At 47.0% G+C, this 56,676-nt stretch carries 53 protein-coding genes (1 of these 53 only partly in view); 26 read left to right on the forward strand and 27 right to left on the reverse strand.

From position 1 onward, the window contains the following. Window positions 1-67 precede the first annotated feature (67 nt). A complete protein-coding gene (typA, locus tag CWI78_RS10590; protein WP_126782778.1) occupies window positions 68-1,909 on the reverse strand; it encodes a translational GTPase TypA in 1,842 nt (613 codons plus the stop codon). Window positions 1,910-2,213: 304 nt separating this feature from the next. On the opposite strand from typA, the gene glnA reads away from it, so the two are divergent. The 6 genes from glnA to CWI78_RS10620 all read left to right on the forward strand — a co-directional run bounded on the left by glnA (window position 2,214) and on the right by CWI78_RS10620 (window position 9,280). After that, a complete protein-coding gene (gene glnA, locus CWI78_RS10595; RefSeq protein WP_126782779.1) occupies window positions 2,214-3,623 on the forward strand; it encodes a glutamate--ammonia ligase in 1,410 nt (469 codons plus the stop codon). A gap of 72 nt (window positions 3,624-3,695) precedes the next feature. After that, window positions 3,696-4,766, forward strand: coding sequence for a nitrogen regulation protein NR(II) (glnL, locus tag CWI78_RS10600; protein WP_208642049.1), 1,071 nt, complete (start codon window positions 3,696-3,698; stop codon window positions 4,764-4,766). Next, complete coding sequence (gene ntrC / locus CWI78_RS10605) at window positions 4,756-6,162, forward strand: nitrogen regulation protein NR(I) (RefSeq protein ID WP_126782781.1); 1,407 nt, start codon at window positions 4,756-4,758, stop codon at window positions 6,160-6,162. The genes glnL and ntrC overlap by 11 nt, the downstream gene beginning before the upstream one ends. Before the next feature lie 75 nt (window positions 6,163-6,237). Next, entirely contained in the window at window positions 6,238-6,918 is a 681-nt protein-coding gene (locus CWI78_RS10610) for a response regulator transcription factor (protein WP_126782782.1), read from the forward strand. A gap of 65 nt (window positions 6,919-6,983) precedes the next feature. After that, the gene (locus CWI78_RS10615; protein WP_244213120.1) at window positions 6,984-8,276 is read left to right on the forward strand and encodes a sensor histidine kinase; all 1,293 of its coding nucleotides are present in this window, start codon (window positions 6,984-6,986) and stop codon (window positions 8,274-8,276) included. After that, a complete protein-coding gene (locus CWI78_RS10620) occupies window positions 8,273-9,280 on the forward strand; it encodes an alpha/beta fold hydrolase (protein ID WP_126782784.1) in 1,008 nt (335 codons plus the stop codon). The genes CWI78_RS10615 and CWI78_RS10620 overlap by 4 nt, the downstream gene beginning before the upstream one ends. Here the strand turns inward: CWI78_RS10620 and fieF are convergent. Continuing rightward, complete coding sequence (fieF, locus tag CWI78_RS10625; protein WP_126782785.1) at window positions 9,270-10,199, reverse strand: cation efflux pump FieF; 930 nt, start codon at window positions 10,197-10,199, stop codon at window positions 9,270-9,272. The two genes, CWI78_RS10620 and fieF, sit on opposite strands and share 11 nt — an antisense overlap. Before the next feature lie 54 nt (window positions 10,200-10,253). On the opposite strand from fieF, the gene trmL reads away from it, so the two are divergent. Next, window positions 10,254-10,718: a tRNA (uridine(34)/cytosine(34)/5-carboxymethylaminomethyluridine(34)-2'-O)-methyltransferase TrmL gene (gene trmL, locus CWI78_RS10630; protein ID WP_126782786.1), complete on the forward strand. Its 465-nt coding sequence runs from the start codon at window positions 10,254-10,256 to the stop codon at window positions 10,716-10,718. Here trmL and CWI78_RS10635 read toward each other — a convergent pair. Further along, entirely contained in the window at window positions 10,702-12,006 is a 1,305-nt protein-coding gene (locus CWI78_RS10635) for an ABC transporter substrate-binding protein (RefSeq protein WP_126782787.1), read from the reverse strand. The genes trmL and CWI78_RS10635 overlap by 17 nt on opposite strands. Window positions 12,007-12,304: 298 nt before the next feature. Here CWI78_RS10635 and CWI78_RS10640 point away from each other — a divergent pair, with 298 nt between their 5' ends. Further along, the gene (locus tag CWI78_RS10640) at window positions 12,305-13,981 is read left to right on the forward strand and encodes a cyanophycinase (RefSeq protein ID WP_126782788.1); all 1,677 of its coding nucleotides are present in this window, start codon (window positions 12,305-12,307) and stop codon (window positions 13,979-13,981) included. A gap of 195 nt (window positions 13,982-14,176) precedes the next feature. Here the strand turns inward: CWI78_RS10640 and pyrE are convergent, their stop codons facing one another. Next, a complete protein-coding gene (pyrE, locus tag CWI78_RS10645) occupies window positions 14,177-14,821 on the reverse strand; it encodes an orotate phosphoribosyltransferase (RefSeq protein WP_126782789.1) in 645 nt (214 codons plus the stop codon). Window positions 14,822-14,857: 36 nt separating this feature from the next. After that, window positions 14,858-15,571 (reverse strand): ribonuclease PH, encoded by a 714-nt coding sequence (gene rph, locus CWI78_RS10650; protein ID WP_126782790.1) that lies wholly within the window; start codon window positions 15,569-15,571, stop codon window positions 14,858-14,860. Between the two features lie 137 nt (window positions 15,572-15,708). Here rph and smrA point away from each other — a divergent pair, with 137 nt between their 5' ends. Next, complete coding sequence (gene smrA / locus CWI78_RS10655) at window positions 15,709-16,296, forward strand: DNA endonuclease SmrA (RefSeq protein ID WP_126782791.1); 588 nt, start codon at window positions 15,709-15,711, stop codon at window positions 16,294-16,296. A 22-nt stretch (window positions 16,297-16,318) separates the two neighbouring features. Here smrA and CWI78_RS10660 read toward each other — a convergent pair whose 3' ends face one another. Both CWI78_RS10660 and CWI78_RS10665 read right to left on the reverse strand, forming a co-directional pair. Next, window positions 16,319-17,392 carry an RNA polymerase sigma factor gene (locus CWI78_RS10660; protein ID WP_126782792.1) on the reverse strand — a complete coding sequence of 358 codons (1,074 nt, stop codon included), beginning with the start codon at window positions 17,390-17,392 and terminating at the stop codon, window positions 16,319-16,321. Then, on the reverse strand, window positions 17,382-18,278 hold the full coding sequence (locus CWI78_RS10665; RefSeq protein ID WP_126782793.1) for an alpha/beta fold hydrolase: 897 nt from the start codon (window positions 18,276-18,278) through the stop codon (window positions 17,382-17,384). Before CWI78_RS10665 ends, CWI78_RS10660 begins: the two co-directional genes overlap by 11 nt. A gap of 201 nt (window positions 18,279-18,479) precedes the next feature. Here CWI78_RS10665 and CWI78_RS10670 point away from each other — a divergent pair, with 201 nt between their 5' ends. Further along, on the forward strand, window positions 18,480-19,343 hold the full coding sequence (locus CWI78_RS10670; RefSeq protein ID WP_126782794.1) for a YicC/YloC family endoribonuclease: 864 nt from the start codon (window positions 18,480-18,482) through the stop codon (window positions 19,341-19,343). Window positions 19,344-19,503: 160 nt separating this feature from the next. On the opposite strand, the gene CWI78_RS10675 is transcribed toward CWI78_RS10670, so the two are convergent. Further along, entirely contained in the window at window positions 19,504-20,394 is an 891-nt protein-coding gene (locus CWI78_RS10675; protein WP_126782795.1) for a DUF3800 domain-containing protein, read from the reverse strand. 381 nt (window positions 20,395-20,775) lie between these two features. Between CWI78_RS10675 and drt2 the strand changes: the two genes are divergently transcribed. Beyond that, a complete protein-coding gene (drt2, locus tag CWI78_RS10680) occupies window positions 20,776-22,041 on the forward strand; it encodes an antiviral reverse transcriptase Drt2 (RefSeq protein WP_126782796.1) in 1,266 nt (421 codons plus the stop codon). A gap of 64 nt (window positions 22,042-22,105) precedes the next feature. Here the strand turns inward: drt2 and CWI78_RS10685 are convergent, their stop codons facing one another. Next, a complete protein-coding gene (locus CWI78_RS10685) occupies window positions 22,106-22,780 on the reverse strand; it encodes a DNA-methyltransferase (RefSeq protein ID WP_126782797.1) in 675 nt (224 codons plus the stop codon). Between the two features lie 357 nt (window positions 22,781-23,137). Continuing rightward, window positions 23,138-23,806 carry a hypothetical protein gene (locus CWI78_RS10690; RefSeq protein WP_126782798.1) on the reverse strand — a complete coding sequence of 223 codons (669 nt, stop codon included), beginning with the start codon at window positions 23,804-23,806 and terminating at the stop codon, window positions 23,138-23,140. Window positions 23,807-24,250: 444 nt separating this feature from the next. Between CWI78_RS10690 and CWI78_RS10695 the strand changes: the two genes are divergently transcribed. Further along, the gene (locus CWI78_RS10695; protein ID WP_126782799.1) at window positions 24,251-25,390 is read left to right on the forward strand and encodes an SIR2 family protein; all 1,140 of its coding nucleotides are present in this window, start codon (window positions 24,251-24,253) and stop codon (window positions 25,388-25,390) included. 1 nt (window position 25,391) lies between these two features. Then, a complete protein-coding gene (locus CWI78_RS10700) occupies window positions 25,392-27,134 on the forward strand; it encodes an ATP-binding protein (RefSeq protein WP_126782800.1) in 1,743 nt (580 codons plus the stop codon). Window positions 27,135-27,473: 339 nt separating this feature from the next. Here the strand turns inward: CWI78_RS10700 and CWI78_RS10705 are convergent, their stop codons facing one another. Then, window positions 27,474-28,502 (reverse strand): sodium:calcium antiporter, encoded by a 1,029-nt coding sequence (locus CWI78_RS10705; protein ID WP_126782801.1) that lies wholly within the window; start codon window positions 28,500-28,502, stop codon window positions 27,474-27,476. A gap of 129 nt (window positions 28,503-28,631) precedes the next feature. Between CWI78_RS10705 and CWI78_RS10710 the strand changes: the two genes are divergently transcribed. From CWI78_RS10710 to CWI78_RS10720, 3 genes are all read left to right on the forward strand, one after another. Continuing rightward, the gene (locus CWI78_RS10710) at window positions 28,632-28,928 is read left to right on the forward strand and encodes a hypothetical protein (protein ID WP_126782802.1); all 297 of its coding nucleotides are present in this window, start codon (window positions 28,632-28,634) and stop codon (window positions 28,926-28,928) included. Between the two features lie 16 nt (window positions 28,929-28,944). After that, window positions 28,945-29,364, forward strand: coding sequence for a nuclear transport factor 2 family protein (locus tag CWI78_RS10715; protein ID WP_126782803.1), 420 nt, complete (start codon window positions 28,945-28,947; stop codon window positions 29,362-29,364). Between the two features lie 141 nt (window positions 29,365-29,505). After that, window positions 29,506-31,374: a DUF885 domain-containing protein gene (locus tag CWI78_RS10720; protein WP_126782804.1), complete on the forward strand. Its 1,869-nt coding sequence runs from the start codon at window positions 29,506-29,508 to the stop codon at window positions 31,372-31,374. 77 nt (window positions 31,375-31,451) lie between these two features. On the opposite strand, the gene CWI78_RS10725 is transcribed toward CWI78_RS10720, so the two are convergent. After that, entirely contained in the window at window positions 31,452-32,351 is a 900-nt protein-coding gene (locus CWI78_RS10725) for a diguanylate cyclase domain-containing protein (RefSeq protein WP_126782805.1), read from the reverse strand. 166 nt (window positions 32,352-32,517) lie between these two features. On the opposite strand from CWI78_RS10725, the gene CWI78_RS10730 reads away from it, so the two are divergent. Then, window positions 32,518-32,988: a hypothetical protein gene (locus CWI78_RS10730; protein WP_126782806.1), complete on the forward strand. Its 471-nt coding sequence runs from the start codon at window positions 32,518-32,520 to the stop codon at window positions 32,986-32,988. An 81-nt stretch (window positions 32,989-33,069) separates the two neighbouring features. Here CWI78_RS10730 and CWI78_RS10735 read toward each other — a convergent pair whose 3' ends face one another. The 4 genes from CWI78_RS10735 to CWI78_RS10750 form a co-directional block, all read right to left on the reverse strand. Further along, window positions 33,070-34,299 (reverse strand): TonB family protein, encoded by a 1,230-nt coding sequence (locus CWI78_RS10735; RefSeq protein WP_126782807.1) that lies wholly within the window; start codon window positions 34,297-34,299, stop codon window positions 33,070-33,072. Next, window positions 34,292-34,687, reverse strand: coding sequence for a BlaI/MecI/CopY family transcriptional regulator (locus CWI78_RS10740; RefSeq protein WP_126782808.1), 396 nt, complete (start codon window positions 34,685-34,687; stop codon window positions 34,292-34,294). The genes CWI78_RS10735 and CWI78_RS10740 overlap by 8 nt, the downstream gene beginning before the upstream one ends. Window positions 34,688-34,800: 113 nt before the next feature. Continuing rightward, window positions 34,801-35,079 carry a peptidylprolyl isomerase gene (locus tag CWI78_RS10745; RefSeq protein WP_126782809.1) on the reverse strand — a complete coding sequence of 93 codons (279 nt, stop codon included), beginning with the start codon at window positions 35,077-35,079 and terminating at the stop codon, window positions 34,801-34,803. A 25-nt stretch (window positions 35,080-35,104) separates the two neighbouring features. Next, window positions 35,105-35,539: a nuclear transport factor 2 family protein gene (locus CWI78_RS10750; RefSeq protein ID WP_126782810.1), complete on the reverse strand. Its 435-nt coding sequence runs from the start codon at window positions 35,537-35,539 to the stop codon at window positions 35,105-35,107. Between the two features lie 86 nt (window positions 35,540-35,625). Here CWI78_RS10750 and CWI78_RS10755 point away from each other — a divergent pair, with 86 nt between their 5' ends. Beyond that, the gene (locus CWI78_RS10755) at window positions 35,626-36,048 is read left to right on the forward strand and encodes a secondary thiamine-phosphate synthase enzyme YjbQ (protein WP_126782936.1); all 423 of its coding nucleotides are present in this window, start codon (window positions 35,626-35,628) and stop codon (window positions 36,046-36,048) included. A gap of 135 nt (window positions 36,049-36,183) precedes the next feature. Here CWI78_RS10755 and CWI78_RS10760 read toward each other — a convergent pair whose 3' ends face one another. Next, on the reverse strand, window positions 36,184-37,362 hold the full coding sequence (locus CWI78_RS10760) for an MFS transporter (RefSeq protein ID WP_126782811.1): 1,179 nt from the start codon (window positions 37,360-37,362) through the stop codon (window positions 36,184-36,186). 134 nt (window positions 37,363-37,496) lie between these two features. Between CWI78_RS10760 and CWI78_RS10765 the strand changes: the two genes are divergently transcribed. After that, window positions 37,497-37,946: a GNAT family N-acetyltransferase gene (locus CWI78_RS10765; RefSeq protein ID WP_126782812.1), complete on the forward strand. Its 450-nt coding sequence runs from the start codon at window positions 37,497-37,499 to the stop codon at window positions 37,944-37,946. 40 nt (window positions 37,947-37,986) lie between these two features. Here the strand turns inward: CWI78_RS10765 and pgsW are convergent, their stop codons facing one another. The 3 genes from pgsW to pgsB are packed head-to-tail and all read right to left on the reverse strand — an operon-like array spanning window position 37,987 to window position 40,930. Continuing rightward, window positions 37,987-39,138, reverse strand: coding sequence for a poly-gamma-glutamate system protein (gene pgsW / locus CWI78_RS10770; RefSeq protein WP_126782813.1), 1,152 nt, complete (start codon window positions 39,136-39,138; stop codon window positions 37,987-37,989). Window positions 39,139-39,152: 14 nt separating this feature from the next. Continuing rightward, entirely contained in the window at window positions 39,153-39,728 is a 576-nt protein-coding gene (pgsC, locus tag CWI78_RS10775) for a poly-gamma-glutamate biosynthesis protein PgsC (RefSeq protein WP_126782814.1), read from the reverse strand. Further along, window positions 39,725-40,930, reverse strand: coding sequence for a poly-gamma-glutamate synthase PgsB (gene pgsB / locus CWI78_RS10780; RefSeq protein WP_126782815.1), 1,206 nt, complete (start codon window positions 40,928-40,930; stop codon window positions 39,725-39,727). Before pgsB ends, pgsC begins: the two co-directional genes overlap by 4 nt. Window positions 40,931-41,033: 103 nt before the next feature. Here pgsB and CWI78_RS10785 point away from each other — a divergent pair, with 103 nt between their 5' ends. After that, entirely contained in the window at window positions 41,034-41,528 is a 495-nt protein-coding gene (locus tag CWI78_RS10785; protein WP_126782816.1) for a DUF4199 domain-containing protein, read from the forward strand. Here CWI78_RS10785 and CWI78_RS10790 read toward each other — a convergent pair. Together CWI78_RS10790 and CWI78_RS10795 are read right to left on the reverse strand one after the other, a co-directional pair. After that, window positions 41,525-42,733 (reverse strand): alkaline phosphatase family protein, encoded by a 1,209-nt coding sequence (locus tag CWI78_RS10790; protein ID WP_126782817.1) that lies wholly within the window; start codon window positions 42,731-42,733, stop codon window positions 41,525-41,527. The two genes, CWI78_RS10785 and CWI78_RS10790, sit on opposite strands and share 4 nt — an antisense overlap. 21 nt (window positions 42,734-42,754) lie before the next feature. Then, window positions 42,755-43,093, reverse strand: a complete 339-nt coding sequence (locus tag CWI78_RS10795; protein WP_126782818.1) for a zinc ribbon domain-containing protein YjdM — start codon at window positions 43,091-43,093, stop codon at window positions 42,755-42,757. A gap of 133 nt (window positions 43,094-43,226) precedes the next feature. On the opposite strand from CWI78_RS10795, the gene CWI78_RS10800 reads away from it, so the two are divergent. Continuing rightward, window positions 43,227-44,450 carry an APC family permease gene (locus CWI78_RS10800; protein ID WP_126782819.1) on the forward strand — a complete coding sequence of 408 codons (1,224 nt, stop codon included), beginning with the start codon at window positions 43,227-43,229 and terminating at the stop codon, window positions 44,448-44,450. Window positions 44,451-44,459: 9 nt separating this feature from the next. Further along, a complete protein-coding gene (locus CWI78_RS10805) occupies window positions 44,460-45,407 on the forward strand; it encodes an ATP-grasp domain-containing protein (RefSeq protein ID WP_126782820.1) in 948 nt (315 codons plus the stop codon). Between the two features lie 63 nt (window positions 45,408-45,470). On the opposite strand, the gene CWI78_RS10810 is transcribed toward CWI78_RS10805, so the two are convergent. Beyond that, window positions 45,471-47,603 carry a TonB-dependent receptor family protein gene (locus CWI78_RS10810; protein ID WP_126782821.1) on the reverse strand — a complete coding sequence of 711 codons (2,133 nt, stop codon included), beginning with the start codon at window positions 47,601-47,603 and terminating at the stop codon, window positions 45,471-45,473. A 233-nt stretch (window positions 47,604-47,836) separates the two neighbouring features. Between CWI78_RS10810 and CWI78_RS10815 the strand changes: the two genes are divergently transcribed. After that, the gene (locus tag CWI78_RS10815; protein ID WP_126782822.1) at window positions 47,837-48,778 is read left to right on the forward strand and encodes an META domain-containing protein; all 942 of its coding nucleotides are present in this window, start codon (window positions 47,837-47,839) and stop codon (window positions 48,776-48,778) included. A 132-nt stretch (window positions 48,779-48,910) separates the two neighbouring features. Continuing rightward, window positions 48,911-50,185 carry a metal-dependent hydrolase family protein gene (locus CWI78_RS10820; RefSeq protein WP_126782823.1) on the forward strand — a complete coding sequence of 425 codons (1,275 nt, stop codon included), beginning with the start codon at window positions 48,911-48,913 and terminating at the stop codon, window positions 50,183-50,185. A gap of 13 nt (window positions 50,186-50,198) precedes the next feature. Here CWI78_RS10820 and CWI78_RS10825 read toward each other — a convergent pair whose 3' ends face one another. Together CWI78_RS10825 and CWI78_RS10830 are read right to left on the reverse strand one after the other, a co-directional pair. Then, entirely contained in the window at window positions 50,199-51,089 is an 891-nt protein-coding gene (locus CWI78_RS10825) for a MaoC family dehydratase (RefSeq protein WP_126782824.1), read from the reverse strand. Between the two features lie 111 nt (window positions 51,090-51,200). Then, entirely contained in the window at window positions 51,201-53,243 is a 2,043-nt protein-coding gene (locus tag CWI78_RS10830) for a BCCT family transporter (RefSeq protein WP_126782825.1), read from the reverse strand. Window positions 53,244-53,395: 152 nt separating this feature from the next. On the opposite strand from CWI78_RS10830, the gene CWI78_RS10835 reads away from it, so the two are divergent. Beyond that, window positions 53,396-54,562 carry a PAS domain-containing protein gene (locus CWI78_RS10835; protein ID WP_126782826.1) on the forward strand — a complete coding sequence of 389 codons (1,167 nt, stop codon included), beginning with the start codon at window positions 53,396-53,398 and terminating at the stop codon, window positions 54,560-54,562. A 1-nt stretch (window position 54,563) separates the two neighbouring features. On the opposite strand, the gene CWI78_RS10840 is transcribed toward CWI78_RS10835, so the two are convergent. Further along, on the reverse strand, window positions 54,564-55,820 hold the full coding sequence (locus CWI78_RS10840) for an AMP-binding protein (protein ID WP_126782827.1): 1,257 nt from the start codon (window positions 55,818-55,820) through the stop codon (window positions 54,564-54,566). 1 nt (window position 55,821) lies between these two features. Continuing rightward, window positions 55,822-56,199, reverse strand: a complete 378-nt coding sequence (gene pyp / locus CWI78_RS10845; RefSeq protein WP_126782828.1) for a photoactive yellow protein — start codon at window positions 56,197-56,199, stop codon at window positions 55,822-55,824. 140 nt (window positions 56,200-56,339) lie between these two features. Here pyp and CWI78_RS10850 point away from each other — a divergent pair, with 140 nt between their 5' ends. Next, window positions 56,340-56,676 carry the 5' portion of a TetR/AcrR family transcriptional regulator gene (locus CWI78_RS10850; RefSeq protein ID WP_126782829.1) on the forward strand. The gene runs 254 nt beyond the window's last position, so only the first 337 of its 591 coding nucleotides appear in the window; its start codon is at window positions 56,340-56,342; its stop codon lies off the right edge, out of view.

A 56,676-nucleotide genomic window follows, 5' to 3' on the forward strand; every position in this document is an offset into this window, starting at 1 on the left:
GAATGTCCAACTATTGGGGGTCACTTCATTTTAGCGGGCTTTTTGTTTTGATAAGAGTTAAAAACTCTTATCCGTTCTTCGGTGGACGACCTAAACGCTTACGGTCGTTTTCTGTCAGAGCACGTTTACGGATACGAATCGATTCTGGCGTGACTTCTACCAGCTCGTCATCGTTGATGAATTCCAGTGCCTGTTCCAGTGTTAAACGAATTGGCGTACTCAGCGTTTGTGCTTCATCAGTACCTGATGCACGAACGTTGGTCAGTTGCTTACCTTTCAGGCAGTTTACTGTCAGGTCGTTTGAACGGTTATGAATACCAATGATCTGGCCTTCATACACTTCATCGCCGTGCGCTGCAAATAACTTACCGCGCTCCTGCAGGTTAAATAGCGAATAGGTCAGCGTTTTACCCTGGGCGTTAGAAATCAGTACGCCGTTAACGCGCTGACCAATAGTACCGCCTTTGTGTGGGCCATAGTGATCAAAGGTGTGGTACATAAGGCCTGTACCTGAAGTCAGTGTCATAAACTCTGTCTGGAAGCCAATTAAACCACGGCTTGGTACTTCAAAGTCAACGCGAACGCGACCTTTACCGTCTGGTGACATGTTGGTCATTTCGGCTTTACGCATACCTAACTTTTCCATGACCGGCCCCTGATGTTGCTCTTCGATATCAACTGTCAGAGTTTCATAAGGTTCCATTTTCTTACCGTCTTCTTCTTTCAAAATAACTTCCGGACGGGAAACCGCTAATTCGAAACCTTCGCGGCGCATGTTTTCGATAAGAACACCTAAGTGTAGCTCACCGCGGCCTGATACGCGGAAACGATCCGGGTTGTCAGTTTCTTCAACGCGTAATGCGACGTTGTGAACCAATTCTTGCTGTAAACGCTCAAGAATTTGACGAGAGGTTACGAACTTACCTTCTTTACCTGCGAAAGGTGAGGTGTTGACCTGGAAAGTCATAGTGACCGTTGGTTCGTCAACTGTCAGTGGTTTCATGGCTTCAGCTTTACCTACCGCGCACACGGTGTCGGAGATTTTTAGCTCGCCCAGACCGGTAATAGCGCAGATATCGCCTGCCGCCGCTTTGTCTGCTTCAATGCGGTCAAGGCCTAAGTAGCTAAAGACTTTACCAATTTTGCCGCTACGTTCTTTGCCGTCCGCGCCAACAATAGTCACTTGCTGGTTAACTTTAACGCTGCCGCGGGTAACACGGCCAATACCAATAACGCCCAAGTAGCTTGAGTAATCAAGCTGTGACACCTGCATTTGCAGGTCGCTTTCAGGGTCTGCGTCGGGGTGGCTTACCTGGTTAACAATCGTTTCGAACAGTGGCGTCATGTCGCCATCCTGCACGTCTATGTCCAGTGACGCCCAACCGTTAAGTGCCGATGCATAAACCACTGGGAAGTCCAGCTGTTCATCAGTTGCGCCGAGGTTATCAAATAAGTCGAATACCTGATCCATAACCCAGTCAGGACGCGCACCCGGACGGTCAATTTTGTTGATAACAACAATAGGGTTCAGGCCGTGAGAGAAGGCCTTTTGAGTGACAAATCGAGTTTGAGGCATAGGGCCGTCAACGGCGTCGACCACTAACAATACAGAGTCTGCCATAGACAGTACGCGCTCAACTTCACCACCGAAATCGGCGTGTCCCGGAGTATCCAGAATGTTAATGCGGTAATCTTGCCAGTTAACCGCTGTGTTTTTGGCAAGAATGGTAATACCACGTTCTTTTTCAAGATCGTTGGAATCCATAATACGCTCTTCGAGCTCGCCGCGGCTTTCTAAAGTGCCGGATTGTTGCAACAGCTTGTCGACGAGTGTGGTTTTACCATGGTCAACGTGCGCGATGATTGCGATGTTGCGTAGTTTTTCTATATCAAATACCTGAATTGTCATTAAGAACTGCCTGTAGTTGTCCGGGAATGTAACCCCGGGCAAGGGGTTTTATGAAAAATAGCGGCGTATTCTACCTTTTTGAGTTGGATTAAGAAAGACCTGATTGTTTTTTGTTCGCTATATTCTTCACTTTCCTTTTCTTATAACGCACCAATTTCGTGCGTTATGCGCTATACTGGTGCATATGAACTTTTTAAATACACAGTTAAAACCTCTAACTTTTTGAAATTTAAAACAAAAGTTAGTTGGCACAGGCTTTGCTATACTTAGGCTGTATTTTTAGACGCTGTCTACGGAGGACAACATGTCAGCTAATAAGATTTTCGATACCATTAAAGAACACGACGTAAAATTCGTCGACTTACGCTTTACCGACACGAAAGGTAAAGAGCAACACGTCACTATTCCGGTGTCGCAAATCGATGAAGACTTCTTTGAAGAAGGCAAAATGTTTGATGGTTCATCTATTTCCGGCTGGAAAGGGATTAACGAATCCGACATGGTGCTAATGCCAGACAATGAGTCTGCTGTTCTGGACCCGTTTACCGATGAAATCACGCTGAATGTCCGTTGTGACATTCTTGAGCCGGAAACGATGCAAGGCTACAGCCGTGATCCTCGCTCAATCGCAAAACGTGCAGAAGATTTTCTGCGCTCATCTGGCATTGCCGACGACGCCTATTTTGGTCCTGAACCCGAGTTTTTCCTGTTCAATGACGTGCGTTTCCACACAGACATGAGTGGCTCGTTCTATAAAATTGATGCGGAAGAAGCGAAATGGAACTCTGGCCGTGAATACTCAGAAGGTAACCTGGCCCACCGTCCTGGTGTAAAAGGCGGTTACTTCCCGGTACCTCCGGTTGATTCAGCACACGACATTCGTGGCACCATGAGCTTAGTAATGGAAGACATGGGTATGGTTGTTGAAGCCCATCACCACGAAGTAGCAACAGCGGGTCAGAACGAAGTGGCTACGCGCTTTAACAGCCTGACGAAAAAAGCGGATGAGCTGCAGGTTTATAAGTATGTTGTGCACAACGTGGCTCACTCATATGGAATGACCGCAACCTTTATGCCGAAGCCACTGGTTGGTGATAACGGTTCTGGTATGCATGTGCATATGTCGTTAGCTAAAGGCGGCGAGAACTTATTTGCTGGTGACCAATACGCGGGTCTTAGCGAAACGGCGTTGTATTACATTGGCGGTATTATCAAACACGCACGTGCTATTAATGCCTTTGCTAACGCGTCAACAAACTCGTATAAGCGTCTGGTGCCTGGTTTTGAAGCACCGGTTATGCTGGCTTACTCTGCTCGTAACCGTTCTGCTTCTATTCGTATTCCATTGGTCTCCAGCGCGAAAGGTCGCCGTATTGAAGTGCGTTTCCCTGACCCAAGCGCGAACCCATACTTGGCCTTTACTGCCTTATTAATGGCGGGTCTTGACGGTATTCGTAATAAAATCCATCCGGGCGATGCAATGGACAAGGATTTATACAATCTGCCACCTGAAGAAGCGAAAGACATTCCGACGGTTTGCCACTCGCTAGAAATGGCTTTGGACGCTCTGGACAAAGATCGTGACTTCCTGAAGCAAGGTGGCGTTATGGATGACGACATGATTGATGCGTATATCGATCTTAAGTACAACGAAGTAGAGACATTGAAGAAGACTACCCACCCGGTAGAGTTCGATATGTACTACAGCGTTTAATGGTTAATGACCGGGTAAGGTGTCTTGCTTTGCCCGGTTGCACCAAATTGGTGCGTAGCTTATCCTGCCTTCGTGAACGATAGCGCATTACTTAACCAATTACTCACAGGCATACTCATCCTCGATGATCGCCTGACCATTCGTTACGTCAATTCATCCGCCGAGTCGTTGCTTGATCACAGTGCCAAACGACTGCTGGGTGAGCCTTTTACCGCGGCTTTTTACCAATGTTCTCTGGCTTCAGAAACACTCGTGGAGTGCCTCAATAGTGCGCAAACCGTGTTAAATGCAGAGGTTCAGTTTGCCTTGCACTCTGGGCATGACATTCGTGTGGAAACCAGCATTCAGACAGTAGAAAAAGAGTTTGGCCGAGCGTTATTACTGGAGTTAAAACAAGTTGACCAGTTACGCCGGATAAATAAGGAAGACCAGCAGCGTAACCAGCTGTTTGCAACGCAGCACTTGTTGCGTGGTATGGCTCATGAAATAAAAAATCCGCTGGGCGGATTGCGTGGTGCGGCACAGTTATTAGCAAGACAGTTACCGGATGAAAGCTTAACTGAATACACCGACCTTATCATTAGCCAGTCTGATCGGTTGCGGTATTTGGTCGATAGGTTATTAGGGCCTGCAAAGAGGGGTGAGTCGCAAGCAACCAACATTCATGAGGTGTTGGAGCGAGTCGCACGAACGTTAACGTACGAGTATGGCGACTCATTGAAGCTTATTAGGGACTATGACCCGTCTTTGCCGGATATTGAAGTGGTTGCGGAGGGCTGCGAACAGGTTTTTTTGAATATTGCACAGAATGCGGCACAGGCAATGTCCGGTAAGGGGACTATTGTGGTTAAAACTCGGGTAGAGCATCAGCTCACGCTGTTTGGTCAGCGCTATCGACAGTGTGCGGTTGTGACATTGACCGATAATGGTCCGGGCATACCGACTGAACTGCACGATACCTTATTTTACCCATTGATTAGTGGGCGTGCGGAGGGAACCGGTCTGGGATTGTCACTGGCACAAAATTTAGTGCATCAGCACAAGGGCAAAATTGATTTTGATTCCCGCCCCGGGAAAACGCAATTTTCAGTGTATCTGCCTTATGTTTCAGAGAACGGTAATGAGGTGACGGATGACCACTAGTGCTCAGTTATGGATCATTGACGATGACGACTCTATTCGTTGGGTGCTGGAAAAAGCGTTTGCGGACAGTCGTTATCATGTGCGCAGCTTCGAGCACGGAGAAGACTTTTTCGCTGCGCTGAAAGGTGACAAACCCAGCGTTGTGCTGACCGATATTCGAATGCCGGGAAAAGATGGCCTGGCTGTGCTGGAGAAGTTGCAGCAGGAACAACCGCAACTGCCGGTGGTGGTGATGACCGCCCATTCTGATTTAGAAACCACAGTGAAAGCCTTTCAGGGTGGCGCGTTCGAGTATCTGGCAAAACCGTTTGATATTGATGAAGCCATAACCGCGGTTGATCGGGCCTTACAGCATGCGAAACAAAGTGATTCTTTGCCTGCTGAAACTGAGGAAAACTCGGTGCCTGAATTGATTGGCGAGGCGGCACCCATGCAGGATGTCTTTCGTGCTATTGGGCGACTGTCTGGTTCCAGTGTCAGCGTGCTGCTGACAGGGGAAACGGGGACCGGTAAAGAAGTGGTCGCGCGCGCTTTGCATAAGCACAGCCCTCGTTCGGACAAGCCATTTATTGCGCTCAACATGGCCGCTATTCCGGCAGACTTAATTGAATCCGAGTTGTTCGGACATGAGCGCGGTGCTTTTACCGGAGCTGACCGCAAGCGGATAGGCCGCTTTCAACAAGCGGATGGCGGAACGTTATTTTTAGACGAGATTGGCGACATGCCACTATCGGTCCAAACACGGCTGTTAAGAGTTTTAGCCGAAGGGCAGTTCTATCCGGTGGGGGCGCATCAGCCAATTAAGGTTGATGTTCGCGTTATTGCCGCGACTCACAGAGAACTTGAAGTTTTAGTGAATCAAGACAAGTTCCGGGATGATCTTTATCATCGTTTAAACGTGATTCGGTTAAGGCTTCCGCCTTTGCGAGAACGCACGGAAGATATCGCGACTCTGGCAAAGCACTTTCTTAAAAAATCGGCTGAAGAGTTGAAAGTGACTCCAAAAACATTGTTAAATGAATCACTTAGTCAACTGAAGGAATATACTTGGCCGGGTAATGTCAGGCAATTGGAAAATACCTGTCGCTGGCTGACGGTGATGGCTCCGGGGCAGCAAATTAGTGTTAGTGAATTGCCTGAGGATATCTTACTGCCGACTGAACCGGTTTCGACAAAAGTAGGTGATGAGACTAACTGGCTGTATTGGTTACAAACAGAGTTAGAGCAGCAGCCGTTAATGTCGCAGGATGTATTGCAACGTTATCAGCAACAGCTGGAACAAATTGCACTGCAGACAGCATTAAAACGTTTTTCCGGGCACAAGCAAAAAGCAGCAGCATGGCTGGGCTGGGGAAGGAACACCCTCACCCGAAAACTAAAAACTCTGCTAAAGTAAAAGTTATGTAAAGAGGGTCGTATCCATCCCCGGCATTTTGGATCATGGATTTATTTCTGGAGAGAACAGTAAGTTATGAGACATTCCGTACTACTCATTGATGATGATACTGAAATGTCAGTTATGCTGACTGAATTGTTTAAGCGCGAATCCGTGGATTTAAGTGTTGCTGAAGATGGTGTTACAGGCCTTGATAAAGCGCTTAATGGTGACTACGAGTTGATTTTACTGGATGTGATGTTGCCCGGTATTGACGGTATGCAGCTTTTACAGCGGTTGCGTCAGCAACACCGTGATACTGCCGTACTGATGCTGACAGCTCGGGGTGACGATGACGACCGGGTGATGGGCCTGGAGCTTGGCGCGGATGATTATCTGCCAAAACCTTTTAACCCGCGTGAACTGGTCGCCCGGGTTAGGGCTTTACTGCGTCGCACGCCAAACACGACCATGCAAAATGAAAGTTTAACGGTTTGCGGTATTGTACTGGATCCAGCGACAACCGAAGTCAAATGTGACAATGCAGAACTGATACTGACACCAACCGAGTTCGATATTTTGCGCTGTTTAATGCAGCAAGCGGGCCAAATGGTGAGTAAAGATCAACTGTCGGTCGCTGCGCTCGGACGGAAAATGGAACCTTTTGATCGTAGTCTGGATGTGCATATCAGTAATATTCGCAAGAAATTCCCAACGAAACCCGATCGTATACAAACCATACGAGGTCGTGGCTACCGACTGATCGCAAGCTTATGAAAAACCGGCGTACGCGGTGGTATCGATCGCTTGCCCTCAGATTACTTTTTATTTTTTGGGCGTTGTTGTCGGTCACAGCGGCCAGCGGCTATTTGTTAGCGGTTTGGAATAAACCAAAAGCAGAATTAAAGCCGCTGGAGCCGGAGATCCATCAAACACTAAAGCCTTTGTTAAGCGATGCATTAACTTTTCATTCATTGCAGCCAGGAAGGCTTATTGCCGGCGATTATCGCGTTGCTGCTCAGCTGTCAGTGCAAGGTACTGAAAAGCTGTTGATGGATGAAATGCTTCGTGTCAGTCACGGTTCGACCCTTCTGCGTATGCTCAGTCAGGAATCGCCTCAACAAATTCCTCTGGATGAACGTTTGCTGATGGGCCCGTTTGAGCTTGATGGCAATAAAATACTGGTCACGAAACCTTTAGGTATTGAAGAGCAGGTTGATCGTGAACAGCGAGAAAGAGAATCGACACGCGCCCGCCTGTTGACCTTGCTGGTCGGTAGCGGCCTGCTTGCGGTACTACTGGGTATTTGGCTTATCCGGCCGATACGCCGGATGATTCTGGCAATGCGGGAAGTAGCTGGGGGCAGTGCGACACCAGAGCTAAAACGTCTCCCCAAACGTGGTGATGAAATTGGTGAGTTGGCGCGGGCTCTGTCTCAGGGAGCGGTGGATTTAGCGACCTCGCGCGACGCTCAACGGCGCTTACTCAGTGACGTGTCTCATGAGCTTCGTTCACCGATGGCCCGTATGCAGGTTGCTTTGGATTTAGCCGATTGCGATGAGAACGATTCCAACTGGCAACAGTTACGCCGGGATACAGAACGTTTAAGTGTGATTATCGAACGGATTTTATCGTTATCCAGATTGGAAAATGGATTGGTTGGTCTGAACCATGAGAGTTTGGATAGCGGCGAGCTGGTGCAACAGCTCATCAATGATATGTGTTACCAGCAGCCGGAAGTGCGTGAGCGCCTGGTGCGTCAGGGCAATGACTGGCCTGTTATTGATACTGACCCGGAACTGCTTAGACTGGTGTTGGAGAATATTGTCCGTAATGCGCTGCATTATACTGATGAGAAGGTTGAGCTTGTTTACGACGATGACGGTGACCGATTCCAAATTCGCATTCGAGATCATGGTCCCGGTGTCGACGAAAGTACAATTAATAAACTCTTTGTGCCCTTTTATCGTGGCGACCCAGCCCGCCACCATAAGGCTGGCGTTGGCCTCGGGCTTGCTTTGAGTCATCGTGCCGCGGCGGTTCTGGGAGGCGAGTTAAAAGCGCATAATCATTCTGAAGGGGGACTGGAAGTCGTGTTAGACTTACCCAAAAGTCAGCCTGAACAGATAGAATGAATCAATCGTTTAACGTGCAACAACAGCGGCCCGCCGATGATACGCCAGAATGGCCGGAGTTCTTCAGAAGTGAAGTTGAGGTTTTTTGGCAGCAACAGGTAACCGCAAAGTACTTTACTGCGTTTGATGGTATCAAACTGCACTTCGCCTATTACAAGCACAGCGCTACCGCGCCTTTAGTGGTTATTGCTCCGGGTCGGATTGAATCTGCACTGAAATATCAGGAACTGTTTTGGGAGCTGGCGCAACAAGGTTTCTCTGTTGCCGCACTTGACCATCGCGGTCAGGGCTTATCCGCACGTTTAACGCATAACCCTCATCAGGGGCATGTGGAAGATTTTAACGATTTTGTCAGAGATTTTGCGGATTTTACCGACCAGTTAGCGACATTATTTGGCTCCGTTCCGAAAACGCTATTCTCCCATTCTATGGGGGGCACTATTGCCACAATTTATTGTGCTACCTATCAACACCCCTACCGTAAACTGATACTTTCTGCCCCTATGTTTTCTATTGAAACGGGTAAGGTGCCTTATTGGTTGGCGCGTGCGGTTGTGGCTGCCGGTGCGTGGATTAACCGTTATTTATCGAAGCCATGGTATTTTTTTGGCATGGGTGATTATCAAAAGGTTCCTTTCGAAGACAATGTTTTAACGCACAGTAAGCAGCGTTACGACACTTTTCGAAGCGTATACGATAATGTCACTGATGTGCAGTTAGGCGGGCCGACATTTAATTGGTTGTATGAGGCGATAAGTGCTGCGATGAATGCACAGAAGCTGGCTAATAACATTACCATTCCGGTTCTCCTGTTTCAGGCTGGTAATGATAAAGTCGTATCAGCTTCCGGGCAGAAAAAAGTGGCTGCAATGATTACCCGGAACCCGTTTAGATTTGAAACCATTGAAGGGGCCCATCACGAGCTGATGATGGAAACCGATAAATTTCGTCAACCCGTGCTGAATGCCATTATTGAAGAGACCCGGGAGCTTATTACCGCTTAAGCGAGCCTTCAACCACAGCAACAATTTCAGGATCCATGTGGACAATAATGTCGGCTCCCGGAAAAGCTGTCATAAGCTGAGCCTCAACATCGTCGGCAATAGCGTGAGCCCGAAGTAAAGACAACTCGTTAGCCAACTCAATGTGTAATTGAATAAACCGAACCGGTCCTGCTTCGCGTGTGCGCAAGCCGTGAAAGCCTCTCACGCCGTTCACGGCCATGGTAATGTTACCAATTTGCTGTTGCAGCTCTTCTGACAGTTCACGATCCATTAATGCCTGAAAGGCATCCCAGCCAATACGAATGGCACCAAGAATTAAGTAAACGGCAATACCAATGGCAAAGATGCTGTCCGCCCAAAGCCAGCCATAGCTGCTTAAAATTAAGGCGACGATAACGGCGACATTCAATAGTATATCGGATTGATAGTGAAGGTTATCTGCTTGCACAGCCTGCGAGTTGGTATGCCGTATAGCCATGCGTTGAATCACTATGAGTACAAAAGTAATGACGATAGCGATGGCGGAAACGGCGATACCGTAACCGACTTTCGGGACGCTGCCACCCTGCATAAATTGCTGCACGCTGTGGAAAATGAGCAGCATGCTGGAGCCGGCAATAAAGGCACTTTGCGCTAAAGCGGCCAGGGACTCTGCTTTACCGTGACCGAAGCGGTGTTCTTCATCGGCCGGTTGTAAGGCGTAACGGATAGCGAAAAAGCTGAATATTGAGGCGCCGCTGTCTAATATAGAGTCGGTTAGAGACGCGAGCATACTGGCGGACTCGGTCTGGAACCAGGCAAACAGTTTAATGGTGATTAACGTTATGGCTACGACAACAGATGCCGTACTGGCCAGACGCACCCAAAAAGCATAATTCTGTTGGTAGTTTTTCTGATTTGCCACAGCACCGATGCACATTTCTAAAAAATATTCTGCTATTCTACCGCTTTTACTGAAATGATGAAAACAACCATGTTGCACCTCGTACTGTTTGAGCCAGAAATTCCCCCTAATACGGGTAACGTGATTCGCCTTGCGGCAAATACCGGTATGTCCCTGCATCTAATTGAACCTTTGGGGTTTGAACTTGATGAAAAGAAAGTGCGTCGTGCGGGTTTGGATTATCATGACCTCGCTTCCGTGAAAATTCACAAAGACTGGCAAAGCTTTCTAGAGAGTACGGAAGTTAATCGTATATTTGCCTGCACAACAAAAGGCCGGACAAGCTATGCTGAGGTCAGTTATGAGGCGGGTGACGTCCTGCTTTTTGGCCCTGAAACCCGTGGCTTACCGATGGAAGTACTGGAAACCTTTCCCCAGGAGAACTGGTTGAAGCTGCCTATGGCAGACAGCAGCCGTAGCCTGAACTTATCAAACTCGGTCGCTATTTTTGCTTATGAGGCCTGGCGGCAGAACGGTTTTAAAGGGGCTTTTTAGCCACCGCATTATCAAACAGTTGGCGTAACGCGCGGCCCCGTTTGTTGTCCGAAAAAGCGACGAATAAAGGCTGCGGATCGGAGAGTTTCGTTTTCTGGTAAGGCTTTTCGGTCCAGTCTGGCAGGTTATCTTTATAATCGACCACTGCACTGACTCGTCCCATGTCTAATAACGCAAAGCAGTCAAGTGAATCCGATGCGCGGTAAAATGGCCGTTGGGTATCCACCAGGTTTTGCATAAAGCGAGGACCAGATATACAAACAGGCCCCTCATTAGTCTCCTCAAGGCTAAATAGAAAAATACTGTCGTCATAAGCAATGTGGTATTTCGACAGTATAATGTTATCTATTCTTTGATCGGGTCTGATACCGATTAGCGCGTCCGCGCGACCTTCTTGTATTAATTGAATACTGCGCTGCCAACTGCTCACCACCGTATTGAGTTGTGTTGTAAACGCGGGAAAAGTCGACTTCGCCAGTTGCCATAGCTTGCCGGTACCATCCGGATTGAGTAAGCCGGGGTGTATGGCTCCTACTACGGTCAGTTGTTCAGGGGCTGCAATCGGCTCTATCGGCGTCTCGCGTTTCACACCGTGCTGTACTCGCAACTCTTGCATACGGCCGCTATCCCGCATTTTCTGCAAGTGATAAGTCAGTTGCGGAATAAGTCGCGCGTGCTCTTCGTTGAGATAATGAAACCCAACCTCTGTTGACATTTTATGCGTAATTAAATGGGGATTGTTGCGAAGTTCAGAGCTTTCAAACTGGAAGTCGGCTATAAATGCGAACTGAACTCTGCCTGAGTCCAATAGTTTTAGCACTTGCTCAAGGTCAATAGGGGTTACAACCGACGGCTTTTCCGGAAGCTTATTAACGACTTTGGTTATAGAGTCCATTCCGTTGACATAAGCAAGGCTTTCTATATTCGAAGGGAGGCAGTAACCACAGTTGCGGCGATCGGCAACGGCTATAATATCGAATGTAAACAGGGGGAAAGGTACGCGGCGCAGATCGCGGCGTTTTTCTTCCAGTAGCTCAGTGCGGCCTAACTCACCTGCTATGGTTCCTTCGGTGGCTAATTGCTCACCTCGTGCCCGGGGCAGCTCGATGTATTCAAGCTTAATATCCAGCTTGGCATAAGATTCTTCAAGCACGGCTGTGACGTATTGCGTAAAAGGGCCCTCGTCGGGCGCACGAAAAAGCAGCTTCTGTTGTAAGACAGCCTGACTGGTTATTGGTACTAAACCCAACAACAGTAATAACACGCAAAAGCGCAATGATGACTTCATAACAAAAAGCGAGATCTTATTTCGTGAAATAGAAGCCAGTATAGCAGTGTTGACGATGCTATCACGACCACTGAAAACTTATTACTTTCAATAAGTTATAATTATTAACAGGGCGTCTACTAGTGGTTATTGCATTAGTTATTTATGCGAGAAATTAAGGCCTGTCTATAATAAATACGTTAATCTATTGTCCTATATTTGACAGCTGGGTAGCTGACGCTCTAGCGTTGCGGTCTGTCTATATTATTCATTAGAGTCCTTCAGCGGTGTAAGCCGCCGGTAACTAGAGGTTTTATTTATGGTCAAGTCGTTGTTTTCCTTGCTCTCTTTGGCGGCATTGTCATCGGTTTTTTCAGCGCCACTAAGCGCTGCCGATGATGATACTTACCGACATTTGCTATTAGCCGGCGGCGGATTAGAGGCTTGTTCGAGTTTCGCGTCGGATAACTGTGATGACGTTGACTGGATAGACAAGGACACCATGCGCACCGACAGATATTTAAATCTGTCGAAAAAGTTTCGTTCGAAAGCAACGGCCGAGTCAGTTTGGCCAACTTACCGCGAAGAAACTCGCAAGAAGGTGGCTGATGCTCTGGAGTTGATTCACGAACGTTTGAAAGAAGACGTTGTGCCTGAACGTGTTTTTCTACGTGAGTTTACCCGGCGAGCGACACAGCAGCTTTATAATGCGCTGTCAGATGCGGAGTGGAACCGGATTATCGATTTAATTGAGCTTCCCGTTCCGGATTCTGCCCGCGAAGTGGTTAATCTGGACGAAAACCTGAAAGGTGAATCGAAAGCGATTTTTCAGCGTTTTGTTGAAATGGCTCAGTCTGTTGCCGGAGATGAGCAAAAGCCGACCATTTACTTTCTGACCTCAGCATCACGTAACCCTTATGATGCTATCGATTTTTACAGCAGTGTACTTGAACAGTTGGGCGCTGAAGCGCGTTGGCTGCCTTTGGATTCGGCGCTAGTTAAAGCTCAGCGTGAAGGCCGCTGCGATGAGCTGGCAAAAGTTCAACAGGAACAATTGGGTGTCTACGAGCGTGACCGCGTGCACAGAGACTACTATCAGGAGCAGGTCGCGTTTTGCAAAGACTCTGATGGCGCCGCGGAAATGATAGCCAATGCTGACGGACTGTTTTTTAATGGTGGCGATCAGAACTTAACCCGTTCGACCTTTGTGAAAGCGAATAATGAACCCGGCGATGTGTTGAAAACGATTATTGCCGCGGTTCAGCAAAAAGAAGTGGTTGTTGGTGGCACCAGTGCAGGTACCTCGGTTATGACCTCTAAACCGATGATCTCTAACGGTACGACCGCTCAGGCGATAAAAGAAGGGGCGATTGCTTCTGACCCACCACCGTTTGGGTGTGACTTAGACACCACTTGTCCGCCTAATGTTGGGCCGGATAGCCTGACTTACCATCCGTTAGGTGGCTTGAGCCTGTTCCATTACGCAACCTTAGATACACATTTTTCTGAGCGAGGCCGGCATGGGCGCTTAATGCGTCTGGCGGCTTCAAGTTCAACGCCTTTGTCTATTGGGGTGGATGAAAACACGGCTATGGAAGTGAACCTTGAAAGTGGCGCGTTTGATATTATTGGCGAGCGCGGTGTTTTCTTTGTAGAAGATGCGCAGGGAACCGATAGCGCAGTAGCGGGTACTTTCCATTATTTGGTTGCCGGGGCTTCAGGTGTGATTTCCCCTTATGGCTTACAAACAGCTGAATTCGCTGAAGGCGATGACGTGGTGCAAACCGAGCCAACCACCAACTTTTTAACCGACCGTGGTTTAATTGATTCTATGCGTATTCTGTGTGGTGAGCGTAAACAGTTTAGTTTGCTGAATAAAGACTTTCGCTTAATTGCTCAGCGTGGAGAATCCAGTCGGGTACAGTCCTCAGGTGGTGAGTGTCAGATTATAAACGGCAGCATTGGCATTGCCTGGCAGCCACAGGAACAGCTGTAATGGCTGGGAAACTGGGGAAACGAGTGCTGAGGTTACGAGGGGTCTTTTGGAGGACGCCCGTGAATACATCCTTGTAGGGCTTGAGCAGCGCCATCCGTGGCGCTGTACACCTCCATAAGACCCCTCGCAACCGTTAGGCGCACTCTTATTCCCCGATATTCCACCTGACATTCATGCCGAGCGACGAAATACGTATCAAGCGACACCAAACTCGGCGCGATAAGCTTCAACTTTGGGAAGATATTCTTTAAAGGTGTCGTCATCTTTCAAAAAGGTGATGACATCATTTAAGCTCACAATGCTGACAACCTGAGCATTAAAATCACGCTCAACTTCCTGAATGGCGGATAACTCACCCTTGCCTTTTTCCTGACGGTCTAAAGCAATAAGAACACCGGATAATTCGGCGCCGTTAGCCTGAACAATCTCCATGGCTTCGCGAATAGCTGTGCCTGCGGTAATCACGTCATCCACCAGCATCACTTTGCCTTCCAGCGCAGAGCCCACCAGGTTGCCGCCTTCGCCGTGGTCTTTCTTTTCTTTACGGTTAAAGCAATAGGGTGTGTCCTGCTGATGGTGGTCATATAAGGCAACGGCTGTGGCGGTGGCAATTGGAATGCCTTTGTAAGCCGGGCCAAAAAGCACATCAAAACTGATACCGGAGTCGACCAGCGCGGCGGCATAAAAGCGGCCTAAGCGGGCTAAGTCAGAGCCTTTATTAAACAGCCCTGCATTAAAAAAGTACGGGCTGGTGCGGCCGGACTTTAAGGTAAATTCACCAAACTTTAATACGCCACGCTCTATGGCAAACTCAATAAACTCTTTTTGATACGCTTTCATTGCCTGCTTATTCCTCGCTTACGTTTATACTGAAGCTTACGCTAACGCTTGTTTCTGAATATCAATTAACTCGCGAATGCTGTGACGCGCCATTTCGACCAGACTGTTCATTTCGTCAAAACTGAAGGCTTCGCCTTCGGCTGTGCCCTGAATTTCGATAAACTTACCGGCTTCTGTCATGACAATGTTCATGTCGGTATCGGCTTTTGAGTCTTCAATGTATTCCAGATCGCTGACCGGTTCGCCGTCTAAAATGCCCACTGAAATTGCCGCGACCATTTCCTTTAACGGGTTCACTTTGACCATGCCCTGGCCGCGCATCCAGTTCAGCGCGTCAACTAAAGCGACACAAGCACCGGTAATAGAAGCGGTACGTGTGCCGCCGTCGGCCTGAATCACGTCACAGTCGATAGTAATGGTGTGTTCGCCTAAGGCACTCATGTCGATGCAGGTACGCAGTGAGCGGCCAATTAAGCGCTGAATTTCTAAGGTACGACCGCCTTGCTTACCGCGGGAGGCTTCACGAGCCGAACGGGTGTGAGTTGCGCGTGGTAACATGCTGTATTCAGCGGTAACCCAGCCCTGGCCTTTACCTTTTAAAAAGCGAGGAACACCTCTTTCTACCGAGGCATTACAAAGCACTTTGGTTTCGCCAAACTCAATTAAAACCGAGCCCTCTGCGTGTTTGGTAAAGTTACGGGTAATGGTTACCGGTCGAATTTGTTGTGCCGTACGGCCACTTGGACGCATGTCATCTCCTTACTGAGTGAATGTCGCAATGTTTAAATTGAGCGCAATTGTAGCAGAATTGGACGATTAATGGATCGCGATTCGCGCAGCAACGTATTACACTAGACCGAGTAGAAAAAATATGGACGGGAGGCAGTATGTCGCGTTCAAAAGATGAAGAATTTGAGCTGTTTCGTCAGGAAATGACTGACGTAACGCCCTTGGCGGGTGAAGAAGTTGCTTATATTAAGCAGGCTTTTGAACCGACGTTGGCGCAAAAAGAGCGCCGCCGCGCTGCAGAGGCGGAAGAGGCTGAAAACGAAAACTTTTTATCGACCGAGTACGTGGACTTAGTTGAGCCGGATGATGTTATTGAATTTCATCGCGACGGTGTCCAGGCGGGTGTGTTCAAGCGCCTGAAGCAGGGGCGTTACAGTATGGAAGCCAGCCTGAATTTGCACCACCATACATTGGCAGAGGCGCGCACGGCATTGTTTAATTTTGTGAAAGACTGCCATGCCGCAGGTGTGCGTACGGCTTTAATCATTCACGGCATGGGCAAGCACACAAAGCCGCATCCGGCACTGATAAAAAGTTACGTGAATAAGTGGCTGCGCGAGCTGGAGCCGGTACTGGCGTTTCATAGCGCACAGCGACCCCATGGTGGCCGCGGCGCAGCCTACATCATGATGAAAAAGAATGCCGAACAGAAACAAAAGAACCGTGAAAAGCACGCTAAGCGGTAACCCACAATGACCTGATGGTCGGCTACAGGCGGCCACTCATGATCAAGCCAGCAATGAAGGATATACCGCCGCCACCAAACCCCAGAATAGCGCCTAGATAACACCCCCATCGTTTGGACTTTGACGTATTAACGTGGCGCTGCACCTGGACTTGATAGTACATGATGCCGACCACTAACAGGCTGTAGGTGATGAGCGGAAGAATCCAGCCGGGATCCACTTCATAACTGGCAAAAAATAGACCGCCAATAATGACCAGAAATACGGCCGCCCGATTGCGCAGACGAAGCAAATGCTGCTTTGCTTGCGTTGTTTCAGCATACTTCTGCGCCTGATGTGAGCCGATAAACAAGCCAGCTAACGCTGCGAATAACCCCAGCGCAGCAACCCCTATAACCGCAAGCCACTTGACGCCGCTACTGAGTGCACCGGTAGCCGATAAACCCGCCGCTGCAGCGGGGGGACTACCAAATGTGAGTGCCGAACTGAGTATGGCAGTGACACTCAAGGACGGAGCACTCAGTAACGCTGCCTTGCCCACCCGGTTAAGTAAGTCCTCTGCCAGACTTTTTCGGGCACGTGACAAGCGTTTACGTACCGTTGCGGCATCAATACCCAGCAGTTCGGCAACGTGCTCGCTGGATTTTTGCTCGCGGTAATACAGCATTACAATATCGCGGCTGTCATCAGGTAGGCGCGATAACGCCTGAGCAATAATGTTTTGCCGTTGTTGTTCAGTCAAATCAGTGTCAGGCTGCTCGGTCGCCATTAAGTGGTCAAGCTCTTCGTCCAGCGGCTGTTGCCGTTGACGGTGGTTGTGCTTTTCTTTTTCCAGCCACTGGTAAGCGCAGTGGCGGGTTGTTTGGCGAAGCCAGGGCAAAAAACTTTGCGCCCGCTTAAGCTGTTTCATTTTTTGCCACGCCAGTATGTAAGCTTCCTGCGCGATGTCTTCGCTGGCTTTTACGTCATGCACAATAGCAAGAGCAACACTGGTAACTAAATTTTGCGTGCGCTGCACGATTTCAGCAAAGGCCGGCTTATTCCCTGCCTGCGCTTTTTCGACGTGTTGCGTTAGTACAATGAGTTCACTGTGCATGGCAACGCTCCTTGATGAAGTCGGTAGTTTGCTGAATAAAGGCTTGTGGCTGATCCCACATAATAAAATGTCGCGCCTGATCAAACTCTACCAAGGTTATCAAATCGCTACCACTGACTTGCTTTTGGTAATGCGTCATTGCTGACGAACGTTGCGTTTGTGGAAATGCGCCGGTCGCTGCCATCTGTAATACCGGAACCTTTAATTGGTTTAGTTGCGGCCTTAAGTCGGTGGTCATTAATTCATACATAGCACGACCAACGGTTTTCGGGTCGGATGACTCAGCCATAGTGGTAATTTTTTGCTTACCTTCAGACGAGGTCGTTTGTCGGGAAGCACCGGCCGCCGCTTGCCTGGCCATGGCAGGGGCAGATAATTGCTGATAAGCTGACAGTAACTGCCGTGCCTGTGGTTCTGCCTGTTTCGCAGTAAGCGCCGGGTTCATGGTGACTAATGCAGAGAAAAAAGGCACTCCGTCTACCGCGACCACACAACTGGCGTTTGGTGTGTCTTTTAGCGCCAGTTTATAGCCGATAAAACCGCCCAGACTGTGGCCGACAAGTGCAGCGTCACCAGACGTTTGTTCGCTTAAATAATTGTTTACCGCTTCGGTCACCGGCTTTATGAACTGTTGGCGTAGTGGCACGGCGTAAGGTTGGTTACCAAATCCGGCAATACTGAGTTGATGGACCCGGTAGTTTTTAGCTAACTCATCAACTGTTTGCTGCCAGACACGACTATCGCTCATCAGACCGGGAATCAGCACGACATCTTCGCCACTGCCAGATACCTTGCTGGAAAGAATATCCGAGGTTTCATTAGCGGACGCAAAATTCATGCTGGTGCATAACAGACAGGCTAAAAAAACGCTTTTAGTGAACTTCATTTTGAATTCCTTAAATTGGTGTTGTTTTGTATCGTGACTCACTACCACGATGCTCACTGGTACAGTCAGGTTGGAGACTAAAAGTGTGACAATTTATTTGTGACGGCTTTGGCTTCACCTTGGACAGGATCACAGGTAATATCAGCGCATTGTTATCCAAACGTCATCGGCAACGGCTGCTTTGCAGCAAAGGAACAAACTATGATCCAAAGTATGACTGGCTACGCTCGCTACGAAACAAAAGCCGACTGGGGCACCGCAGTTTGGGAAATTCGTTCAGTTAACCAACGTTATCTGGAAACTTACTTTCGTTTACCGGAAACCTTCCGCTCTTTGGAGAACTCATTACGCGAGCAGTTTCGTAAAAAGCTGCAGCGCGGCAAGGTTGAATGCAAACTGAGCCTGCAGGTAGATGAAGCCCAGCAAAGCGCCTTGTCTATTAACGAAGACTTGGCAAAAAGTGTGATCGCCAGTGCCAAGTGGGTGAGCCAGCACTCCGCTGCCGGACAGTTAAACCCAATTGATGTTCTAAAATGGCCCGGCGTAGTCGCCGCTCAAGACCAGGACATGGACGAGCTGCAAAAAGAGGTTCTGGCTGCACTGGAAAAGACCACCAGCGACTTTATCGAGAACCGCAAAAGCGAAGGCGCAGCTATTGATAAAATGCTGCAGGAGCGCCTGGACGGTGTGAGCACACAGGTAGCCTTTGTTCGCGAACGCATGCCGGAAGTTATGGCCTGGCAACGTGAGCGCTTACTAACCCGCTTTGAAGAAGCCAAAGTTGAGTTGGAGCCGCAGCGCGTAGAACAGGAAATGGTCATGCTGGCGCAAAAAACCGACGTAGCCGAAGAGCTCGACCGCTTAGACGCGCATGTTGAAGAAGCTCGCAAAATACTGAAAAAAGGCGGCCCCTGCGGACGGCGTCTTGATTTTATGATGCAAGAGTTCAACCGCGAAGCGAATACCTTAGCCTCTAAGTCGATTAATTCTGAAATTACCGCCGCCGCGGTTGAGTTGAAGGTTTTGATAGAGCAGATGAGAGAACAGATCCAAAACTTAGAATAATATGTTTTGACGTAGCCTGCGGTTCTACCGCAGGTGAGATCTCATATCTCTAATTTGGCTAACTTGTACTCAACTGATAGTTGACAAGAGTGAAATGATCGGCCAAACTTACGTCTAAATGGATTGGGCAGTCCCGGTCGGCGTCAATGCCTCAGTGGTTTCACTGGGGCTTTTCGCTTTTTGGAGTAGGGTAAACCATCATTCCTATTCCTTCATACCTTTCACCAACAGAACATCTTCCACCTTCACAGTAGAATTCCGGTTGTAGTGATTCAAACGCACGATTTTCTTGGTCTGGCCTTAATGTTTTTAACCCTATGGGGCGTGCGACCAAGTCTGCTAGTTGTAAACCTGATGACATAACCTGTTTGTGCGCGAAAATGATATCAAAAGGTAGATGGATTCCAATAGCATTATCACCATCACATACACGGCGGAACTCAAGCTCCAGTTCGTCGTCTTCCTTGTTTCCGCGTCGCTCAACGACTATATGAGTTCTCCTGTCATGTTGCTCCTTCTCCTTTAAGAACCCGTACAGTTTTTCCATACATAACGCTAACGCGAGGTGGTAGGCATTACCCTCGGGATTACTTTTTGCAAGATCACGCTTGTCAATTGTTGCGCTTATGAGAACGAAATTACTAAACTCGATTATCTCGGTTAGCTCTCCCATAAACGCAAGCTGATGTTCTCGACTTCTAAAAATATTGAACTGACCAGTACGGCGGCGAATTTCGTTTTCGTGCAATACAACCTGATCATGACCAAAATGGTTGAATTTGAATTTTTCTAGTGCTGGAACAATAACTTCACTGTAATGCCGTTTATGGAATACGCAAAAAGCGAGCACAAAGATAGGATATTGTGGATCAATACTTTGCAAATTGTGATCGCCACTTTCATCAACGTAAACAATGTATTTACTAAACTGACTATCTTGACCGTTCACGTTTGGTTGGTGATCACGCAGTTTATCTAAGTTTTCTTGATCAAATTCGAATAAGGGAAGCTGCTGGTCATTGTTTGACCTGGCTTGTTTTTTATCTGACATAAACCCGTTCCCTTAATATGTTCCTTGGTGACTGAAGACACTCCATGGCGCAATTGATAAACATAATTGCAACTATCACTAACTGACGATAATATTGAGCTGCTCCGTCTGTAGAGTCGGAGGTGTATCACAAGCTGTCAAGTAGCAATTGGAGCCAGCAACCATAACTGGTGACCACATGCCTTGAGCAGCCGCACATAACGATTAGCTGAAACATGCCGATAGTTCCCTGTGACGCAATGATATTATACATCATATGTGACATATGAGTGGCCCGGCGCGGAAGCGCTATGTATACGTAACAACTACGTTTGTTAAGCCCAAGACGGTACCGGATGGCCACAGTCTAAGCCGTTTTGGGTTTTGCAAAAGGATTCTTGCATGTCAAAGGATGAACCTGCTTGGTATAAAAAGCGAGGTTACCTTCACTTTGATGCACCTATTGGTGCAGCCAGAGCAATTAAGCTAGTCAGAAATACTAAGGCTGTCTCCAAACACGCCTTTTACCCATTGCTTCGTTACGAAGTCATCTCGAAAAAACTCAAACGTAATTCCGATGGTAAGTTAAAACCGGAACCAAAAATTCGGCCTATTTCTTATGCTGCGCATGCGGATTCTCAGATATATTCTTTTTACGCTAATCAACTAGCTGAAGCCTACGAGAGAAAGTTAGCTAGCCTTGAACTATCAGAATGCGTTTTAGCTTTCAGAAAGCTCCGTAAATCGAATATCGAATTTGCGCGTGATGCCTTCACAGAGATTAGTAACATGGGCCGCTGCTCGGCGGTCGCAATTGATATCTCAAAATTCTTCGATACGTTGAATCATCAGCACTTAAAAAAGTCCTGGTGTGATGTACTTGGCGAAGAGACACTTCCGAATGATCATTACGCAGTATATAAGTCACTCACAAAGTTTTCGTTTTGCAATCGTGACGCGGTTTATAAAGCTTTTCAGGTCTCACCAAGTAATCCATGGAATGGGCGCCAAAGGATCTGTGAGTCCGCTGAATTTAGAAAGCGAGTGCGTGATTCTGGTTTAATTACGACGAATAAAGACACTTTTGGAATACCTCAAGGTACGCCAATAAGCGCATTATTGTCGAACATTTACATGATAGATTTTGACCAGCAAATGAAAGCCTTAGCTAAAGAGTGCGGCGGCAGCTATCGTAGGTACTGTGACGATATGCTTTTCATCATTAAGCGTGGATGCGAAGCGCGTGTGGAGTCGCAAGCTGAATGTGAGCTTAAAAAATTAGGCGTCGCAATAAATCCCAAGAAGACCGAAGTAAGACAGTTTTGGCGATATGGCGGGGTTCAAAAGGCCAACGCACCTCTTCAATATTTAGGGTTTACATTTGATGGACAGAGAATTCTGTTGCGCTCAGCAGCATTGGCGAAGTTTTCGGGTCGAATGAATAAGGCTATTCGGCTGGTATCCAGGACACTAAATAGCCAATTAGAAAAAGATGAAAAAGCCCGCCTAAGAAAAAAGAAGTTATACGAGCGGTACAGTCATTTAGGTAACCGCAACTTCATTCGCTATGGGTTACGAGCTGCCGATAAAATGCAGTCAAAAGCTATAAAGCGTCAGCTTAAGCCGCTTTGGGGGAAGCTTAATAAGAAACTTGATGATTTCAGCTGATTTTTGAATTCCGCCTAGCCTTCTTAATTAGTTTCCGAAGTGGAAATTGAGAGGTAGGTAGGCATCATTTAACTGAAACGGTTTTATCCATTTGACGCTTGTCTATGTAGTCATGTGCATCGTCGGCAATATCGTTACCTAAAGCGGCTCTATCTAAGTTAGTGGCTGCGATCAGAGAAGATCCAGAGCCGAAGAATGGGTCGCAGACAGTTTCACCAAGCTGAGTACTTTGAGTAATCAGCTTTTCAATTAAACTTACCGGCTTCTCTGTTGGGTAGCCTCGCCAGACACGCTTCTCTTCGAGGACATCAGGCATGCCTAAATCATTAAGCTTTCGCTTTCCCTTTTCGAAGAAAAGGATGAATTCATATCGGGCGCGATAATGGTAGCCCATCCCAATTGCCTGCTTATCCCAAACCAAGGGCTTCCAAAATCTAAAGCCTGCGGCCTCAGCTATAGGTTTAATGACGAACATCGTTTCTTGATCACAGAATAAATAAAAGTGACGGTTATTTTTCAGGACTCGATATATTTCACTGACCAGCTCGGGAAAACGTTCGTTCGGGAAAATACGAAACCAGTTATTACTTGAACTTTTGCTATGACTCAAGCGAGTAGTTGTGCCGACCGCTCTATGCTTTTCTAGAGATTCATAAGGTGGGTCAGTGACGACAAGATCAATTGATTCAGAGGGCAGTGTTCGGAGCCAATCGACGGCATCTTGTCTAAATAGATTCATTTATTACCTTAAACTTGGTCGCATGTTCGAGCGTGAGTTAGATCTGCGACTTTATCACCTCTGCAGCAGGTGCAATAGCTTTGTGCACCTTCCGGATGCGCAGGTGATGAACGTTGAGGAGTGGTGCCAAATTTGTCGGGGTATCGATAGAATACATGCATTTGCCCGTTCGCTTGAGAACATTTCGGACAAGATTTCCAAGTATCGTTATGTTTGTATTGGCTTATTTTTAGAGATTTATCGCAGTTTTGGCATTTCATGGTGAGCTCCTTGTTCTCTGCACATAAGCCTCCCAATCTATTCTGAAAGCCAAAAATGATCAAATTATGAACAGCGCGGCACAGTATACATGCTCTCTCAAAGCTTAGGCCCGATATATCCGGCTTCTTTGAAGCGCTTATTCATCTTGTTTCTATAAGCATTAGCAGGCCAATTGAAATCTACATCTTTCAAGCTATCTATGCTTTCCGGGGAGACCAGAAACTCAGTACCTCCTATTATAAGGCCTTCAATCAGATATATGTAAGGCTCATGGTCTTCACAAAAATCTATTGCAAAAAGGCCCCAGCAATCGTTGATGAATGGATCAATTACTTCGTAAATGAGATCATTTGTGCTGTGTTCGAAATCACCGGGGGTTGCGAAATGTTGAATTGAGTTCCGAATAGCGCCGAAAGCTTTAAATAGCTCCACGTTGGGCAGTTTAATTCCAGTGGTAGCCCAAAGTCGCTCCGGCAAATCCGCATACTGAATTGTCTTAGCTTTTGATGTTAGTGATGTGAAGTCTAAAAACTCTGTGTCGACCTGCGTGGAGCGCGGGATTTGTTCGAATATAAGTAATGGGTGCTCTTCGGCGATACGTGCTTTTATTAAAATTTCAGCTGCATGCGCAGCTTGTAAAATTGAGAGTTCGTACCATTTGTCGTTCTCGAAGCTATAAAAGTTAGCGTGCCAATTAGCATGAGCTAGGGCTCCTAGCCCAAGCCGTTTCATATTGTCATGAACATTCTTTAGTTCTGGATGCATTTTTTTCCTTTTGATTCTTCAAGATCCAAATTATCAACAAACTCTGGTAATGTACGTCATAACTTACAATTTTAAAAACCATTACGTTTCTTCAATCAAAGCAGTTTGGGAAAGGTCAGGTCCGACTTGGATTAGTGAACATGGAGCACAGGGATGCAGTCAGAAGCTGATACTAGGGCAAATTATATTGGTTCCGCTCTTCCAACCGCAGATTTCCGGACGGATGCATGCTCTCCAGATAGTTTTGTTGGTATTTCATCCTCGGAGCTTGAGACTGGTTATCTTTATTAATTTCTGATAACGCGAGGTAGTAACTTGACAGCCAAGCCACTGCCGCAGCACAGAAAAAACCAAACTGAAATTTCTGAGAAAATAATAACGATGCAGCGCCGGAAAGCATCAATTCTCTATTTAGCCTTTAAAGGTAAAATCTAAGGAGGGAGTATGGCATTCGACGCCACTGTGTTTGAACAAAAAGAGTTTAGAGAGGCAATCAACAAACTTGAAGAGCTACTCTCACACTCTAAGGCAATTTTGCTTGGCGCTGGGGCTAGTTCTTGCGCAGGGTTACCATTGACGGATCATCTTACCGAAAGGGCGCTACAAAGTGCGTCACTCTGTGATGACTCAAAACAAATTTTGACTGCCATACAAAATTTTTTTGCTGGGGCAAATCCGGCTTCGCATATAGAAGATTATTTAAGCGAGCTTGTTGATTGGCTTGCCATTACGGCTCGCAGAGCTAACCGTAATGTTCCAAATAGTACGGTTGATATTGATGGTGTTGAATACAGTAAAGACCAGCTAATACAGACCATCAAAGAGATAAAACTCGCGATTTTTGGCGAGATTAATATTGAAGTTGATTCAGCTATGCATGAACGTTTTGTCCAGGCTCTTCACCGGCCTCTTCGGGATGGCAAAGATAACTACAGTACTATTGATTACCTGGTGATGAACTACGATACGTTAATAGAAGACGCCCTAGCGCTCTCTCAACTTCGGTACGCCGATGGCTTGGAAGGTGGTGTATCAGGATGGTGGAACCCTTCAACGTTTGAAGATGGTCATTTGGACGCACGTGTATTTAAATTGCATGGTTCAATCAATTGGGCAGAACATTCTTCTTCATTCACTCCGTTACGAATTGCTCCGCATTTGAAGCGCAACCAAGAGCAGCCCACAAAGATTATGATTTGGCCTGCATCGACTAAGTATCGTGAAACTCAGCTCGACCCCTATGCAAACTTACTGCATCGAGCGAGAGCGGTCTTAACTCCAAAAGGTGGAAGCCAACGTGTTTTACTGATCACTGGCTATAGCTTTGGTGATGCGCATATCAATCTTGAAATTGAGCGTGGCCTGAGAACTTCAAACGGTGATTTGACTGTGATTGCGTTTACCAGCGACGACGAACCTAGCGGTGTGTTGCAGGCTTGGTATCAAGATAATTCAATCAACGAACAAGTACTTATTTTTGCCGACAAAGGTTTTTTCCACGCAGAGAAGAAGGCCTTATCTGTCAATAGCATTGAATGGTGGAAATTTGAAAACCTAACTGAGATTCTTGAAGGAGGTATTTGACATGGATAATAAGTATATAAAACCCATTAAGAATCTATCTATCGGAAAAATTATCGAAGTCGATGGATCACGTCTTATCGCCGAGCTCGATCCCGCTATTTCAGATCTTTCTCGAGTTTTTGCAGGCGAAAACTACCCTATTGGGCAGTTTGGTTCAATTATCAAAATCCATTTTGGTCACCGTTCTATTTATGGCTTAGTGAGCCGGCTGCGCATGAAGGCCGATTATCAGATAGAAAAGGGTTTGCCTGTTGCCTCTTCTGATGAGCGTATTATTGAAGCAGATTTGTTTGGTGAGGGTGAATGGCGCAAGAAGGGGGAGGATGAATTTACCCTTGAATTTGAGCGCGGTGTTGCCACTTACCCACTGCCACAGCAAACCATTTACCTGACACCCAAATCAGAGCTTAGGTTTATTTACGGTGACGCCAAAGGTGCCGTTATTCAACTTGGCGAGCATGTTGGTTCAGGCGGTGCCCTTTGTTACGCAGAGCTGAACGAGTTGTTAGGCAAACATACTGCCATTCTTGGTTCCACCGGAGCCGGTAAATCAGGCACTGTTGCGGCAGTTATTCACAGTATTCTCGAACGTGGCCAGATAGCCAGTCATGAACACTGGCATCCGCAAATTATTATCCTCGACCCACATAATGAATATGGTAAGGCGTTTCCAGCACACCGACGCTTATCGACCGATGAGGGGTCACTGAAACTACCGTATTGGTTACTCGATTTAGAAGAGTCACTGAGCTTGTTTATCGGCAAGACTGAGTTTGCAGCAACGTCACAATCAAACATTGTTAAGAATGCCCTGATTGCTGCTCGTGAGGAGGCGGCTGAAAAATTAGGGCTTGATAGGAGCTTGCTGACAGTTGATTCACCAATTCCTTATGTTATCGGTGACAGTAGTGGGCTGGATAACTTCGGCAAAAAAGATGATGAGTTGTATACAGAAGGATTAATTGGAGCAATTAATCAACAGCGACCATCAAATAAATCGCAAAAAGATCACGAAGATTACAATAAAGTTATTCGAAAGATTGATTCCTTGCTAAAAGACGGTCGACTCAAATTTATGATGGAAAGTTGGGATGAAGCTGAAGATCCATTACCAACAATCGTCAATCAATTCTTAACGCAGCAAACCACAGTGCAAATTGTTGACTTGTCTGGTGTACCTAACGAAGTGGCTGGTGTAGCTAGCGCTGCCATCGCTAGAATCGTTTTTCAACTTAAAGTCTGGCAAACCGAGGCCGAACGGCAAAATAGTCCTGTACTTTTGGTGTGTGAAGAGGCACACCGATACGTACCAAATCGTGGTGAGGCACAGTATGAGGCTGCTCAATCTGCAGTTCGTCGAATTGCCAAGGAAGGCCGAAAGTATGGCGTAGGTCTATTATTAGTCTCGCAGAGGCCGAGTGAAGTTGAAGCGACCGTTCTGTCGCAATGTAATTCATGGATAGTACTTCGAATAACTAATGATGCCGACCGCGAGCATGTTCGCAGCGTGTTACCGGATTCGATGTCCGGCTTAACAAAAATGCTTTCAGGTTTAAGACGTCAGGAAGCTATCTTTGTTGGTCAAGCAGCCACGTTACCTACTAGAGTCATGATTCGAAGTTTGTCTGAGGATCAATTACCCAGATCAAATGACGTTGATTTTGATACGGGCTGGCAAAGTGAAGCATTGACCATAAGCCAAATTAGCGCGGTAGTTCGGAAGTGGCGTTATCAAAGTAAATAAGAGCTATTTGTTGTATGAGCCGAATGGCGAATGTAAAAACATACCAAGTATTCTGCTCGAAAATTGAATCTTATCAACAAAGTTGGGAGACTTGAATGGTGAGTCTTTTGGTCAGTTTTATTCAATAAGCATGCTGATAAATTAATAACTATTTGATTTAATATGATATTAAAAATTAATCAACAAGCAAATTCAAAACCTCGAGTAACTCTTGCCTCTATAATCTCTCTTTATTTGGCTCATTCTGTGAGCCAAATAACCTGCTTATTCGGCTCACGTTCTAAAAATAGAGAATAACGAGTCATTATTAGCAAGTAGTGCAGCACAACAAAGCTTTATCTAGCTTAACAACAACCACACCCCACCAAGATACAGCACCGTAATAAGTACGCTTTCCAGACCAATACGGCCGGGCCCCTCGCGTTCACGCCGAATGAGCCCCATGATAAGAATGGCTGACATTAACAGCGTCAAGCACACCCAGAACAAGGTACCGTCGGTCATTGTGTGATAAATCGATCCGTCGCGGTAGGCAATATCCGATGCGGCGGTAAATAAGGTATCAAAGGCATTACCACCGATAATACCGCCTACGGCCAAGGTTAATGCGCCACGGCGAACGGCTGCGACGGAAGTGACCAGTTCGGGAATTGACGTGCTAATAGCGGTTAGCATAACGCCTACTATGGTTTGGGTCAGTCCTGTCTCTGCGGCAATGACAGTTGCTGAAGGCTCCAGCATGTAACCGGCAAAACCGAGCACGACAAACAGCACAAGAAACTCACTTGTAAGCCTTACCATTGACGGCATAAGCTTTATGTCATCCGGCTTATCTTCACGCGTTTCGCGAGTTTTGGTCGGAGCCCACATGGGTGCATCGTGCGCCCGGTGCACAAGGTGAATACCGTAGATATAAACAAGAAACAGTATGGGCGTGACAGGGTGTAACCCCCAGACTGTGACATTAGGCAAAAGCGGAGTCATGAGAATAAGCGAAAGCAGAACAATAAGCAGTGCGTTCTGCATCATGTTCGGCACCGATGCTGCGGCGTGCTCGAGGTTAGCGCGCCGGTAGACCATATCGGCCACCGCCAGGAAAAAGGTTTGTACCGCAATGCCGCCCAGGGCATTACTCATTGCCAGCTCTGCATTACCGTTCCATGCCGCGGTAACCGACAACACGGAGCCGCCAATGGAAGTTGTACCGCCCAGTAACACCGCACCTGCTGCGGCTTCACCGATACCGGTGCGATCGGCAAGCTGATCGACAATACGTGTAATGCGGGTTCCGGCAATAGCTATAATCAGAGCGCAAACCCCAAATACCGCCAGTCCTTGAAATAACGTCCAGTTATCAGGGTTTAACAAATGCCAATGCCCCTTACTACGACTGATAAAATGAGTATAGCTAGCTAAATAGGCGGGTCAAACGTCAGGCAAGGCAACATTGCTGCTATTAGGTTATCCTATGGCTAGAAAGGTATTAAAGGTGTTTATATGCGAAAAACGGACAAAAAGCTGGAACGAGAGATCATCCGCGAATTGACTGAGATGTGCGAAGCGGCGAAGTTTGAACATGAAGGCTTTATTTGGCTCACGCATGAAGTGAACTATCAGCGCTTTTCGCAAAGTTTGAAGGTGACGCTTGTGTTTAACGAGAGCGTAAGCAAGGATGTATTGCTTGCCGAATTCCAGGCGTTAATTCCAAAAGTACAGTTGGCACTTGAACCTGTAATAGGTCTACTCTTACCTGCGGCTCAAATTGAAGCCTGTCGGGAACACACACTGCAGTAAATGAAAAGGATTTACCATGCGCCATTTAGCTTACTGTTTCATACTCTTATGCTTTTTCGTTTCTACTCCCAGCCTGGCGGATTCTGAACGCTCGGAACGGATTAAGCAATTTATTGCAGCGTTTAACGCGCACGATGCAGAGCTAATGTCACAATACGTGACCGACGATATTCAATGGCTGTCGGTAAATGGTGACAGAATTGTGGTTGAGACGAGTGGGAAATCAGACTTAATTAAAGCAATGGGAGAGTATTTTGAATCCTGCGCTTCCTGCCAAAGCGAGTTGGCGGACATAACCGTATTGGGCCGCCGCGTTAGTACAATAGAAGAAGCAAGCTGGCGGCAGAACGGAGAGCTAAGGTCGCAGAAGAGTCTAGCGATTTACGAGTTTAATAATAGTCTCATTCGTCGCGTTTATTACTTTCCTGCAGAATAATGGCCTTCAGGCGTCCGCCGTTTAACGCAGGCACACTAACTGGCTCGACTGACCTTAACAATTACCCCTGCGGTCGAGCTTGCGTTGACATCCTGTGCTACAACAGATATTAGTTTTACAAACCTGACAGGAGAGAACTATATGTTTGAATATAAGAAAATTGCGCTGGCTGTCTCGCTGGTGCTAATGACGACCGCTTGTTCAGACGCTTCCAAAGAAGAAGCGACGACGGCAAATGCTCAGTCTCAAACCGCAACGTCTGAAGACACGACTCAGAATGCTGAACAGACTGAATCTGAGAAAGCCAATAAGCTGTTTGAAGACATTTTTATGGAAAATGTCATGCGCAGCCCAATGTATCAGTCTTACCTTGGTATTAAGGAAGACCAGGACAAATGGGACGATATTTCTGAGGCGAGCGCTAAAGAAGAGCTGGCTCTACAGAAAGAGCAGCTTGAAAAAGTAAAAGCAATTGATGAATCGAAGCTAAATGAGCAGACGAAAATCAGCTGGATGCTGATGAAGCAACAGCTGGAACACGACATCGCTGATTTCAAATGGCGTTATCACAACTACCCGGTTAATCAGATGTTCGGTCTGCACTCAAGCGTGGCGTCGTTGTTGATAAACCAACATGGCATTAGCGAAGTGGACGATGCAGAAGATTACATTGCCCGTCTAAATGGCTTGCCGGGACTATTTGATCAACTGGCAGAGAATCTCGAACTGCGTGCAGAAAAAGGTATTATCGCGCCCAAATTTGTCTATCCGTACATAATTAGCGACAGCAACAACATCATTACTGGTGCGCCGTTTGATGATGGCGAACCCAGTGCGTTATGGGAAGATTTTTCGAAGAAACTCGACAGTTTGGATATTGACGACAGTCAGCGTGAAGAGTTGTTAGATTCTGCTAAAAAGGCCATGCTGGAATCGGTAAAACCAGCCTATGAGAGCTTAATCAGCTCCGTTGAGGACATTGCAGAACAAGCGAACACTAAAGATGGCGCCTGGAAGTTCCCAGATGGCGAAGCGTTTTACAATAACGCGCTGCAGCGTACCACGACGACTGACCTTACCGCAGAAGAAATCCATGAAATTGGCTTAAGTGAAGTAGAGCGCATCCATGAAGAAATGCGCGGTATTATGGAAGAAGTGGGTTTTGACGGTACGCTGCAAGAGTTTTTTGTGCACATGCGCAATAGCGATGAGTTTATTTATCCCAGCACCGAAGAGGGTCGTCAGCGTTATTTAGATGAAGCGAAAGCGTATATCGACAATATGCGTGGGCGTTTGGACGAGCTGTTTATTAAGAAGCCAAAAGCGGATTTAATTGTAAAAGCGGTAGAACCTTTCCGTGAGAAGTCTGCGGGTAAAGCTTTCTATCAGCAGCCATCAATGGATGGAACTCGTCCGGGTACGTACTATGCGAACCTTTATGATATGGACGCGATGCCAACTTATCAGATGGAAGCTCTGGCGTATCACGAAGGAATTCCGGGACACCACATGCAAATTGCGATTCAGCAAGAGCTGGAGGGGATTCCTAAGTTCCGTCGCTTTGGCCGTTATACCGCTTACAGCGAGGGTTGGGGACTATACACCGAGAAGTTACCAAAAGAGATTGGCCTTTATGAAGACCCCTACTCCGACTTTGGCCGTTTAGCAATGGAGTTATGGCGAGCGGTTCGTTTGGTGGTTGATACGGGTATTCATGACAAGAAATGGACGCGGGAAGAAGGTATTGACTTCTACGTGACCAATACACCGAACGCGAAGTCTGACGCGGTGAAAATGGTCGAGCGCCATATTGTTATGCCAGGCCAGGCAACCGCCTACAAAATTGGCATGAACAAAATTCTTGAGTTGCGTGAAAAAGCGAAATCAGAACTTGGCGAGAAGTTTGATATTCGTGAGTTCCATGACGTTGTGCTTGGCAGTGGTCCAGTACCTCTGAACATTCTGGAGCAATTTATTAACGACTACATTAGTGAAACGAAAAGCTCTTAGAAGTAGACTTTAAAATGGCAATAGCCGTGTCTTATTCAGCGCACCACCCATATCAGGGTGGTGCGTTTTTATACCAACTATTTACTTAATTGATTCCCGCCTTTCCTCTTGGCGCGGTACATCGCCTGGTCAGCTTGGTTTATTAAGGTGTCTATGGTGTCGCCATGTTCGGGCCATAAAGCCATTCCCATACTGCAGGTAATGATTTCGTCTCCATGCGGCAGTTGCAATGGAACCTGCATTGCCTGACAAATTTTGTCCGCCACTGCATGTACTATGCCGACGCCCTCGTCTATTACCGGAATGGCATCAATAAGCACCACAAATTCATCGCCGCCCAGTCGGGCCACTGTATCGGTTGCGCGGACGGCACAGGCAATACGCTGAGCAACTTCTTTCAACAAGTGGTCACCTGTTGCGTGACCGTGCTCGTCGTTAATGAACTTGAATTTATCGAGATCCAGATACAGTAGCCCTAAGCTGGTACCGTCGCGTGCCGCTCGCTTCTGAGCTGTACTAACTCTGTCATACAACAAAGCTCGGTTAGGTAGTTGCGTTAACGGGTCAGTGAGCGCCATATGCTCCAGACGGGCAATGAGGTTTTCGCTCTCATGTTCCAGCTGCTTTTGCTTGGAAATATCGCGAGCAACAGCCACTCTTCTTTGATCTCGCTCGGACCAACGAGCCGACCAAAGTATATGGGCAATGGAACCGTCTTTGCGCTGGTAACGGTTTTCGAAATGCACCACCGGCTCGCCGGAATTTATTTGCTGTGCTATAGCCATTGTTGACTGATGATCGTCGGGGTGAATGAAGTCGAACATGGAATGATCGATCATTTCGTCTGGTGTATAACCAAATACGCGCTGAGCGCCGGGGCTTAAGTAACTAAAACGGTGCTGCTGATCGACTACGCAAATAGCGTCGAGCAGAAGATCCATGTACTCGGCGAGTTCTGCAAATGCAGTTTTGTTCATGAGTTGGCCCCGTTCTTCATTGGAATTATAGCCATCTTAATGGAAGCGTTGCCATAAGTAACCTGTGATGATGTTGTGCGGTTCTTTAAAGATATTGAAAGAATTGAGTGAAGTCTTAACTTCTGTGCTATTCATTAAGTAGGTAATTTCAACTGAGAGTAGCGTTATGAAACAGACATTTTATTCCGGTTTGGTTTTAAGCGGCATATTGTTATTGGCGGGCTGTGCATCGCCTACTTCCTCAGTACTGATTGGGGACGCTCGCCCTGAAATTCCGGTTGAACAAGTTAAGGTATACGTGGAAAAGCCGGAAAGCTACGAAGAAATTGCGTTGATAGAAGCGACCAGTGATTCGTCCTGGAGCTTTGGTGAACAGGCTAAAGTAGAAGCTGTATTGCAACGCCTAAAAGAAGAAGCTGCAAAGGTGGGTGCTAACGGTGTTTTACTTGAAAAAACAGGTGAAAAAGAAGGTAACTCTGTTTATGTGGGGACTGGCGCAGGCAGCTATTCTGGCAACGTTGGCTTCGGTGTCAGTGTGGGTAAAGCCTTTGGACTAACGGACAAAACCGGAGAGGGCATCGCTATTTATGTAGAACCCAATGAAAAGGATGCCGACCCGGTTGATAAGCAAGAATAAAATCGACTTGCTAGCTGCGTGCAAGTATAGGCTTGCGCGGTTAACTTGCAGATTCAGGTGCAACCTGAAGTGGTATTTAATTTACTCCTGACCTATTTGCATTTGTATTCGAATTGTCATTGGTTTGTCGTTTTGTGGCGGATAACGCCAGCGCTCAAGGGCGGCAATTACAGCTTCATCAAAGATACCTGCTGGCTCTGAATCTACTACGCTGATATCAGTCGTGCTACCGTCGTTTGAAATAGTAAAAGACAGGTCAACGTAGCCTTCAATATTATCCTCCACCGCTTTTTTCGGGTAGCTTGGCGCGATCCGCACAATGGGGGTTATCGATTTATTATCAACTTTAGCTTCGGTTTCGTTTTTTTGTGAGTGAGCAGGAATGTGCCACAAGATCGCTAATGAACAGGCGAATAAGCTACAGATAACTGCAGGATATCGGCGAGTTGTGTGACGATGTTTGAGGTGAGTTAAACGTTCTTTCATCATGGTAAAGCTCCCTTGTTGATAACCATAATGAGTACTACAGGGGCTTAGTGAAATTAAACCTCTATCTCGGGGAAAAGGTTGGTTTATGGTGGTTTTAAGTAAGGCCTCAGCGTATGCCGAGACATTCGTTGACGTTGTTTTGCTGGCGCCGTTAAGCACATCGGCATCACAGGCAAGCTCCTGATCTGCACGAAAGCGGCGGTAACTTAACCACATTAATGGATTAAACCATTGTGTACCGAGCAATAACCAGGCAAGCAAATTAATTCGAGTGTCTCCACGACGCCAATGCATAATTTCATGAGTTAGAATTAGGCGGCGCTCAATAGCGGAGTAGCTAGAGTAAAAGCATGCAGGCAATTGTATCGTTGGCGCAAATAGTCCAAAAACTCCCGGGGTCTTGATTTGTTTGTTGCGTCGGACTTTTAGTGAACCTAAACGAGCACTTTGTTGGCAAGAGAGCGCAATCGCTTCAATAATTAGGAGTACGCTCATGATGACTGTGCCGGTGAACCAACTCATCAATATAACCGACTCAACTTCAGTCAAGGAGTCTGCAAGAGCCGTTTGGTTCTGGGTTGTAAATTCAATAATGGTTGTAATATTAGGCATTTGTTCGATGTTTAACAGCAAAACGCTGTTGGCGGTCATCGATGCTATCAGTGGGCTTAATAGAGTTAATATCGCAATTAAGGGCATGATAAGCCAGAGACTATATAGGGTTTTTGGACCTAAAAACCGTAACAAAGGCTTATGTAAGACGAGTAAAAATAGGCATCCGACAGAAGTCGCGATGGTATATCCCAGCAACAGGTCAATCATTGTTTTGCTCCTGCTGTTCTTCCCACTCAGCGATGATGCGCTTTAGTGATTCGACATCGTCCCGGCTTAGGTCACGTTGTTGAGCAAAACCGGAAACTAAACCCGAGAGACGACCAGAAAAAAGTCGGTCAACGAGAGTTGAGCTGACACGCTTTTGATAATCCTGCTGATTGACTCGCGGGGAGTAGCAGTAAGCCCGTCCCGACTTTTCAAAATCAACTGCCCCTTTTTTAACAAGGCGACTTAGCAGCGTTTTGATGGTTTTTTCGTGCCAGTCATGTGTTTTTTGTACATCGATGACGATATCTGCTGAAAGGCGTGGTGATGACTCCCAGAGTACTTTAAGAATAGTGAGTTCGGCGTTCGAAATATCGATGTTTGAGTTCATATGATTGCTTCCTTTAAGACTACAAGTGTAATCTTCAAGAGTTAAAGATTACAGATGTAGTCAAAAAAAGCAAGTTTTTACATGGATATTTAAATTTAGAGGCGCGTTATGCTCTAGCTGCGTGACAGAGTCTTAATCAGATGCCAGCCGAACTGAGTTTTGACCGGCCCGTGTACCTCAAGGGTGGGCTTGCCGAATACCACTTTGTCAAAAGCAGGAACCATTTGGCCACGGTTAAACTCGCCTAAGTCGCCGCCCTTTTTGCCGGAGGGACAAAGTGAGTGCTTACGTGCTAACTCAGCAAACTTAGCGCCCTGAGCAAGTTGCTCTTTGAGTTTTTCGGCTTCGTCTTTGGTTTCTACCAAAATATGTAATGCGTGTGCTCGTGCCATTCTTTACCTCCGGTGGCTATCCGCTTTATTCAGGGACTTCGGTTGCGTTCCAGTTAACGGCCTGCCAGCGACCATCGCGCTCAATCAGGACACCGGTATTGTAATAGTATTTTGTCACTTTTCCTTCTTCTTCGGCGGTTAGTGTGAAATTAAATACCACGGTATCGCCAAACTGTTTTACTTCAATGTCTTCGGCACCGTACCAGACTTTTACTTCATCAGGGTCTTTAGCTTCAGCCTTCTTCATGCCGGACATAAGGTGTTCTTTGCCAAAGCGGTTCCCACTGGAGCTGGTGTAGGTGAGCTCTTCCGCCCAGAACCGGTCGTGGGCTTTTGGTGAATTAATGCTGGCGCCATAGAGAAAGCCTTCCACCGCTTTCGTTGTGGCTTCTTCGACACTGTCTTGAGCTAAGCTTGTCACGCTGAATAAAAGAGTAAAAACGATCAGTAAGTATCGCATTGTCATGATTCCTTTAAGTTATGCCGTTGTTTTCGGTATGCTGTAAGCATATGGCAAGCTCTCACGTACAGCAAACAGGTTTACAAATGCTTATCAAACAAACGGAACTTCAGTTACGAGCCCAGTCGCGAGGTTTTCACCTTATTACCAGCGAGGTTGAGCAGGCTTTATCGCAGCTTGGGTCGGTGCAGGCAGGGCTGCTGCATGTGTTTATTCGACATACGTCGGCGTCGCTGACCATTAATGAAAATGCGGATCCAACGGTCAGGCAGGACTTTGAAAGCCATTTCAATGAAATGGTACCGGAGAATGCGCCCTATTATCGCCATACGTTTGAGGGGCCTGATGATATGCCGGCGCATTTAAAATCAAGCATTCTTGGTAGCAGTCTGACTGTTCCGGTTACCAATGGTGGTTTGAATATGGGAACATGGCAAGGTATATACCTATGTGAACATAGAGATCATGGTGGCGCCCGTACTTTAGTTTTGACATTGCAGGGTGAGTGAGGGGTAGCGAGTACTCACTTAGCCAAACCTGGCAATAAGAAAAATAAGCGCTAAAGCAGCAATCACCCCGACAATGGTGAAAATGCCGTGCTTGTAGATACGCTGGTCTTTCTGTTCTGTCGTCATGTTTTTTCTCTATGCTGATAATTTACGCATTGCCCATAAACCAATAACTGGGCCGGGCAGTAAAAGCCAGGTAACCCATTCGTTATGTATAGACCACAAATTACTGGTTAGCCATATGGCCGGTAATGTTAATGAAAACCCAATAGCATTCATTATGGCCAGCGCAGAACCAATATTTTCTTTGGGGGCAAACTGAGCGGCCAGCGCTGAAAATTGCGGAGAGTCAGCAATAACCGTAAGGCCCCACAACAGCAATAAACACACAAGTACCCAGGCGGGAAGCTCTGTCATTAAAGGGTATAGTAAGCAAATGGCACCGGAACTGAATAAAGCCAGTCGGGCAACGCGTAAACCACCTATGTTCTTACTCATGATGCCGCCGCCAATACAGCCCAGGCTGCCAATAGCAATAATACTAAATGCCAGCCAGGGTGCCGCGCTTAATGGCAGGTTTAGACTCGCTAGTGGGTGCAATACCAACAACGGTGCCAGCATCCAAAAAGCGTAGAGTTCCCAGGCATGACCAAAATAGCCTATTGCTATGGCACGAAATTCAGATTGGGTTAGTGCACGTAATCCGGAACGAAAAGTGTGGGGTGTCGTTACGCTAGGTAAATGAGGCCCACTACCAAGCCAACCCACTAATAAACCGCCAAGCAATGCTAGTAGCGAAGATGCCAGCAGTGGTATCTGCCAGGAAAAGTCCAGGGTTATGCCACGCATGAGGTGGGGCAAAGCCGTGCCCAGAGTCAGCATGGCTAGGAGCCAGGCAAGTGCACTGCCTGCATAGCGGGGTACCCAGGATATCACCAATTTCATTCCCATTGGGTAAATTCCGGCTAAGCACAGCCCGGTTAAAAAGCGCAGTAACCAGGCGATGCTGGCAATATCAACGGTTAGGATAAACAGCGCATTAACAGCTGCACCAACGATGCTTGAGAACAGGAAAATTTGGCTGGCCCGGTAGCGATCAGCCAGTCCGGTTAATGCCAGTGTCAGAGTACCGATAATAAAGCCCAGCTGTACGGCCAGAGTTAGGGCGCCTAAGTCTGACTCAGTAAGTTGCTGTTCTGCTGATAAAGGAAGCCAGACACCGTTAATGCTGAACCACAAAGACGTGCCCAGTAATTGCGAGAGAATAATTAAAGGTAAGGCAAGTTTCTGGTGCAGTTTGGTATTGCTTAGCATGGTGCTGTTAATTGCATCTTATGGGAGGTTATTTTCTATTGGCCTTACATTACCTTAGTCAACGAACTAATGCGACGTTAGGTTTTTTTCTGTGATAATTTACGTTGAAAATCCCACTATTCAGACAAAGAGCGATGCTAAAGAAAGCTGAAATCAACGAATTAAAAGTGGCACTGACCTGGCCTGAGAATGCTGCCGAGTTTCGCCTGTGGTTTGGCGATAAAGTTCGGTTTGGCAGCCCGGCAGAGGCTATTTGGCGACAGATTAAAGGCAATGAACGCGGGACTTTTGCGTTTTATCAGAATGAAGAGCTGGTTGGTTTTTCTCAGGCCTATGAAAAAGTAAAGAACGGTATTCACGTGGCGTGCCTTATTGTTAACCCAAAAGTTAGAGGCCAAGGCGTCGGTCGGTTGTTTGTAAAAGCATTGCTGGAGTATGCCTGGGCACAGGAGAAAATCAGATTTATTACATTGAATGTATATCCTGAAAATACCCCAGCCAGGTTGTTATACAAAAGCTTTGGTTTTAAGGAAGTTAGTGATAATCAGGACATGATTGCTATGAGCCTGAGGGAAAGGAAATAAAAAAGGGAGCAAAATTTGCTCCCTTAAACTTCGGTAACGATTAAACCATTGGCTTCGTGCTTTTACCGCTTTCGCCAGTTCTCCGCCACAAGCTGGTAATGCGAGCAGAGCGGACAATAAGCCAGGTCATGGCAAATAATCCAATACCTAACCCTAACGCTAACCAGCGGTTATAAATAGTGGCTGAATAAACTCCGCCATTACCAACCGGAACAACTTCAGGTGGCATTAACGGGAGGCCGTGTCGCTCAGCCATGGTTTTGATACCAATGAAGTGAATGCCGGGAATGTCTTCCTGCAGGAAGTAACCCATGACGGTGTCTACTGCAAAAGCTCTTGATGGAGCATCTTTTTGCAGGCCGGATTTGAACATGTCATCAATACCCGGAGGGCCGACAATAGTTGCACCTCCACCCACGTTAACGAACGCTTTGTATTGGCGGTCGGCTGAATACTCTCGAAATATAGCAATACGATCAGCAACCGCTTCCTGGTAATTAGCCGGTTCAATGAGGCTAATTCCTGAATTTTCAATGCTGTTGCGTATCGAGTTGATGCCTTCTTCAGGAATACCAATACCGCGGTCTTCTATACCGCCGATAGACGCATAAACCGGTTTTAATGTCAGTACTCCGGCTTCACGGAGTTCGCGCTCCATATCGAGCCACAGAAAGTTGGGCACATTAGCCCCCCACTGCGACGATGAGGCGGATGCAATAATGACGGCTTCAGCCCCCATCGCTTCAATGGCGGAATATACGGCAAGGTTTAATGCAGGGAAGGAACCCGATACGGTGACGGCAACCAAGTCCCCTTCTTTCACACCGGCATCGGCCATTAGTTTAACTGCAACGGCAGCCCAGTTAGGGTTCACTGTTGTTTGTTTCGATTCACGGCCACCATGGTTGGTCGTTACAATGCTATTTTCTAAACCAACGAATCCGGAGCGTTGAGGATCAAACTCCGGGTTAATTGGTGCTAATTGAGCGCGCAGTGGTTTCAGTACCTGCATGCCTTCACGCATTATCTTCGATGCGTTGACCATAGTAGCGTAGTTGTCGTCAACAATAGGATCTCGCTGCTTCACGTTTTCCGCAGCCACCATCACAATAACGGATAATACGATAAGAAAAATTAATCCCCAGGTTGGTACGCCCGAAGAACGCCAATAAATCTTTGTAAAACTACTCATGATTCGTCCTCCTGTTACCAGCCGGGCATCTTAAATGCTTGGCTTGCTTCGTACATTTGCAATGATTCCGGCATAATCACAATAAGCGCCAACCGAACCAGTACTGCGGTTACTGCTAGCCCGCACAGGGTTTGAAGTACGCCCTGTCGGTCAAACCAAATGGCGATAAGTCCGGGAATAATGTAGCCGATAATGCTGCTTTCCATAATGGACATCATAAAGCTGGACTCAAGTGTTGCGATTTGAGCTTGGGCGTTATCTCCTCCGGCAATCATTTGTAAATCGACCCAGTTAACCAGGTTACCAAGAAATAAGTCCATTAAACCGGCAATTAAATAGCCAGTGAGAATCATGATAATGGTTTGGCGGCGGCCGTAAATAATGGCGAAGCTGGCAATAATTCGGACAATTAAGTAGGTTATCAGTGCGGCAACCAAGGTAATGGCTAAACTTAAAGGGTCAGTCAATTGCAGTGCAACGTAGCCGGGAACGACAAGACCACCCGCGGCCAGGCCCAGGGTCTGAGTAAGTAAAAGCGTAAAGAATAAGCCGATTCCGATGGCAACGGCAAGAATGTTTAATGCAATCATACGTCTTCCTCCTTGATTGCCCGGTTCTGGAAGAAGCGAGCGACTTCTTCGCCACCACCATGAATATTGCACATGCCAACAACCAATGCGCTGCTACCAGACTCTTCTAAAATGGTTTCTGTAATTTCTGTCATATGAGCATTTTCCATGACCAGTAATTTCTCGGGATCCAGGCCGTATTTCACGGCATTTCGCACAAAGATAAAGGTGCCTGAACCCATTAATAAGTATTTATCAGCTTGGCTCCATTTTACCGCGTCTTCGGCCATTTGCTGGGACCGGTGCGGGCGGTCTGCCCGGCAATTAATCAGAACGATTTTGCGCCGATCCTCACCATATTTTTCCAGCATATTCTCCCAAATACGACCGGTAGATTCGGGATCATTGGCCGCAAAAGCGTTAACGAAGACAATTTCCCGTTTGAAATAATTAACATGGAGAACCTGCATAGCACCGGCTTCCGGCTCCAGTGCAACCATACCGTCTAAGGCCTTTTCTCTATCGACGCCAAGGTGCTCGCACACATTCAGTGCCAGGGCGACATTTTCAGCGTGCTCTGCATAACGAAAACGCTTCATTGTGTCTTCACTAATGGCGCCAACTTCTTCTTCTGTGACACCATGTAATTCACTTCTGCGGTCATGACACGAGTTTTTAAACACATCAAGTAGGTCACGCTCCGCAGTGAAAAGATCGCCTTTAACCGGGGTGCTGCCTGCCAGAGCCAGTGCGACATCGTTTTCGCCGGGACCCATCACATCAAGATGATCGGCTCGTGCGTTAGTAATGACACCAACCGTTGAGCGTACCATTCGGAGCTCACTTAATGACTGGTACTGCGGTTGCAGTGCCATGCACTCCATAACCACAATCTCAGGCTTTAATGCAGCCATTCTTTTTAGGGTGCGCATTTGTTCAATAATATTCGCGCCGCTGATGCGGTAAATAGGGAATTCTCGACCCTCTGGATCGGTAATTGCGGCAGCTGAGCCTGTTGTTTTCGCACAGATGCGTTTTCCACCGCTACGCAGCCCCGCAGCGATTAACCGGGTAACACTGGTTTTACCACGAGTACCGTTAACATGAACCCGAACAGGGATTCTACGGACAAGTGCCCAGTGCCGAACAGCCTCGAAAATGCCGGCGATGACGAGAACAACCCATAGCGCTGCAACAATTGAGAGCATGCTGGGTATTTCCACGGGAATCCTCCTGAAGGAAATTGTTTAAAACGTGACTATAATTACAGACTACTGGTTAAAAATGCTATTGTTTTTAGGCATCTTTACAAAAGGAAAATGCAAAATGCTGAAACAACGAAAAACAGAAATAAAATGGGGCGTTATTTTCATCATTGCCGGCTTGTTATGGATGTTAGTGGAAAGGTTAGTTGGCCTGCATGACAATTACATTGCCTACCACTCAACCTATACCAACTTCTTTGCACTGATTGCCATTGCGATTTATGTACTGGCCCTCAGAGAGAAACGTGAAAAAGATTTGAACGGATCAATGACCTGGAAGCAGGGTTTTGTCAGTGGTCTGATAATCGCTATTGTCGTGGCTATTCTCACACCAATTAGTCAGTGGGTAACCCACGTTATTATTTCGCCTAATTACTTTGAGAATGTCAGTAATTTTGCAGTAACTCAGGGCGAAATGAGTGCCGAGCAGGCTGAAGTTTACTTTCAGCTTGGTAGTTATATTGTTCAGTCAATGATTTTTGCTTTAGTCATGGGCGCTATTACTGCAGCAATCGTCGCGGTGTTCATGAAAACACCGCAACCTGATACCGATTAATTGGCCTCAAGAATTGGCCGGAGCACTTCTGCCCGGCCATCAATTTCGGTGAGCGTTTGCAAGCCCAGTAACTCTGCCATCATAGGGTAAATATGAATGTTTTCGAAACGCTCAATTTGCTGTCCCTGATTAAATGCCGAGCCCGTAGCAACAAATAGGCCATCCATATTGCGGGTGCCGTAATACCCGTGGGTACCGCCATCGGAGCGCTGTTCTGGTGGTCTGGTCGCAAAACTGTTAGGTGCGTCCGTTGCTAAGACAATAGCAGGCACACGAGGGCTGTTTACAAAGTTTCTCTGTGCCAGCGCGTTCCCGGTTTCTACATAAAAGGGGTGTTTCGTTGTTTGGTTTAAACGCTGACGGAGTGATTCAGTGTCTTCTTCTGACGTATTTTCTTTAGCGTAAATAAGCAAACGGGTTTGCGCGTTAACGACGGTAAACAGGTCAGAATTAATGTTCAGGTCATCCACCTCAATCATCTTTTCGGCCAGTATTGGCGTCATACCATGATCAGACACTAAAACTAAATTCACGGACGCATCCACTTCAGTCTGTAATCTTTGCCACAATTCTCCAATAAGTTCATCTATGTGTTGCACCGCTCCTTTTACTTGTTTGGAGTCCGGACCAAAACGGTGACCCATGCTGTCCACGACAGAGAAGTAGCCGGTAACCAACCGAGGGCGTGCTTTTTCAGGTAACTTGAGCCAGTCGATGATTTGCTCTACCCGCTGGCGGTTAGGCACCGGGTGACTGTAGTGATAAAAGTAACTGGGTGTCCGGCCATTGATGCGGGCATCAGATTCAGGCCAAAAGAAAGTGGCTGCTTTTACTCCCTGAAATTCAGCGAGGTTCCATAAAGGCAACGCGGTTATCCAACTGCTATCCTCTAAACCGTCGCCCATACTGTACTTTTGTTGGCGTTCAGTGTCGTAAAAGTTGTTATCGACCAGGCCGTGATTGGTTGGGTAGCGGCCCGTAATAATAGACAGGTGATTAGGAAAAGTCTTTGACGGATAAACCGGTATTAATCCCTCACTACGCACGCCTTCCTGTGCTAGTTTCGCAATATTTTTAGCGTCGTGTTTTTCAATATAATCGTGTCGAAAGCCATCAATTGAAATAAGCACCACAGTTTGTTCGTTACTTTTACCAAATGTAAACGACGAAAAAAGAACAAGGCATACAACCAATAGGTTTTTCATAATAAGTTCCGGTATCCGATTTCAGACCTTTTTAACAAATTCAGATTTCAGTTTCATTGCACCAATGCCGTCAATTTTGCAGTCGATGTCATGGTCACCATCAATTAAGCGGATATTTTTAACTTTGGTACCGACTTTAACAACCGATGATGAACCTTTAATTTTAAGGTCTTTAATGACAGTGACAGTATCGCCGTCTTCCAGTGGCGCACCGTTGGCATCGCGATAAGTGGGTGCATCGTCAGTTACTTCTGGTTCGTTTTCAGACCATTCGTGCCCGCACTCAGGACAAACCAATAAGGTGCCATCGTGGTAGGTGAAGCTTGATTTGCACTCGGGGCAGGCTGGGAAATCGCTCATGTCATATCCTTTTAAGGCGATGAAAGCGGGCGATTATAGCTCGTAAGCTGGACTTGTCACATCCATTTCATGTTTTACCCTGTAAGATAATAGAGAAGTGGCTGAATCACCAACGAAAGAAAAAAGGCAGTCTATGAATCAACAACTTGTGCGTTCCACCTCTATGGAGGGGGCTATTGTTTTAGGGTTGGGTTCCATTTTGGGTACCGGTGCGTTCGTTAGTGTCGGTATTGGTGCGGATATTGCCGGTGGTGCCGTTTTATGGGCCATTCTCATTGCGGCAGTAACGGCCTTATGCAATGGCCTGTCTTCGGCTCAGTTAGCTTCCGCGCACTCGGTAAGCGGCGGCACCTATGAATATGGTTACCGATTCCTGACCCCTGCTTATGGCGTAACCGCTGGCAGTTTATTTGTGGTAGCAAAAAGTGCATCAGCGGCGACCGCTGCACTGGCGGTCGGCTGGTACATGACCAATGCCATGGCAATACCGGACTATTTAGCTCAGTGGATAGCGGCTGCGGTATTGGTGCTGTTTACGTTATTAGTACTGGGGGGCGTTAAGCGCACAAATTGGGTTAATGCAGCCATTGTTACGGTGAGTATAGTGGCTTTGTTGGCTTTTATTATTAATGGACATCAACAGACCGCCGTTGTTGTTGAGCGGGCTTCGGTAGAATGGTGGCACGTGTTGCAGGCGGCAGCTCTGCTCTTTGTTGCCTACACAGGCTACGGACGTATTGCCACCATGGGTGAAGAAGTGCAAAACCCGCGTCGGGTTATTCCTCTGGCCGTCGTTTTAACTCTGGCGGTTGTGACGCTTCTGTATCTGGGAGTGGGGAATGCTCTGCTGCGTTTCCCCAGTATAACCAACTTTCAGGCTGAACATTTCTCTTTGGCGAGCTTACTACCCAGTGGACCAATACAATGGTTGGTGACCCTTGGTGCGGTGGTTGCTATGGGCGGAGTTATTCTGAACTTAATTTTAGGAGTGTCACGGGTGGTTTTGGCCATGGGGCGTCGCGCTGATTTGCCCATGCGCTTTGCCAATTTAAACGACCAACAAACCTCGGCGCCACCGGCAACTTGGTTAACTTGTATCGTCATGCTGGTGTTGGTCGCAATTGGCGATATAAAGACCGCATGGTCGTTCAGTGCCTTTACGGTTTTAGTGTATTATGGCATTACGAATTTAGCGGCACTGAAGGTCGCAAAAAGTGATCGTTTTGTGCCTAAGTGGGTATCCATACTAGGTTTAGTCAGCTGTCTTGGGTTGGCCGTTTTTGTTCCCTGGCAGGTGTTGTTGTCAGGGCTTATTTTTATTGTCGCAGTTCTGCTGATACATCAGCTGAGACGCTAAGAGGTAACCATGCGAGATATTGTTATTCTGCACGAGAACGAAGAGTGGCTGGTGCCGCTAAGAGCAGAGTTTGAAAAACGTGGTGTAGAAGCCAAAGAGTGGTTTCTGGATACAGGGGTTGTGCCTTTTACCGATCTTCCGGAAGATGCGGTTTACTACAACCGCATGAGTGCTTCTTCGCATACCCGGGGCCACCGGTTTGCACCGGAACTGACTCGTATGGCGTTAACCTGGCTGGAAAACAGCAACCGAACCGTGGTTAATGGCACCCGGGTGCTGGCGCTGGAAGTGTGTAAGCTGTCGCAATATGCGGCGTTACAAAAAGCAGGCCTTAATGTGCCGAAAACGCAGGCCGTGGTGGGAAAAGCTCTGCTGACAGAAGCGGCTGAAAAGTTTGCCGAGTGGCCGCTGATTTTAAAGCCTAATCGCGGTGGTAAAGGGTTAGGTGTTATTAAGTTTGATGATGTTGCTGGCTTAAAGAGCTATATAGACAGCGATGATTATGAAGAACCGTTAGATGGTATCTGGCTGTTACAGGAATACATTCAACCAAAGCAGCCGCATATTACTCGTAGTGAGTTTGTCGGACAGAAATTTGTTTACGCGGTTAACGTTAATACTGAACAAGGCTTTGAGTTATGCCCTGCCGATGTGTGCAGTGTAGATGATGCGTTTTGCCCAACCAATGAAGCGCCTGTTGATGACAGTCAGCCCAATAAATTCACTATTACGCCGCGCTTTAATGACCATGAAATTATTTTTGCGCTGGAAGCCTTTTTGAAAGCCAATGATATTGATGTGGCCGGTATTGAGTTTATTGAAGACGCAAAAGGTGAACTGTACGTTTACGACGTGAATACCAACACCAATTATAATCAAAGTGCAGAGCGTGAAGCGGGTGTTAAAAAAACCGGTATGGGTGCGTTAGCAGATTACCTTATTCGTTTAGCTCAATAAGGTTGCCCAAAAAAATGGCCCCATAAAAATGGGGCCATAACAAATCCAGGGAGGGATTGGTTTTTAGAAAGAGTATTCCACACCCAAAGACGCTGTTTGAGGTTTGTTCGGACGCGCACCATGTGGTGAGCGAGCAACAATCTTCTGTTGGTCGAACAGGTTCTCAACTTTGAAGTAAACTGCCATGTTGCTGTCCACTTCATAACGGCTGACAAAGTCGGTCACAAACAGTGATTCGGTTTTGTTAAAACGGCTGTTGTCGCGGTTACAGCCAACAGAAACACACATTTCATCAATGTATTTACCGACCACGTAATTTACCCAGCCTTTGTTGTTATCTAGCGCAACGCGAACACTGAAGGTATTCTGCGGAATGTCATTCAGCTCATCGCCGTCCATTAAACCGGTTACTGCGTTGTTCTGGCTGATTTCACCTTTGGTGTAGGTGTAAGCCAAATCAACTGGCATTAGGAACTGGCCAAGTTCAAAGGTATTGCTTGCCTGTAATTCCAGACCGGCTACCGTTGACTCACCCAGCACATAAGAGCCTGATTCAGAGCCATTGTCGCAAGGGTTTGCAATGGAACATTGTTGTGTGGTGTCGCTAAAGTCGCTGTAGAAACCAATGGCTTCTGCGAAGAAAGAGCCTTGGTTAAAACGAACACCGGCTTCGTAGTTGTTACTGGTCTCTGGCTCCTGGTTCTGGCTAGCTCCGCCACCTAAAGGCGAAAAGCCTTTATGTGCGCCTGCCAGTACCTGCCAGTTATCATTCACGTCATAAGTGAATGATACACCGGGCAACCACTCATCGCTGTCGTTAGAACGCGTGCTGTCCAACTGCTGGCGAGCTGAATCAGCAAATTGATTACGATAAGACTCAACGTCTTCATAACGCAGCGCAAAGTGTACGTTAAGGTTTTCAGTTGCCTGCCACTGATCGGTCAACCAGAAGCTGATGGCGTCAGCGCCTTCTAAACGGTTATTGCCGCCGGTTGGCATGACTTCGCCCTGATAAACGAGGCTACCGTTTACCTGGTCATAAATTTCAACTGGCTGAAAACGATCCATTTCGTCGCTGTGATCGCGAACACCGACTTCCAGGTTATGAGTCCCTAAAGCGAACTGAGCATTGGCTTCAATCCCTTTAGATTCATAGGCGCGGTTGTTGTTCTTGTAGTTTAACCCAGCTTCATCCTGAACGCCGTGTAAAATAGCTAGCGCATCGGCGTCGCCGTTATTAGCCGCGCTAACGTAAGCATTGCCGCCATCCAGCTTGAACCAGTTACGGGCAAACTCATTATAGTAGCCCAAAACATTCAAGGTCAGGTTATCGGTTGCTTCAAAGGCGTAGTTTAAACTGTAGCCTTTGTGCGAGTTATCCATCTGATCAATTTCAGAAAGTCCATAACGACGGTTTTCGTTTTGAGCGAAATCGGTATCGGTCAGGCCAAGGTAAGTTTCATTGGAGATTTCTTCGGAGTACTGCACTTTAGCCAGTAAACTCTGACGCTCGCCTGTCCACTGAAGCTTTGCAACGTAGTCTTCAATATCAAAGCCGGCATCACGACCACTGCGGTCAATGTCCTTAAAGCCGTCGCTGCTGCGTTGCACGGTTTCTAATAAAAAGCCCCACTGACCTTCAGTGCCGCCCACGTGAGCGTGAATGTCACGACTGCTGTTTTCACCAAACTGAGTCAGAACCTGGCCGCTAAAGTCCGCTGGAATAGGGGTTGTCACCAGGTTTAAAACGCCGCCGGTTGTCTGTGGGCCGTAACGCAGTAAAGGAGCGCCTTTTAATACTTCAACGGATGACATACGGAAGGTGGTCGGGAAGTAATAGGCAGCCGGGTTTGAATAAGGCGCCGGAGCCATCATCACACCGTCTTCCAGCAGAGTGACCTTGCTGACACGGCCAGCTGTTGCCGCGCGGATACCAATGTTTGGACGCAGGCCCTGACCATCTTCTTCACGGACGTAAATGCCCGGAATGGTTTTCATCAGTTGGTTGATGTCGCTTGGGACTTCAATGCGCATTTGCTCTTCGTCAATAACGGCACTTGAACCGGCTACATTGCGGGCTTCTGTTTTACTGCCAATGATTTTAATTTGTTCGATATCAGTATCGACAGCGGTATTTGCTAAAGCCGGAGCGGCAAAAGCTGTCAGTATGGTGCTGGCTAAGATTGTTTTCTTCATAACGGGCTCGGTTTACCTTTTTTGAAAAGTAATTTTAGTTTTAATGAATTAGGTGGTGGGAATGATAATTAAAATAAGAATGATTCGCAATAATGTTTTAGTATTCTTTTTGCTTTACGTCGCTGTTAGGTTGTGGTCTTGTTGATTTGAAAAAGACAGGCAAGAATGAATGCAATCACCAGCACATTCTATAGAATCATACTTCAACGGCTAACAATAACAGGATGGCAAGCATGCCTAGTATCACTATCAAAGGAAGTGTCTTTATTCTCGCTACAATGCTGTTGTCAGGTTGTGCGCTTTTATCTCCGGCCGATAAAACGACAACTGATTATCAGTGTGGTGCCAGCGAGTTCAGCGTGTTGCAACAGGAACAAGGTGTGTTGTTAAGCTATGGTGCTGAGCAAGAAGTACTACCTGGAGCAGTTAGCGCTTCCGGTGCCCGCTACTCAAACGATAAGGAGCCTGTTACTCAATATTGGAGCAAAGGGAATGAAGCTGATATTACCTGGCGTGGTCAGGAAATGCCGCTATGCGTTGAGCGCGGTACCTTACCGAAACACTTTACCGCGAGAGGCAATGAACCTTTTTGGCAAGTGGCAGTAAACCCGCAACATATGGCACTGACGACACCCGAAAGTGAAGCTATTATTGACCTAAAGCCAGCCGAAGTTGTGTCAGAGCAGCCTTACGAATGGCGCATTGAATCCACCACGAATAAACACCTGATTGTTATAGATAGATTATGCCGCGACTCAATGAGTGGCCGTTTGTATCCTTATCAAGTCGACCTGCAAGAGTCTGATCGTATGTACTCTGGTTGTGGTGGTGATAGTGAATGGTTACTTCAGGGAGCCAAGTGGGAACTGTCAAAATTTGAAGATTATGCACTCCACTCTAAGCCCGCAACCATTCAATTTTTGGAAGACAGTCAACTTGCTGGTTTTAATGGCTGTAACCGTTATTTCGGAAACTACAATATGGGTGGTGAGCTGGCCCAATTACGAATAACTGGCAGCACTAAAATGGCCTGTAGTGATGCAGCCAACGATCTTTCGCGACAGTTTAGTGACGTACTGGAGCGTGTTTACCAAGTTAACATTGATGACAAGGGTCGCTTGATACTCAGTACTCGAGGAGGTCGTCAAATGGTGTTTAAACAGCAAAACAACTAACGGTAAAAGGTACCGCCTGGCAACTGTCGTTAAAGACTCACCTTTGGTCGCAATAGAGCTCGCTATTATTGCAATTGGCGGTGGTTCAGAGTATCAAAGAATGAAGACTTGGACGATTATTAAGGGGTAAGTATGTTGAAAAAAATAGCTATCGGTTTAACTGTGGCCTTAGCAGGGCATTCGGCACAAGCGGGCGAGTGGCTGCATTGTGGGAATGTCTTTGATAGTGAAAGCGGGCGTCTGGCCGGCGAACGTTATATTGAAGTCACCGATAACAAAATTACCGCTGTAAAAGTGAATGAACCGGGCGGCGATGTTTCCGTAACCGACTTGAGTTCTCATACATGTTTGCCGGGCTTTATTGATCTTCACGTGCACCTTGACGGGCAGTCGGGTCCTAATTCTTATATCAAGCAGTTTACTGAGAATCCGGCAGACCTGGCTTTAAAAGCTCAGCATTTTGGTATGAAAACCCTGAATGCAGGCTTTACGACAGTAAGAAACCCCGGTGACTCCGACAACGTGACGATTGCTTTGCGCAATGCGGTGAATGCGGGCGTGGTTGACGGCCCCAGAATTTACTCCGCCGGTAAGTCTCTGGCGACTACAGGGGGGCATGCTGACCCGACTAATGGCTGGAAAGAAGAATTAATGGGACGTCCAACACCCAAAGACGGTGTGATTAATAGCGCCGCTGACGCGCGCGAAGCGGTACGTCAGCACTATAAAGACGGTGCTGATTTTATCAAAATCACAGCAACCGGTGGGGTTTTGAGTATGGCCAGCAGCGGCGATAATCCGCAGTTTACAGACGATGAATTGAAGGCATTAGTTGATATCGCTGACGATTACAACTTTCATGTGGCTGCGCACGCCCATGGTAAAGCCGGTATGTTGCGCGCTGTGAAGGCCGGAATTGCTTCAGTTGAGCACGGCACTTATATGGACGATGAAGTTATAGCAGCCATGAAAGAGCACGGAACCTATTTGGTGCCGACTATCCTCGCGGGTAAGTTTGTTGCTGAAAAAGCAGAAATTGACGGTTACTTTCCGGATGTCGTCAGACCCAAAGCACGGGCTATTGGTCCTCAAATTCAGGATACTTTTGCAAAGGCTTATAAGGCGGGCGTGAACTTCGCTTTTGGGACAGACAGTGGGGTATCAGCGCATGGCGATAACGCACTGGAGTTCCAGTACATGGTGGAAGCCGGCGTACCGGAAGCTGAAGCGATTCAGTCGGCAACAATAACTGCAGCTGAGTTTCTTAAAAACGATAACATTGGACGTATTGAAGAAGGCAAACTGGCGGATATTGTCGCAGTAAAAGGCAACCCTTTAGATGATATTACGTTACTGCAAAATGTTCACTTTGTGATGAAAGACGGCAAGGTTTATAAGCACCAATAAGCATGTGTCAGGGTCAGTCGAAGCGGACTGACCCTTCTAATTTTAATGACGTGTGGTCGGCACTGCGGACTTCATATTTTGTTTTGTCATCTTCTTCTGATGCCCATAGTTGCACCCGTGCGGGTAGAATAACCGGGCGCTTGAATGTCACATCAATATAAGTCACTGCTTTTTGCTCGCGCTTTTCAAGTTCAGCCTGAGCTCTTGCCATCATGTACATGCCATGAATAATCGGTTTTTCAAACCCAAACCAGCGTGAAACCAGTGGGTGTAAGTGAATGGGGTTAAAGTCACCTGATATACGGGCATAGCGTCTGCCCATACCACTACCTAACTGCCAGTGACTTAAGTTTTCCCAGCTAGCTTCCGGCTCAAATGGCTTTATTGGGGTTGCCGCCTTTTTTGCTGAACCTGAGCTTTGCCCACTCATCACCTGGTAGACACTCGAGCAGGTGGCAACTTTTTCGCTATTTTGCCAAAATTCCACCACAAATTGCGGGCGTAAACGCCTTGGAGAAATATCCGGGCCACGTTTAGGTACTTTGACTTTGGATACCAGCTGAAAAGGAGTTTGTGCAGAAATGACCTGGTGACGTTCTATTTTATTGCTAACGTGCACTAACCCTGGTGCTGGCCAGGGAAAACTGTCATCCAACATTTGTGATAAATGTGCTCTTTGAGCGATGCAATAGAGCATGGCAAGAGGAACGTCGCTGATGAAACCATCGAAAGCCTGTTGATAACGATTTAGGTGCTTAGCGGTAGGAGCAGGAATTGAATACGTTTTGAGTAACGTTTCTGATTCTGCTTCCGATTCATCGCTGCGTTGCAACGTCAGTAAAGAACGCAGCAACATGCTTGGCATCGGTGCTAGCTTTTGTGGGCTTGTATCAACACGTTCCATAGTGATCGTTAAACTCCATACTGACAATACGGCTATTCTCGCACATGTCTTCAGCTATCAACAGTCCGACCACTAAAAAGCCGCTCCGTAGAGCGGCTTTTTACGTTGCGTTTACTTTTTTGATTCGAGATCGTCATTCAGATCTTCGTCATGTTTTTCAAGGTCCCATGGCAGTACACCCGGACTGATATGACGGAAATGAAGGTAGTTTTCAAACTGGTTGATCACGTCATTGATAATATCTGTTGGCTCGAAACCATAGAGATCGTATGACTGACCGCCCTGTCTAAGGAAAACCTCTGCGCGGTAGTACACTTCTCTGTTCTTATCGTTACTTAAGGCGAACTCCGGCAGTAAATAGTCTCTTAGACGAATCTCGTAAGCGAAATCGAGCTCATTGTTTCGTTCAACACTGAGAATAATGCGGTTATGTTCCTCATCGGCCTTAAACTCAGCGGGCCAGTCCTGCCCTTTCAGTTCATCGCGGACACTTTTCATACTTTCCGTGGCTGGCCCATTGATAAACTCAAGTACTGACGCCTTGTTGGGGAAATTGACCAGTCCGGCCAAACGTTTTTTCCAATAGTCCGGGCCTTCGTTAACGCCACGACGGTGCGTGTGACGATGGTTCTGAAGACTGTTGGACTGATACCCTTCAATGATCAGCGCACGCCACATGCCAACCGCCGATATAAGAATAATGATGGCAAACGGCAGAGCACTGGTAATAGCGGCAGTTTGCAGAGCGCCTAACCCGCCGGCTATGAGCAATACAGCTGCGACAATTCCCTCGGTACTTGCCCAGAAAACACGTTGCCAAGTGGGTGTTTCCATCAGGCCACCTGAGGACAATGAATCGATCACTAATGAGCCGGAATCTGACGATGTAACGAAGAAGGTGATAATTAAAAGCACCGTCAGAAAGCTCAGAATGCTGGTCAACGGAAGATTCTCGTAGAGTTTAAATAAGGCTATTGCCTGATTGTCCTGAACCTCGGTGATTAACGTTGTGTAGCCTTCGTTCATGATCATATTCAATGCAGTATCACCAAATACCGCAAACCAGAAGAAAGTGAATATGGTTGGCACCAGCATAACGCCGAAAACGAACTGACGTATGGTGCGGCCGCGACTGATTTTGGCAATAAATAGCCCGACAAAGGGCGCCCAGGCAATGGTCCAGCCAAAGATAAACAGAGTCCAGTTACCAATCCAGTCACTGCGCTCATAGGCTTGTAAATTAAAGGTACGTTCGACAATGCCGCTTAAGTAAGCACCGGTGTTTTGCAAAAAGGTTTCTAAAATATGAATGGTGGGTCCAACCGCAAAAACAAACAGGAGCAGAAACACAACTAAGGTCATGTTAAGCAATGAGAGGCGCTTAATCCCTTTATCCATCCCAGCAACTACAGAAGCAATCGCGGCTATGGTAATGAGGCCTATGGAGATGACTTGAACCATGGTTCCAACCGGAATGTCTTCCCACAAATAATTGAGGCCGGCGTTAATCTGAATAACTGACAGCCCCAGCGTCGTTGCGATACCAAACATGGTGCTGAGAATGGCGAAGGTATCAATTGTATGACCAATTGGGCCATTTATTCTGTCGCCAATAAGCGGGTAAAGGGTTGAACGCATGGTCAGCGGCAACCCGTGCCGAAAGGAGAAGTAAGCTAGCACCAGACCCACCAGGCCATAAATTGCCCAGATATGGAAACCCCAGTGGAAATATGCGATTTGCATAGCTTGTTTAGCTGAGCCAACGGTTTCAGCCGCTCCTGTCGGAGGCTCCGCATAATGTAATATGGGCTCGGATACACCAAAAAAGAGTAAAGCAATGCCGTAGCCTGCAGAGAAAAGCATGGCAAACCAGGAGGTAAAGCTGTATTCGGGCTCGCAATGGTCAGGGCCTAATTTAATTTTGCCCCAGCTTGAAATAGCCACGCCAATAATGAACATGAGAAAGAGTGCGACCGCCAACATATAAAACCAACCGAAGTTGTCAGTAATGCCGGCCAGCGTCCAGTCAAACAGTTCACCGGCTTTGTCTGGAGCACTCAATGTGCCTATAACCAGAAGGGCTATAACAATAACCGCCGGAAGAAACACCGGGAATAAAATTGCAGAATGCCATTTGCGCTTTTCGGCTGACATAAAAGCTCCTGTTTTTATTATGGTTTATCTATGTATAGACTACTTAAAAAGATTTGTAATGGGTCACTTTGTATTAATTTGCTGTTTACTTTCTGGCCGCTGGGGTATCATTGCAAAGGTCGTTGCAGTAGATAAAGAGTGGCTTAGCGGTTATGAGTACGGAGAAAAGTTCGGTTAATTTAGAGCATCTGGCAAATGCGGTTCCCGGGGCGCTTTACCAACTCGAGCGTTCGCCCGAAGGGGAGTTAAAATTTAACTATGTCAGCCAGGGCGTAGAGGCTATTTATGGTTGCTCTGCCGAAGAGTTGGCAAGCGATATCAGTTTGCTAAGTCACATTATTCATCCTGACGATTTACAGTCCGTTTTAACCAGCATGCATGAATCCGCGCGTTACCAGTATTTGTGGGTAAAAGAATATCGGGTGATTCGAAATGGTAAAGAAGCCTGGATATACGGGCACGCCGTGACCATTCGTCAAGCAGATGGAAGCACTCTGTGGAATGGACAGATGCTGGATATTACCGAGAGAAAGCTGCTTGAGCTGAAAGCCGAAGAGCAGCAGCGCAATTTAATGTTGGCGGAGCGAGTCGGTGGACTTGGTCATTGGCGGCTTGACTTGGAAACGGGATTATCGCAGTGGTCAGACACTATGTATGACTTGCATGGTCTGGAAAAAGCGAAGGTAAAACCCTCGCTAGCCCTGGTTATGGAAAAGACCCACCCCGAAGACCGGAAAGCTTTAACCGAAGCTATTGAAGCTGTAAAGCAGTCCGGTGCGCGCGATGTTGAACACCGCGTCATGCTAGCCGATGGGGAGGTTAGGTGGTTACGTGCATCAGGAATCTACCAGACAAATGACGATGGTAAGGAAATTATTTTTGGTACCACTCAGGACATTACTGATTATAAAGAACTGGAACTGAAGCTAAGGCAGACTGGCGGTAGTGATGAGCATACTGGGTTTTATAACCGCCGCCTTATGTTGCAGTCACTGCAAAGGCGCTTTAGTTTATTTCAGGCGCACTCTGAGTATCAATATTATGTTTTGGTCACACACGTTGCGGATACCGCAGAAACGCTAAAAGTGGTGAGTCACATTGTGCGGCAAAATATCCAGGACTACGACATTCCAGGCAGCCTGGGTAACGGGCTCATTGTGGTGTTGATGTCTACCCTGTCTGCACAACAGAATACCGACTGTCTGAACGCTATCCGGACACAACTGAATGAGCATCGTATTGAGCATAAGATCGCTCTGGAATGTGCTCAGGTAACGGATCTCCGATTCGATGATATTTTGATACGTGCGCTGCGCTAATTTAGCGACTTACAGGCTTACCAATAGCCCAGTCTCGCGCTTTACCCATTGAGTTCAGTGGCAGTTGTTTACCAAAGCTGATGTGCTCTGGTATTTCAGCAGCAAGGAGGCGTTCAGCTAACCAGCTTTTGATGCTTTGTTCTGTTGTCGTTTCTTCAATGGAACTGTTCAGAACGATAAAGGCTTTTAACCCCGTCCCTTCATCTGATTTCATCGGCCTTACATTGACATCAATAACCGCTGGGTGTTGACGCAGCAATTCCGCAACGCGCGCCGGGAATACATTGCTTCCCCTTATTGAGATAGCCTTATCGATTCGTCCGGCAATCTTAAATTCATTTATCGTTTTCCATTCTGCCTTATCAGGCATCTCGTAGACAGCCCCACTTTGTTTTTCAATTAACTGCTGTGAGTCACTGCTGTTACTGCGCCAACGAGGCAGCAAACGATAAGTGTTTTCCGGTTCGCAACGATAGCCAATACCAGCGGTTTCGGAACTGCCATAAATTTCAACGGCTCGTGCAGCCCCCATGGCGTATAACTGATGCAGTGTACGTGGAGGACAACAACCGGCAGAGCTAATAAAAAGTACGCCCGAGGGAAGAGGAGAGATTTCGGTGGCGAGTTGAGTCAAAAGCTCTGGAAAGCCGACCACAATGTCGCCTGCCCGTAACCCCCCATTGCGCACGTGGCTGTAGGCTTTAAAACCTCTCAAGACAGGAATATCAACAACATGAGGCAGCAACACGGTAAACAAGAAGCCATAGATGTGATGACTGGGTACTAAGGCAATCACTCGGTTGGGAGCTATGTCATATTCACTATTAAAAATACCGACAAAGTCATTCACCTCCTCAACCAAACGACGCCATGAGTGCTCACAGGCTTTTGGCTGGCCGGTCGAGCCAGAAGTTGACACGGTTATGTTCTGGGAATGAATGTCTCGCGATTTAAGAACAACATCAGCCCACTCAGAAAGGCTATGGCGGCGCAGCAAGTAATCTTCGACGCCACTGTCTCCCATATGAAAGAACTGAACCACACGACCTGCCAGCGCCAGTCTTTCCAGGGAATCAACTGCGATCTCATCGCTATCATTACTTTTTTCGGACTGGTGTTTGGGTATCAGACAGTCGTCTTCGTGCCACTGGCGACGTTTCCATTGCTCGCCTTCGTCAGGGCGCATCCGCGCAAGTTCATCGGCGATGAGGTCGCCGATGACGGTGACGATAAAATGATGTTTAAGTGGATTTGTCACGTTATAGACGCTTAACAAACACCCAGTAGCTGTCGCCGGTCAGCGCTTTTTTCATATGAACTTTAACTTTGGTCGGCTTCATTTCGTAATCAAAAACGTACTCAAACATCGTATTTAAGTCTCCGTTTTTAACACCGTCGTCGAAACGGCCTTTAAATTCAGGACTATTCGTACAGGGGGCAACTTCTTTGAAAAAGTTTTTGCCGACTACGGCCCCCGGATCGCGACCCGTAATATCACCTTCTGCCGCATTGTATTGAATAATTTTTCCATTGCTGTCTAACTGGATAGCCCCGAACGCAATATCATTTAACTTATCGTCCGACATTTTCGCTAACGTGTTTTCAATATCATCAGAACCAAACTGAACTATTTCCATGGTGTTGCCCCTTTGTCTATGTGTCATCTAATAGTTGGCTTCGAGATATTTGGATCAGGTTTTCTTAACACTTCTTAAAGTGAAATTCATAGCAAGCAGGTCTATACTGCCTTTTAGGTCAACAATTAAGGATAAAAATAATGCCCAGAACGCCTAAATTTCACCGGGAAACCGCGCTTAATAATGCGTTAAAGCTTTTCTGGCGCAAGGGGTATCATGCGACCTCGATGAAAGACATTGAAGAAGAAATGGATATGAGGCCGGGAAGTATCTACGCGGCATTTGGTAATAAAGAAGCGTTATTTAAAGAAACTCTGGAAGAGTACTCGGTACTTGCGGCGGATGACTTTAAGCAGACGTTAGCGCAAAAATCATCGGTTTTGCAGGGGCTCAGTTTGTATCTTCGTAATCTTGTGGTAATGGATGCTGCTTGTGAGCCGACCAAAGCTTGTATGCTGGTTAAGACTTTGCTGGAAT

The sequence above is a fragment of the Idiomarina ramblicola genome (assembly GCF_003987255.1).
GTDB classification, from domain to species: Bacteria; Pseudomonadota; Gammaproteobacteria; order Enterobacterales; family Alteromonadaceae; genus Idiomarina; species Idiomarina ramblicola.

What these genes read in the sequence shown, in the direction of transcription:
- fieF (WP_126782785.1), bottom strand. Translation starts at nt 10,199, where the DNA reads ATGTGCATCGGTGCTGTGGCAAATCAGAAAAACTACCAACAGAATTAT.
- CWI78_RS10805 (WP_126782820.1), top strand. Translation starts at nt 44,460, where the DNA reads ATGCGAGATATTGTTATTCTGCACGAGAACGAAGAGTGGCTGGTGCCG.
- CWI78_RS10675 (WP_126782795.1), bottom strand. Translation starts at nt 20,394, where the DNA reads ATGTCAGATAAAAAACAAGCCAGGTCAAACAATGACCAGCAGCTTCCC.
- CWI78_RS10815 (WP_126782822.1), top strand. Translation starts at nt 47,837, where the DNA reads ATGCCTAGTATCACTATCAAAGGAAGTGTCTTTATTCTCGCTACAATG.
- CWI78_RS10695 (WP_126782799.1), top strand. Translation starts at nt 24,251, where the DNA reads ATGGCATTCGACGCCACTGTGTTTGAACAAAAAGAGTTTAGAGAGGCA.
- trmL (WP_126782786.1), top strand. Translation starts at nt 10,254, where the DNA reads ATGTTGCACCTCGTACTGTTTGAGCCAGAAATTCCCCCTAATACGGGT.
- pgsW (WP_126782813.1), bottom strand. Translation starts at nt 39,138, where the DNA reads ATGAGTAGTTTTACAAAGATTTATTGGCGTTCTTCGGGCGTACCAACC.
- CWI78_RS10795 (WP_126782818.1), bottom strand. Translation starts at nt 43,093, where the DNA reads ATGAGCGATTTCCCAGCCTGCCCCGAGTGCAAATCAAGCTTCACCTAC.
- CWI78_RS10740 (WP_126782808.1), bottom strand. Translation starts at nt 34,687, where the DNA reads ATGAACTCAAACATCGATATTTCGAACGCCGAACTCACTATTCTTAAA.
- glnA (WP_126782779.1), top strand. Translation starts at nt 2,214, where the DNA reads ATGTCAGCTAATAAGATTTTCGATACCATTAAAGAACACGACGTAAAA.
- CWI78_RS10810 (WP_126782821.1), bottom strand. Translation starts at nt 47,603, where the DNA reads ATGAAGAAAACAATCTTAGCCAGCACCATACTGACAGCTTTTGCCGCT.
- CWI78_RS10610 (WP_126782782.1), top strand. Translation starts at nt 6,238, where the DNA reads ATGAGACATTCCGTACTACTCATTGATGATGATACTGAAATGTCAGTT.
- CWI78_RS10660 (WP_126782792.1), bottom strand. Translation starts at nt 17,392, where the DNA reads ATGCACAGTGAACTCATTGTACTAACGCAACACGTCGAAAAAGCGCAG.
- CWI78_RS10730 (WP_126782806.1), top strand. Translation starts at nt 32,518, where the DNA reads ATGAAACAGACATTTTATTCCGGTTTGGTTTTAAGCGGCATATTGTTA.
- CWI78_RS10800 (WP_126782819.1), top strand. Translation starts at nt 43,227, where the DNA reads ATGAATCAACAACTTGTGCGTTCCACCTCTATGGAGGGGGCTATTGTT.
- CWI78_RS10710 (WP_126782802.1), top strand. Translation starts at nt 28,632, where the DNA reads ATGCGAAAAACGGACAAAAAGCTGGAACGAGAGATCATCCGCGAATTG.
- CWI78_RS10745 (WP_126782809.1), bottom strand. Translation starts at nt 35,079, where the DNA reads ATGGCACGAGCACACGCATTACATATTTTGGTAGAAACCAAAGACGAA.
- CWI78_RS10635 (WP_126782787.1), bottom strand. Translation starts at nt 12,006, where the DNA reads ATGAAGTCATCATTGCGCTTTTGCGTGTTATTACTGTTGTTGGGTTTA.
- CWI78_RS10790 (WP_126782817.1), bottom strand. Translation starts at nt 42,733, where the DNA reads ATGAAAAACCTATTGGTTGTATGCCTTGTTCTTTTTTCGTCGTTTACA.
- CWI78_RS10700 (WP_126782800.1), top strand. Translation starts at nt 25,392, where the DNA reads ATGGATAATAAGTATATAAAACCCATTAAGAATCTATCTATCGGAAAA.
- CWI78_RS10640 (WP_126782788.1), top strand. Translation starts at nt 12,305, where the DNA reads ATGGTCAAGTCGTTGTTTTCCTTGCTCTCTTTGGCGGCATTGTCATCG.
- CWI78_RS10715 (WP_126782803.1), top strand. Translation starts at nt 28,945, where the DNA reads ATGCGCCATTTAGCTTACTGTTTCATACTCTTATGCTTTTTCGTTTCT.
- CWI78_RS10755 (WP_126782936.1), top strand. Translation starts at nt 35,626, where the DNA reads ATGCTTATCAAACAAACGGAACTTCAGTTACGAGCCCAGTCGCGAGGT.
- CWI78_RS10835 (WP_126782826.1), top strand. Translation starts at nt 53,396, where the DNA reads ATGAGTACGGAGAAAAGTTCGGTTAATTTAGAGCATCTGGCAAATGCG.
- CWI78_RS10725 (WP_126782805.1), bottom strand. Translation starts at nt 32,351, where the DNA reads ATGAACAAAACTGCATTTGCAGAACTCGCCGAGTACATGGATCTTCTG.
- pgsC (WP_126782814.1), bottom strand. Translation starts at nt 39,728, where the DNA reads ATGATTGCATTAAACATTCTTGCCGTTGCCATCGGAATCGGCTTATTC.
- CWI78_RS10735 (WP_126782807.1), bottom strand. Translation starts at nt 34,299, where the DNA reads ATGATTGACCTGTTGCTGGGATATACCATCGCGACTTCTGTCGGATGC.
- CWI78_RS10785 (WP_126782816.1), top strand. Translation starts at nt 41,034, where the DNA reads ATGCTGAAACAACGAAAAACAGAAATAAAATGGGGCGTTATTTTCATC.
- CWI78_RS10750 (WP_126782810.1), bottom strand. Translation starts at nt 35,539, where the DNA reads ATGCGATACTTACTGATCGTTTTTACTCTTTTATTCAGCGTGACAAGC.
- pyp (WP_126782828.1), bottom strand. Translation starts at nt 56,199, where the DNA reads ATGGAAATAGTTCAGTTTGGTTCTGATGATATTGAAAACACGTTAGCG.
- drt2 (WP_126782796.1), top strand. Translation starts at nt 20,776, where the DNA reads ATGTCAAAGGATGAACCTGCTTGGTATAAAAAGCGAGGTTACCTTCAC.
- smrA (WP_126782791.1), top strand. Translation starts at nt 15,709, where the DNA reads ATGTCGCGTTCAAAAGATGAAGAATTTGAGCTGTTTCGTCAGGAAATG.
- ntrC (WP_126782781.1), top strand. Translation starts at nt 4,756, where the DNA reads ATGACCACTAGTGCTCAGTTATGGATCATTGACGATGACGACTCTATT.
- rph (WP_126782790.1), bottom strand. Translation starts at nt 15,571, where the DNA reads ATGCGTCCAAGTGGCCGTACGGCACAACAAATTCGACCGGTAACCATT.
- CWI78_RS10685 (WP_126782797.1), bottom strand. Translation starts at nt 22,780, where the DNA reads ATGAATCTATTTAGACAAGATGCCGTCGATTGGCTCCGAACACTGCCC.
- typA (WP_126782778.1), bottom strand. Translation starts at nt 1,909, where the DNA reads ATGACAATTCAGGTATTTGATATAGAAAAACTACGCAACATCGCAATC.
- CWI78_RS10830 (WP_126782825.1), bottom strand. Translation starts at nt 53,243, where the DNA reads ATGTCAGCCGAAAAGCGCAAATGGCATTCTGCAATTTTATTCCCGGTG.
- CWI78_RS10820 (WP_126782823.1), top strand. Translation starts at nt 48,911, where the DNA reads ATGTTGAAAAAAATAGCTATCGGTTTAACTGTGGCCTTAGCAGGGCAT.
- CWI78_RS10665 (WP_126782793.1), bottom strand. Translation starts at nt 18,278, where the DNA reads ATGAAGTTCACTAAAAGCGTTTTTTTAGCCTGTCTGTTATGCACCAGC.
- CWI78_RS10720 (WP_126782804.1), top strand. Translation starts at nt 29,506, where the DNA reads ATGTTTGAATATAAGAAAATTGCGCTGGCTGTCTCGCTGGTGCTAATG.
- pyrE (WP_126782789.1), bottom strand. Translation starts at nt 14,821, where the DNA reads ATGAAAGCGTATCAAAAAGAGTTTATTGAGTTTGCCATAGAGCGTGGC.
- CWI78_RS10825 (WP_126782824.1), bottom strand. Translation starts at nt 51,089, where the DNA reads ATGGAACGTGTTGATACAAGCCCACAAAAGCTAGCACCGATGCCAAGC.
- CWI78_RS10760 (WP_126782811.1), bottom strand. Translation starts at nt 37,362, where the DNA reads ATGCTAAGCAATACCAAACTGCACCAGAAACTTGCCTTACCTTTAATT.
- CWI78_RS10690 (WP_126782798.1), bottom strand. Translation starts at nt 23,806, where the DNA reads ATGCATCCAGAACTAAAGAATGTTCATGACAATATGAAACGGCTTGGG.
- CWI78_RS10670 (WP_126782794.1), top strand. Translation starts at nt 18,480, where the DNA reads ATGATCCAAAGTATGACTGGCTACGCTCGCTACGAAACAAAAGCCGAC.
- CWI78_RS10765 (WP_126782812.1), top strand. Translation starts at nt 37,497, where the DNA reads ATGCTAAAGAAAGCTGAAATCAACGAATTAAAAGTGGCACTGACCTGG.
- CWI78_RS10620 (WP_126782784.1), top strand. Translation starts at nt 8,273, where the DNA reads ATGAATCAATCGTTTAACGTGCAACAACAGCGGCCCGCCGATGATACG.